Genomic DNA, 57,671 nt, shown 5'->3' on the forward strand with positions numbered 1-57,671 from the left:
AAACATCGCTAAATTAGACCTAGGACCTGAAGAGTTAGGCTTCACAATGGCCTGAGAAATAAACGTTAGTCAGGATTTGAGTTAAGAAATGGAACACCCAGAAGAGTATGAATTAATGGCTGTTTTTGAGAGTGAGCCTGATACGCTTGATTCTGTAGCCGATGTTCCGTTTTATTATAACCAATCAACTTATAAGTATAGCAATCCCGAAAACGAAGTAATTGCTTTCTCTATGACACCGTCTTATAATGAAGTTTCATTTAAAGTTTCAAAGGGCAACTTTGAGATTGCTAACATGAATCTGCAAAACATTTCTTCCTTGAGTGTGCTTAGTGACAATAAAGCAGAAAAAAGAATAATGTTAACAGGCAGAAATTATATACTCAAAGTACAGTTGAAACCAAGGTTTTAAATTGAATTTACGGAGGATATAGTATAAAAAACAGGCTAAAACACGGCACAGGCTGCATGTTCGGCTGACGCCTCCACATAGCCTGTACTAAACGTTAGCTGGTAATAAAATTTTAGAAGCTCCAAATAAAGAATTAGAAAAAGTAGGTACTAAACAAGATGAACAAAATGCCCCAAGTACTGAGAGAGAAAACAAATTGGCTACACATGACATTAGCCTTAGTTTTAACTCTTGCTTTTCTGATTGGGTTATGGTTCATGTATTTCATTTTAGCTTGGGGCCACTTCGGAGAAGGAGCAAACAGCAAATTTTACTCCCAATGGACAGGGAAAGGTATAATTACAGCAGCATCTATGTCAATGGAGTTAATCCTATGTCTTTTTTATAAAAACAGTATAAATGCTAACAGTCAGAGTGAAGCAAAATCTTACTTGATAAGCGGCATAACTGTGTTTGTAGTCTTTGTTATTGCAATAATTTTCCTTGGACATTAAGAAGAATACCCACAGCTAACAAAGCACATGAGCAAAGCTGCGGCTGACGCTTTGCCCACATTATGCACGAGACGTCAGCAACTTTACATTAACCCAACCTAAAACCTCTAAACTGCTACGGCAATTTCTTATCCTCATACTTTAAATCATGAGCCTTTCACTAGTGCAGACGCAGCTTACTAAAGAGGTGGCGCAGCTTGCTTATCAACATTTCGCTGCTTACAAAGAGCCGGCGCTGCAACAAAGGCGGTTTAAGCACCGTGATATTTTGCCGCTCCTGGAACGGCTCCGCCACAACCCGCTTTTTGATGTACGGGTTGTTGGCAAATCCGTCGAGCAGCGCGATATATACCTGATAAAAGCGGGTACCGGAAAAACAAAGATCTTGCTTTGGTCGCAGATGCACGGTGATGAGCCTACGGCTACCATGGCCCTGTTCGACCTGTTTAACTTCCTGCAGCTGTCCGACGCCCAAGACACAGTGCGGCAGCAAATCCTGCAACAGCTTACGCTTTACATCGTGCCCATGCTGAACCCCGACGGGGCAGAAAGGTATACCCGCCATAATGCCCTGGAAATAGACCTGAACCGCGATGCCCTTCGGCTGCAAAGCCCGGAGGCACGCCTGCTCAAGCACCTGCGAGACACCCTGAACCCGGAGTTTGGCTTTAACCTGCACGACCAGAGCCGTTATTATACTGTGGGCAGCACGCCAAAGCCAGCCACCATATCTTTTCTGGCTCCAGCCTTCGACCACAACCAAACCGTAAACCCTGTACGCGAACGCGCCATGCGTACTATTGTGGGTATGAACGAGGCGCTGCAGCAGCTGATTCCGGGGCACGTAGCCAAGTTTTCAGATGAGTATGAGCCAAGGGCGTTCGGCGACAATATTCAAAAGTGGGGCACCAGCGTTATCCTGATTGAGTCTGGCGGATACCCCGAAGATCCAGAGAAACAGTATATACGCCAACTCAACTTCGCCTCCATTGTATCGGCCCTGCACCTGATTTCGGGCAACCACTATAGCGTTTATCCATTAGAAGATTACTATAAAATACCGGAGAACAAGCGCAACCTCTACGACCTGCTGCTCCGAAACGTGCGCTATTCAAGGTATGGCCATGAAGTACTGGTGGATGTAGGAATATTCAGGGAAGAGGTAGATGCACCTCACGGCAAGGGCTTTTACCACAACAGCCAGATAGACCAGATCGGCGACCTGAGTATCTTTCACGGGTATGAGGAGGTGGATGCAACCGGCCTTACCCTGGTGCCTGGCAAAGTGTACCAAAAGCTCTTTACAAGTATAAACGACCTTGAACCTCTAGAAATAAAGGGTCTGCTGGCACAAGGCTACACCACCGTGCAGGTAGAAAAGCTTCCGGAAAGTATAAACCCGTTGGAGCTTCCGCTTAATATCATCAGCGCAACGAGCAGGGTAAACCATACTTTAACACTAGCCTCCGGAGCCAATTTTATGCTGCAGGATGGCACCGGAAAGTTCTGTTATGCTATTGTAAACGGCTTTGTATACGACATGCGCTCCGACTTGCCCGAGCTGTTTCATGGCTTGGTGCTATAGCCTATTTATACTTATATATAAATTCTTATGCAAAACCATTGGTTCCGCACCGGCGCTAATGGTTTTTCTTATAGCGGCTTTGTAACTTACAGGCTAAATCTGAACCCATCCAACCTTTTTACCAATGGTTTTAAACTACCTGTGGGCAATCTTCTTCCTGGTTGCCTTTGTTATTGCGCTGTTTCAACTTATCTTTTTTAACGATACAGAAATATTCCAGAAACTTGTAGCCAGCACCTTCGATAATGCCAAGTTGGGCTTCGAGATTTCCTTGGGCCTTACCGGCGTCATGACGCTATGGCTGGGTCTTATGAAAGTAGGCGAAAAAGGTGGTGTGGTAGCCATACTTGCCCGACTGGTGGGGCCGTTTTTTCACCGCCTGTTTCCGGAGCTGCCCAACAACCACCCGGTTTTCGGCTCCATTCTGATGAACTTTTCGGCCAATATGCTGGGGCTGGATAATGCGGCTACTCCGCTTGGGCTTAAAGCCATGAAGGAGATGCAGGAACTCAACCCAGATAAGGAAACCGCCTCTAATGCCCAGATCATGTTCCTGGTGCTCAACACCTCCGGCCTTACCATCATCCCGATCAGCATCATGGTGTTCCGGGCGCAGTTGGGCGCCGCAGACCCTTCTGATATCTTCATTCCTATACTTCTGGCTACCTTTTTTGCCACTGTAGTGGGCTTAATTGCAGTGGCCCTGTACCAGCGTATCAACCTGTTCGACAAAGTTATTATGGCTTACCTGGGCTCGCTGCTACTGCTCATCGGCGGCTTAATGTACTATTTCTCCATCATCCCGCAGGAGCAGGTAAGCGTTATCTCTACGGTAGCCAGCAACGTTATACTTTTCTCCATCATCATCTCTTTTATTGGCTTGGCGCTGCTACGGAAAGTAAATGTTTACGAGGCGTTTATAGAAGGTGCCAAAGAAGGATTCACAGTAGCCATCACCATCATTCCTTACCTGGTAGCCATATTGGTGGCTATCGGCGTGTTCAGAACCTCCGGCGCGTTAGATATGCTGGTAAACGGCATTGCCTACGCAATCAGCCTGACAGGTATGAATACAGATTTTGTGCCGGCGCTGCCTGTTGCCTTTATGAAACCCCTGAGCGGAAGCGGTGCCAGAGGCCTGATGGTAGAGGCGATGACAAACTACGGAGCAGATTCTTTTGTAGGGCGAATGGCTTCGGTTTTTCAGGGCTCCACCGAAACAACCTTTTACATACTGGCAGTATACTTTGGCTCTGTTGGAGTGCGCAAATCCAGGTACGCCCTTACCTGCGGCCTGCTGGCGGATTTTGCAGGTGTGATAGCCGCTATCTTTATCGCTTACATGTTCTTCCATTAAAATAGTAAGCTTTTAAAAAGCTACGTTTATGGCCAAAATAGTGTGGAAAATGCAAAAAGCCGCTGGTAACACCAGCGGCTTTTCTGTTAATTTATACAAGTATGCGCCTCTTCTTTTTGGACTTCAGCTCCTGTAGTTTTTATGCTTTTATGGTTCTCTTGATAGTGGCTACTTAGTTTCTTCTGCCGCTGCGCTTGCTCTGGGTACGCTTGCCTGCTTCAGAGTCTTTGATTATCTGCAAGTTCTCTTCTCCTACCAAGGCCTGCAGCTTTTCATCCCTGGTTTTCATAATTTCCTGCATCTTGCTTCTGTCGGGTTTATCAGAGCTTGTGCTTCTTAAACTGTCCATACTCTTGTAGTAGTCTGTGTAGATTTCGTTCACCTGCCCCCACTGCGCTTCCGAAAGAGTGACTTTGTCTTTTAAGTTAGCGGTAGTCCTTTCAACGCGTTGCTCTACTGTTGCTTTCTCCTGGTTTGGCCTGCCCTGTGCAAAGGTTCCTACTGAGGTAAAGAATGCCAACATTGTTACTAAAATTGCTCTTTTCATACTTCTTATTTTTAATTGATTATACTTGATTTTTGAAATTGACCAGGCGCACAAAGCACCTCTTTTATCTAACAAATAATTGATTTTATAGCGCTTAATCTACTAACTCTGCGGTAAGCCGCTTCCCGAAAAACGTCAATTTTGCGGCCTTGACGATTTGCGCTCCTGCTGAGAATCCTGCCCCCCGCTGAAGTTGCGCAGATTATAAGTGAAAGTAAGCATAAAGTAGCGCTGCAAAGCACTTGACTGCACATCCTCCACGTACTGCGCGGCCAGGTTGCGCTGCAAGCTCACGTTCTGCTGCAGCAGGTCGTTTACGCTCAGGCTTAGCTCGCCCTGCTGGTTTTTAAACAGCTTTTTGCTGATGCTCATGTTCCAGAGCAGGTAGTTGTTATCATACCCTTCGGATAAGCCTGCATAAGCCTGGTGGTTCAGCTCTGTTCTATAAACCAGCCCTTTCCAGAATATTAGGTTAAGCTTCAGGTTGGTGTTCTGGTTAAAGTAGTTGTTATCCAGCGCCGGCTGCAGCGAATTCTTGACTATGTTGTAAGTGGCGTTGCTGGAGATGGTAAAGTCCACTTTCTCGCTGATGTTGCTGCTCAGCATCAGGCCTGCGCTAAAGTTAGGCGACGATACATAACTAAGCTCCCCGTTTGCCAAGCCCGGCGTTCGGGTATAGCCTATACTGCCGTTTAACCCAAAGTTGGAGCTCAGGAAATTTACCGGCAGGCCATAGTGAAAGACAGAACGCACGTTCCAGTAACCATCCAGGTTTACAGGTTGCGACAGCTGCTGCCCCGGCTCCAGCACCAGTCCGTTTTCCAGTTTTACCGGCTCCCCTTCCGCCCTAACCAGGCTGCTACCGATGTAGTTATGGCTAATGCTGCCGAACAAGCCAACAAAGAACATCTGGTTCGTTTCGCGGTTAAAGTCGCGCAAACCGGCTCTAAAAGTATGTTGGTAGCTAGGCTCTAAGGCTGCGTTACCCTGCGTTAACTGAAGCGGGTTGCTGGTATCCACCACTTGCTGCAGCTGCTCTACATTGGGCGCATTAACACTGGTGCTATAGTTAAAATCCAAGTTGCGGGTATCGGAGAACTTATACTTCAGCTGCGCATCCGGCAGCACATTTACAAAAGTTCTGCTCAGGGTATTCTCCTCCGGAAACTGCTGCTCGCTTTCTAGTTCGGCCACCTGGTAGGCAGCCCCTACCCGCACCCTCAAACTGTTTTTGTTGTACTGATACCCTGTGCCGAAACGCTGTGTCAGGTAATCGCTGCTATACTTGCTGCTCAGCGTAGTGTCTAAATAAGTATACTGCTGCTCCTCAGCCTGAAGCGTATAAGTGCGCCTATCGGAGTTGTTTAGTTGGTTGCCAATTGTGTACTGCGCCTGCAGCTGCCCGTTCTCGCCCACAGGCTCCGTATAGGTCACGTCACCCGACCAGGTAAAGCCGTTACGGTCCAGGCTTACCTGCTGGTCCTGCGCTAAATTGGTGTTGTTCCCCCTGTAGTATACCGTGTTGGCCATTAAAGCATTACTCGCATCGGTGCCACTTATACTTGTGTTCAGGCTGGCGGCAACGGTGCGACCCGGCGTGCCGAATTTATGGCTGAAGTACAGGTTGTTTTTTAAAGTATAACTGATGTTATCTGAAGCCGTGTTGTTTTGTGTTTCGTTTATGGCACCGTTATTATTTACCGTTGAGGCGCTTATACTTTCGTTAGTATCCACCTGCTTCAAAGTAAGGCTGGGCGTAAAGAGCAGGCGGTTGTTCTCGTTAATATCATAGTCCAGGCGTAGGTTAAACTGATGGTCTGTGGTGCGGGTGCTGCTCAGGTTGTTTTCGGTATACACACGCCCTGAGTCTGCCGCCAAAATGTACTGCTGCACCCGGTACTGATCATTCTGAATATCGCGATCTGTAAATTTGTAATTCCCCGTAACCTCCACTTTATCGCTCCACATGTCGCTGTAGTTCAGGCCAAAGGTGTTGGTGGAGATTAACCCGGAGGTATTACCGCCGCCAGACGGGGAGCGGCGCCCCCTCATGCCACCACCAGGCGTCTCGCCCACTGAGAAATCTAACATGTTGATGTTGTTGGAAAGTCCGGTAAAGGTTATCCTCCTGTCGCCGTCGAAAAAGTTAAGGCTGGCGCCAATCATATAGCGGTTGTCGGTGCCGTAGCCGGCGGAGGCTTTGCCAAACACACCGTTCCGGCGGTCTGGCTTGGTTACGATGTTGATGGTTTTCGCCTCGTTGCCGTCATCCACTCCGGTCAGTTCTGCCTTGTCGCTTTTCTTATCAAATATTTCGATGCTGGCGATAACGTCGGCAGGCAGGTTGCGCAGCGCAGCGCTCGGGTCATCTCCGAAAAAGCGCTTGCCGTCTACCAGCACCTGCTTCACGTCCTGGCCCTGCGCCTGTATAGTGCCGTTAACTACCGTAATACCCGGCATTTTCTGCACCAGGTCCTCAGCGCTGGCATCGGGAGCAGTTTTAAAAGCGCCTGCGTTAAACGAGGTGGTATCGCCTTTTTGGTCGCCAAGCGGCACACGCCCCACCACCTGCACTTCTTTTATGGTAGTGGCGGCTTCCTCCAGTTCCAACTTGCCCAGGTTCACCATTCCTTCCTGTACCTGCACACTTTTTGTAAGGGGCTTAAAGCCAAGGTAACTCACCTCCAACGTATACATGCCGGCCTGTACATTGCCAAATTTGAAAACCCCAGCCGTATCTGTTGCAGTGCCTGATTTTGTATCATAGGTCACGCGTGTAAGCACAACGCTTGCACCTGGCAAAGCAGATTGGTCTGTGGCGCTGCGCACAGAGCCGTACACGGTAACGCCCTGGGCAGAAGCCTGCAGCACGGCGAAAAAAGCAAGTATAAAAAAGAGTAATCTTTGCATCACAATAAAATTAAATGCCCTACAGGCAGCTTGTGAAACAAAGATCAGCTATCTATCAAAAGGATGTAACAGAAAGGAATGTGAGCCGGACAAAGTGGGGAATGAAGCGGACAATCTTCAAATTAAATTACGGTAACAAACGAGGTATCAGCAGCCTGGGCCTGGCAAGTATACTTACTGGCTGGTAAGCCACTCCAGAAACTTGGAGCTCTTTGCCTTGCTCACGATAACATCCTCCTGAAACGGAATGGTGAGCGCTACATGCAGCTTTCGCCCAAAATAATGAGACGCTTCTTTTACGGCAGCATGGTTGACAAGAAACTGCCGGTTAGCCCTGAAAAAATGAGGTGCAAGTATACTTTCCAGCTCATCTAAAGTATGGTTCACGTTGTGGGTTTTACCGTCAAAGCATATTACCCGCGTCAGCTGGTTTTCTACATACGCAAGGGCTATTTCAGCAACGGGCAACGGCAGTATTTTATCGCGCTGGTACACAAGTATGGAACTGCGCTTCTGCGTAAGCCGGTTCTCAAAAAGGCTTAGCAGGTTATGAATGGAGGCGTCTTGCTTGGCAAGGTTTTGCTGCAGCTTTTTATACTTTTGCAAGGCTTCTTTAATCAATTCTCTGGAAAAGGGCTTCAGCACGTAGTCGATGCCATTGGCTTTGAAGGCATCCAGTGCGTAGGCATCGTAGGCGGTGCAGAAGATAACAGGCGTGGCGGTAGCAACAGCCCTGAAAATTTCAAAACTAAGGCCATCACCCAACTGAATGTCTGAGAAGATCAGGTCAGGAAATTCGTTTTCCTGAAAGTAGGCAACAGCGCTTTTAACAGAGGCTAAAACTGCTTCTATTCCTACCGTGTTATCTACCTGGCGGAGCGTATCTGCCAGGTCTTCGGCCATGAGCGGCTCATCTTCTATAATTACGATTTTCACTTGCTTAGAATTGGGAGTTGCACCGAAAAATAATCTTCTGCATCTGTTACGCTTACCTGCTTATCCGACAGCACCTGGTACCGCTCTTTCAGGTTTTTAAGACCGATACCGGATGATGGTTCACTAATAAGTTTCTGTTTTTTGTTGTTGCGCACCTTCAGGTAGCCGCTGCCTTGGTAGCTGATGAGAATGTGCAGCGGCTCCTCATTTGTAAAACCGTTGTGCTTGATGGCATTCTCTACGAGGAGCTGCAGGGAGAAAACAGGTAAAAAAGCCGTGTCCATCCATTCATCCGGAATCTCCACCTCATAATTAAACGCGTTTTTAAAGCGTACTTTCTGCATCTCCAGGTAATCTGTACAGAGTTTCAGCTCATCCCGCAGGGCCACTATATCTTTGTTGTCAGCAGTGAGGGAAGCCCGCAGAAACTCGGACAGCCGCACCAGGTAATCTTCAGCCTCCAGCGGGTGGCGCTTGATGAGCGTTTTGAGTGTGTTAAGCGAGTTGAAAAGGAAATGCGGCTGTAACTGGTGCTTCAGGTGCTGGTGCTGCGCCTGTATGCTGCTCATTTTTAGCTGCGCGTTTTCCAGCTCCACCTGCGCCTTTTTCCGTTGCAGCACCACCAGGTCAAGTATAATAATGACAATGGTGTTGTTGGTAAGCCCGGCAATAAAAGGCACAAAAAGCGCTCTGCCGTACCCATGCCTGATGGAGAGCTGGCCGAGCGTAAAATAGTATAAGGAAATAAGGCCAAACATCAGCGCATAGCTTAAGCAGTAGCGCACAATGTTCTTCACCCGCTCTTTACCTTCCAGCGCCTGAAGCCGGGCGTAAAGTATAATATTCATCAGCCACAGCGTCAGCATCAGAAGCGTTGTAACTAGTATGTTAACAGAGAAGCCTCTCATGGGCCTGTCCCGTACTCCCCTCAGAACCCGTTCGGCAACTTCGGGGTTGCGCGGCGGAGAAGGCTGAAAGTTAAACGGACTGCCGGATGTTAGCAGCATGGGCAGCACACTGAATATGCCAAAGAAAACCGACGTAATCAGGGCCACCACCAAAAGCTCTTTTATAATATTGTTAGGTTTTTGAATCATACTTTTAGAGCCTGCTGCCGGGCAAACTGTGCCGTGTTTTTAAGCGAATCAGCTTTCTATGAATATAAATGCACTCAACTCCTAGCAAGGTATAAAAACGGCACATAAGCCGCCACCTCCGCTCCTGCCCTGGTATAAAGAAAAGCCTAACCACAGGTCAGGCTCCTCAGTATAAACAGTAATCTATGAAAAACAAGTATTCGTTCGGGCTTCTTTCCAGATGTTACCTCTAGAAATCTTTAATCTTCGGCTACAATGGAAGGGTCCACTTGCCATAGGTCATCAAAACGGTACGTGGAGCTTTGGCCTGTTGTAATGTATCCGTAGTTTCCGATGGCAAAGCCAACAGCCCCTTCCCTGGCGCTGCCCTCAAACGCAGAACGCTCCACCCACAGGTCGCTGGCAGCTTCATACTCCCACACATCCGAAAGTACGCCACCGTTGGAGCCGGTAACTAGAAAAACCCTGTTGCTGAGTACAAACGTAACGGCAGATGTTCTTGGGGTCGGATAGGTTTCGCCTTCCCGGTCATCCTCGCTAAGCCCTTTCAATTTTCTCCAGGAATCGTTTGCAGGGTCATACTCCAGGAAGTCAGTTTGGTACAGCCCATTGTTGATACCGCCACCAATATAGCCCTTGCCGTTGTAGGTGAAGCTGAAAGCGTTTAATCTTTTGGCGCCGCCCAGGCCTACGCGCTCCTGCCACTGCCCGGTGCTGGGGTCATACTGCCAGAAGTCTTTCTGATAATTACCGTCATAGCCAGCTCCCACGTAGCCTTTCTCCTCTAATGACATGGCAACTGCGCCGTAGCGTGCCGAACCCGGAAAATCAGCAATTTGGGTCCAGGTGTTTGCCTGCGGATCATACTCCCAGAAGTCGCGGAGAAAGTTTGTGCCATCATACCCGGTGCCTACGTAGCCTTTGCCGTTTGCCGTAAAGCTTACCGCCATATTTCTGCCCACTCCCGGAAAAGAAGCTTTCCTGATCCAGGATCCTTTGGACGGGTCGTATTGCCAGAAGTCCTGCAGCCTGCTGTTCCCGTCAAAACCGGTACCTACATACGCCACATCGTCGATGGTAAAGGAAACAGCCCCGCTCCGCGATACGCCGGCAAAATCAGACACTTTCTGCCAATCCCCCAGCAGGTCTGTCGTGTCATCATCGCTGTCGCAGGAGGAAACAAAGCCTAGCACCAGCACCAGGATTAAGCTTTTTAAGAGTCTAAGTGGCTGTTGATTTTTGTAAATTCTCATCATTAAAATTTATTAAGGCACTACTATTTGTAAATGGTTATGAACTCACTCTAAAAGCGGCTACTGGATACAGGAAGCATGTTTACCAGCCCAAATTTTAGCTTGAAGCGCTGCAGCCGCTTTCTTGTTTCAGGTTCAAAATTCTACTCCTGCGCTAGCTTTCTCAAGGTAAAAAATGCCGAAGCAGGCAATTAGCCACCTGAACTGACCATGTTTTGCCTGAGCTGCTTATTGCTCATACCCTTCGTTATTCAGAAAGAAGCTGTTATACTTTTGCTGCTCCTGGCGTGCCTGTTCCTGCCGCTGCTTTGCCTCAAACTCCTCCAGCTTTTGCAGTTCCTTGGCCTCTTTAGAGAAAACATTGTAGAGCATACTTACCGGAGAACCTATCGTAATTTTGCCTTCGGGCACGGCTGCATTTTCAGGGCTGGGCCTGAAAGCCGGGTTTTTCACCTGGCTTTGATCTGCCGGCTTTCTCCCATAGTTTCGCTTGAGTTGCTCTAAAGAGGGCAAGCTTGTAATTTCCACCTCCTGTAGCGTAACGCTTTCTTCCTGCAGCAAAAAGTCTATCGCTTTTCCTGTCAAATCAGCCGCTGTTACCTGGTAAACCACAGACTTAAACCCTATCGAGCGCACCAGCACCGAGTCGCCGGGAGAGGCTTTTAGCAGGAACATGCCGTTTCGGTCTGCTATGGTGCCCAACTGCGTATTTATGTTGATGATACTGGCCCCTTCAGCGGGAGCAAGCGAGTCTGACCGCACCACTTTTCCTATCACGTGGCTGCGGCTATCCTGCCCAAACGCAGAAACAACCACCAAGGACAACAGCAGGATAAGAGCAACACAAACTACAGGCTTCATTTAGGTTTATCTTTTCGGTTGCTCTCCAGAAGTATCGCTGGCTCAAGCGCCTTGTGCTTCGCCTCTGGCTGAGGCTACTCTCGTTGTTTTCAACTAATAAAATCCGGGGCGAGCATCAGGTAGGCACAAAGGTGGCAGCTGCCCCGGAGATTTCACCGTAAATTATCCTGAACCGGACAAAATAGAGGCTGAGGCGGACATACTTTGCTCAGACTAAAAGCGGCAGCCAACTTTACAAACCACATTGCATACTTAAGCGCAGGCAGTTCACTGGGTATTTTATACTTTGCCCTGTGCATCAAGCCCAGCAAAAGATGGGAAACCAGCCGGCTTTAGAGTACCTTTGCACAGGTTCTGAACCAGCGATTGCCATTTTAGGAGATGTTAGAGAATTGAAACCTTTCTACCGCAAAGCAGGCACTAAAGCGGAAGAGCCTAAGTACAGAAAACATTCTACAAATTACCTCTTTCAAGTATACATGAGTTTTTTAGAAGTAGCCGAGATCAGGGTGGAGGAAGGCGGCAAAACCGTGCTGCACGACATCAGCTTTAGCCAGCAGGAATTCCAGAAGATAGCTATTGCAGGCGAGACCGGCTCAGGAAAAAGCACCTTGCTCAAAACTATTGCCGGGCTGGTGCAGCCAACCTCAGGGCAGGTGCAGTTTGAAAGGGAAGAGGTGATCGGTCCGGCTGAAAAGCTGGTGCCGGGGCATCCGGGTATCGCTTACCTCTCGCAGCATTTCGAGTTGCCCCATTCCCTGCGTGTGGAGCAGGTGCTGCGGTATGCCAATGCCCTGCCTGGTGAGGAGGCTGCTTTGCTGTATGCTATCTGCCGTGTAAGCCACCTTTTGCCGCGCAAAACAAATCAACTGTCGGGGGGCGAGCGGCAACGCATTGCCCTGGCCCGTATGCTTAGCACTGCTCCGCGCCTGCTGCTGCTCGATGAGCCTTACTCTAACCTCGACACAGCTCATAAAAATATCCTGAAGGAAGTGATCCGCGACATCAGCGACGAACTGGATATCACCTGCACCCTCATCTCCCACGACCCGCACGACACCCTCTCTTGGGCCGACGAGATCCTGGTGCTGAGAGACGGACAGCTGCAGCAAAAAGGCACACCAAGGCAAATTTACAGGCAGCCCGTAAACGAGTATACTGCCGCTTTGTTTGGCAGCTACAACCGCCTAAGCGATGCCGGCACAAAAGCTTTCTCCGATTTGCAAGGTCTCCACACAGATGGCAAAACCATGCTGGTACGCCCCGAGAGCTTTAAGTTGGTGGCAGACGGAAACATGGCACTTGCCGGTAAAGTAAACACAATTGGCTACTTCGGGAGCTTTTATGAAATAGAGGTGCAGCTGCCGGATGATCTGGTAAAAATAAAAACCACAGAAAGCGGCTACCGCAAAGGCGACAGCGTATTTGTTACCCTCTCGGAGGAAGATGCCTGGCAGGTTTAAGTATAGCGACTAATGCAGAATAAGAATTTAATGCAGGCAGAGGAGCCAAAGCGGCTGTTCGACTGCCTTACATATCAGTTAAAAAATTTCCCGCTGGAGGACATGCTCAGCGCCAAAGAAAACGGCGTGTGGCGCAAGTATAGCACCCAGGAAGTTAGCCATAAGGTTGATCAGCTAACTGCAGCCCTGTTGGCCCTTGGCATATCCCGTGGCGACGGCACCACCGAAGGCCGGGATAAGATAGCCATTATCAGCCACAACTGTCCGGAATGGATGCTGGTGGATATGGCCATTCAGCAGACAGGGGCTGTGTCTGTGCCTGTTTACCCGAACATCAACAACAGCGAACTGCAGTTTATACTTCAGGATGCCAGCGTAAAAATAGTTTTTGTGGGCGATGCGGCTTTGTACGAAAAACTGCAAAGTATAAGCAGCGGCCTCCCCGCCTTAAAGGATATGTATACTTTCGAGCCTGTTCCGGAAGCCAAAAACTGGCAGGAGCTGCTCGTGGAGCCAACGCCTGCCGCAGCGCAGCAGGTGCAGCAGCGCCGCGCTGCTGTAAACGAAACCGACCTGGCCACCATACTTTATACTTCCGGCACCACCGGAACGCCCAAAGGGGTCATGCTCTCGCATCGTAATGTTGTGAGCAATGTGTTCGGCAGCGCTAAAGTTATACAGGAGGTTGGCGTGCGCGGGAAAAAGGCGCTGAGTTTTCTGCCGCTCAACCACGCTTTTGAGCGCATGGCCACGTACTGCTTTTTCTACAGTGGCGTGTCGGTATACTATGCCGAGGGAATGGAGAAAATCGGCGAGAACCTGCGGGAAGTAAAGCCTACGCTGTTTACCACGGTGCCCCGCCTGCTCGAGAAAGTATATGAAGGCATCGTGGCCAAAGGAAATGCGCTGAAGGGCACCAAAAAGAAGCTGTTTTTTTGGGCTCTGAAACTGGCAGAGCAATTCGAGATTAACCAGCCGCAAAGTATAAATTACCGCCTGCAACTGGCCTTAGCCGATAAGCTTATCTTTAGCAAGTGGCGCGAGGCACTGGGCGGAGAACTGAAGGCCGTGATTACCGGCGCGGCAGCCTGCCAGGTGCGCCTGCTCAAAGTATTTACCGCCGCCGGCATTGTGATACAGGAAGGTTACGGCCTGACAGAAGCCTCCCCTATTATCAGCGGCAACCGCTACAGCGAAAAAAACCGCATGTTCGGCACGGTGGGGCCGCTGCTGGAGAATGTGGAAGTGAAAATTGCCCCCGATGGCGAGATTCTCTGCAAAGGCCATAACGTGATGATGGGCTACTACAAACGCCCCGACCTGACAGCCGAAGTAATAGAGGGCGAGTGGCTGCACACCGGCGACATCGGCACAATGGTAGAAGGCAAATTCCTGAAGATTACAGACCGCAAGAAAGAGCTCTTTAAAACCAGCGGCGGCAAGTATGTGGCACCTCAGCCCATCGAAAACCGCATGGTGGAAAGTAACTGGATCGAGCAGATTATGGTGGTTGGCGAGTTACAGAAATTCGTTGGCGCACTGATTGTCCCGGCTTTCCATACGCTAAAGGAGTGGTACGCGCAGCAAGGCTTGCCTTACCCCGGCGACGCTGCCGCAGTGGCTGACAAAGAGGTACGAGCGCTGTTCAGAGAGGCCATTGACCATTACAACCAATTCTTTAACCCGGTAGAGCAGGTAAAGAAATTTGTGCTGATGCCGCACCAATGGACTATCGGAGGAGGCTAACTAACGCCAACGCTCAAACTGAAGCGCAGAGTTATTGTTGGCAAGTATGAAGACCTGATTAGCTCAATGTATGCCAGGTAAAACGGCAGGATCTTATATCATCCTCTATTTTTAATTTACTAATTTTTCATGAAAGCCGCCTTAAGTATAGCTGCATTTGTACACGCTACGCTTTCTCAGAAACAATTGCGAACTTTGAGGATACATGGCAACCACCAACATACTTTCCGGCTTACCGGATTTACCAGTTAAAGAAGCGCTTCCTAGATTATTGGAAGCGCTTAACAGCCACAACCGCGCGGTGCTGGAAGCGCCTCCGGGAGCCGGTAAAACAACACTGGTGCCACTGGCGCTGCTGGAGGCCAACTGGCGCAACGAGGGCAAAATACTTGTGCTGGAGCCACGCAGGTTAGCAACCAGAGCCGCTGCCGAGCGCATGGCCGACCTGATGGGCGAGCCTGTGGGGCAAACGGTGGGCTATTGGGTACGGATGGACCACAAGGTATCAGCCAGAACCAAAGTAGAAGTCGTTACGGAAGGTATTCTCACCCGCCTTATCCAAGACGACCCTACGCTGGAAGGCATAGACGCCATCATTTTTGATGAATACCACGAGCGCAACCTGCAGGCAGATTTAGGACTGGCGCTGGCGCTGGATGCACAAGCCGTACTGCGCCCGGACCTGCGCATACTTGTTATGAGCGCCACCTTAGATGCAACAGGCATTGGCAACTGGCTAAAAGCATCTGTGGTACGAAGCCAAGGCCGCATGTACCCCGTGGAGACGCACTACCTCTCTCCTGCCGAAGTGGTTGCTGCCGGCAACTACCCAACTCAACGCCTCACCAACCTGGTACCTGCAGCAATCCGAAATGCATTAAAACAGGAACCCGAGGGAGACATACTTACTTTTCTGCCGGGCATGGGCGAGATGCGGAAAGTGGCGCAACAACTGGAGGGAAAACTCGCTGCCGATGTTGAGCTGCACCTGCTGCACGGTGATCTGCCGCTTTCCAAGCAGGTAGCCGCCATTCAGCCATCTCCTCAGAAAAAGCGCAAAATAGTACTGGCCACCAGCATTGCCGAAACCAGCTTAACTATAGAGGGGATCCGGATTGTGATTGACGGCGGCTTTGCCCGTGTCCCGAAATTTGTTCCCAGAACAGGGCTCACGACTTTAGATACTGTATCCGTATCAAAGGCCGGAGCAGACCAACGACGCGGAAGGGCCGGACGACTTGGCCCCGGCGTGTGCTACCGCCTTTGGTCTACCGCAGATCAGCTGCAGCTGCCCGAACGTCAGGCACCGGAAATATTCGATGCGGATCTTTCGGGGTTGATGCTAGAACTGGCGCTGTGGGGTGTAAAAGATGCCGCAGAACTCAACTGGCTGGATACACCACCCGCTGCCGCCTTATCCCTGGCTCAAGACCTCCTGCTGCGCCTGCAGGCTATTGATGGTGCCGGGAACCCTACGCCACACGGCAAGGCCCTTGCCGCGCTGGGCATGCACCCACGCCTGGGCCACCTGGTGATGCGCGGGCATGAGCTCGGTTATACTTCTACGGCCTGTGCCCTGGCAGCCATACTTTCGGAGCGTGACTTGCTGAAGCCGCTCCAGCTTTCGTGGGGACAAGGACTGCCGGACCTGCATCTGCGCCTGGAGCTATTGGCTGGCAAAAGACCGCACACACCCGGTTTTGTACTGGATGAGAACGCCCTGCGGCGGGTAAAAGAGCAGGCTCAGAACCTGCGGCAACGGCTCCGTGAAACAGAAGCAAGTATAAACCCAGAGCTGGCAGGTATACTTACAGCCTTAGCATACCCTGACCGGATCGCACAGCGCGAATCGTCCGGCCGGGTGCGCCTGGTGACCGGCCACAGGGCCAACCTGCCCACTGAAATTTTTGGCGAAGCGGCTTTCTACGCCATAGCTCACCTGGACCTGGGGAAACAGCCACGGGTGCTTTTGGCAGCGCCGCTCACTAAACCGGATTTACTGGAGCACTTTTCTGAGCAACTGGAAACACGCCAGCAAGTACGCTGGGTGGAAGCTACCGCACAAGTAGTAGCCCGAAAAATAACCACCTTGGGAGCCCTTACTTTAGAAGAGTCTGTCATTTCCAAACCGAACCCAGACCAGGTAGCTGAAGCGCTGCTGCAGGCACTACAGGAGAAAGGCACAGACAGACTGCCCTGGTCCAAAGAAGCCACCGGTACAAGGCAAAGGCTTGCATTCCTGTATGCCTTGGAGCCGGAGAAATGGCCGGATGTGTCAGACGCGGCTTTGGCGGAAAGTATGGAAGTATGGCTGGCGCCGCACCTTTACGGTCTGCGCTCGCTAGACCAGGTGGCCCGGCTGGATTTAGGCGAAATACTACTGGCTGACCTGAGCTGGGAGCAGCGGCAGAAAATGGACCACCTGGCCCCCTCACACCTGCAGGTGCCCAGCGGATCCCGCATCGCGCTGGACTATACGGATGTAGCTACACCTGTGCTGGCGGTGCGCCTGCAGGAGGTGTTCGGTTTGCTGGATACGCCGCGTATCGGGGGCGGCAGAGTACCGCTGCTGTTGCACCTGCTCTCTCCTGCCTCGCGCCCTGTGCAGGTTACCCGCGACCTCCGCAGCTTTTGGAGCAACGGCTACTTTGATGTGCGCAAAGACATGCGCGGCCGCTACCCTAAACACCATTGGCCCGATGATCCGCTTTCCGCTCCGCCAACCAGAGGCACAAAGAAAAGGCCGGGGTAATGCACTAAAAACCTGAAGGTAGTCGAGAAGATTTTCAATCTCGCGGAAGCATTATGCTGAAGCTGTTTAGAGTTTTTAGTTATAGGGCCCTACACCCGCCATTGTTGGTGTTTTCACTAACAATCAAAATGCAGATGCTGTTAATCTTGCTGGCGAAAACACGCAGCAAGGGCAGGCAATGTAGTATTAATAAACCCTAAATATGCTCGGCTGCTGATATAAAACCAGTCATCCTAAACCATATTCTTACACCAGACTATTTAAGTTTTTCCTGCTCCTACAGCAGCTTTCACAGCATTTCTGATAAAATTCATTTAATTTAAGCCTGCGAATCTTTGTTCCTGATCAGGAACAGGTGCGACAAAAGGAATTTTAAATGCTTTCATCCCTGCTGAACCCACATGGAAAACATCATCAATGCTATTAACGATATTGTCTGGAGCAATGCCCTTATTATACTTTGCCTTGGGGCAGGGGTGTACTTTTCGGTTATAACCAAATTCCTGCAGGTGCGCTACCTGCGCGAAATGCTTCACCTGCTTTTTAACGGACAGTCTTCCCAAAAAGGAATCAGCTCTTTTCAGGCATTTACAGTGGCTATAGCTGGCCGCGTTGGTACCGGAAATATTGCCGGTGTAGCTACAGCCATTGCCATGGGCGGTCCGGGCGCTGTGTTTTGGATGTGGGTAATTGCCTTCCTCGGTAGCGCTTCCGCTTTTATAGAGGCAACCCTGGGCCAGATATACAAGCAGGTGAAGGACGGAGAATACAGAGGCGGGCCGGCCTATTACATCGAAAAAGGGCTTGGTATTAAATGGTATGCCGTCGTATTTGCCGTAGCCACTATCATGAGTATGGCCTTGTTCCTGCCAGGTGTGCAGAGCAACAGCATCGCCTCCAGTGTCAACAATGCCTTTGATATACCGGTGGCTATAACGGGTGGTGCCGTTACTTTACTGCTTGCCCTGATTGTGTTCGGGGGCGTAAAGCGCATTGGCAAGGTGGCGCAGGTGGCAGTGCCTTTTATGGCAGGCGCTTATATCCTCATGACCATCGTCATCATCTTCATGAATTTGTCGGAAGTGCCGGCTATGCTTAGCCTGATCGTTAGTTCAGCTTTTGACCTGGAGCCAGCCTTTGCGGGCGTGTTCGGTATGGCTATATCGTGGGGTGTAAAGCGTGGCATCTATTCTAACGAGGCCGGACAAGGCACAGCGCCACACGCGGCAGCGGCTGCAGAGGTGAGCCACCCGGCCAAGCAAGGCTTGGTACAGGCTTTCTCGGTGTACGTGGATACGCTCTTTGTTTGCACCGCTACGGCTTTCATGATCCTGTTTACCGGGCAGTATAATGTGGTGAACCCTGAAGGAGGATTCATTGTAGAGAACCTGCCAGGCGTGGCGTTCGGGCCAGAGTATACCCAATATGCGGTTAACACCCATTTCCCGACGTTGGGAAGCGGCTTTGTAGCTATCTCGCTGCTGTTCTTTGCCTTTACCACCATTATGGCTTATTACTATATTGCCGAGACAAACCTGAGCTACCTGAATGCCAAAGGCAGCAAATGGATGCTTTGGGGGCTGCGTGCCCTGATCTTGGGCTCTACTTTTTATGGCTCTATAAAAACGGCTGAGTCGGCGTGGGTATTAGGAGATATCGGTGTAGGCATTATGGCTTGGTTTAACGTAGTGGCCATCATCCTGCTTCGCAAGCCCGCTATTCGTGCTTTAAAAGACTACCAGGCGCAGCGCAAGGCCGGTTTAGACCCTGTTTTCAGGCCAGCAGAGATTGGCATTAAAAACGCTGAATTGTGGGACAAGCAGGCACAGGAAGACAAAGCACTGCAGACAGTTTAAGCTTAAAACAATAAGTATAATATTGATATCACAAACCTAACTTTAAGTATAGAATGGCCCTGCTCCTCTTAAAAAAAGAGTTTCTGCTTGATTGAAATAAGGAGGCATGCGGACTTTTTAAACGTTATAGGTAAAAATTCAATACAGAAGGCACGGACAGTTTTGTTCGTGTTTTTTTTTATAGATTTAAAATATGGCTGCTCACCTCTGTTCTTTTACAGCATTTATACTTGCACGCTCCTGTTTTACTCACTAAACAGGAAAATCAGCTGTAAATCAACCACTTCGGCACCAAAACAAGTTCTATAGATAGTGCAATTATATTATTTGTGGCAGCCGTATACTAGGGAAAGCAGCTGCAGTTTTTGTTTGCAAGGCCCAACGCGGCGGCTCGTTGTATTAGCGGGTTAGCTAAAGATTTAAGGATCGGATTTTAATTTGCTTTTTAATTGAAATAAGCTTTGGAATAAGTATAAATCTGCGGAGGTTTGCAGCTTCAAACAAACAGTGACTGAATCTTTATCCTTTGGCCCCTGTTAGGAAATTGTAGCAACACCGATAGACCGATTTGTGTGGTAAATTTGCCACACAGACATTTAGTTGGGTATCAACCGATACAATTTGCAGGCTTTGTTATTTATAAATACTTTATGCTGGAAACGCTTATCCATACTTTCTTACTAAGTCTTTCACCTTTTGGGGAAGCACGTGCCGGTATTCCCTACGCTTTGCTTAACAATGTTAATTTTATCTGGGCAGTTCTGATCGGAACAATTGCCAATTCCCTTGTTTTCCCGCTCCTAATGTGGCTGATCGACACGTTTAGCAAGCGCTTTTGGCCATTTCGGGCGTATAAAAGAGGCGTTGTTTTCGTGTCTAAAAGAGCTAAAAAGATTGTAGGCGGCAATGTGCAGAAGCATGGTTTCTGGGGTTTGATGGTATTTGTGATGATCCCGCTGCCGGGCACCGGAGCCTACATGGGCACTATTGCGGCGAATATTTTCAAAATAGAGCGTAAAAGAGCATTCCTGGCAATTACCCTTGGCGTGATTATCTCCTCCGTTTTTGTAGGAGCCGGCTCTTACCTCGGCCTTCTAGGTTGGCAAAAGCTCTAAGCCACTGAAGCCGCTAGCCAGTTCACTCCATACTTAAAATTTCCAGATTCCCCCTACCCCCATCCTGCCGCAAGATTTTATCATGTGGCTTATCATGAGGCAAGCTTTCAGTTTGGGTTAACCAACAGGTATACTTTCGCAAGCTGAAAGCTTGCTGCCAAGCAAAACCGCGAGTTGAAAACTTGTGGGAGGTGGAAGAACTGACCGATTAAGTAGCGTTTGTTAACTGAGGTTTTGGGTTAGATCTGCTACTGAAACCTAAGTATAATTTGGAGGTATGATCAGCAACCCTCATCATCCCCCTGACCCTCGATAAGGGCAGGGGGATGACAATCGTGCATGAGCAATCCTGTCAATCTTTCAACCCTGCAAATCCTGACCCCGCTCCCAAGTCACTTCCGGAAACACCACTTCCAGCTGCCGCTTGATCACGCGGTAATTCCCTTTCCAGAAACTAGCCAGATCCGAAACAGTGGTGATTGATTTCAAATCCGGCGTTAACAGGGCCAGCTCTACCGTCATTTCGCCTTCATCCACTTTCGGGCTACTCTCCCACGCCAGCACATCCTGCAGACGTATATCCAGCTTGGGCTGAGCACCATCGGGTTTATACTCCAGCTCTATACTTGACCCATCGGGCAACGTCAAAAAAGCAGGAGCCAGCACGTCTAGCCTTGCCCGCTGCTCATCGTCCAGGTACTTCTTTTCCAGGATCGGCAGCAACTCCAGCTCCATCAGCTCATCGGGGTGCTCGATGTCAAACAGGTATGGCTGCAGCCAATCCCAGTTCGTCATGAGCAGGGTGCTGGTGCTCACGTCGGGCCAGAACTCGGAGGGGCGCCATTTGCGCAGGCTCAGCACGCGGTTTTGCCATTGCGTTAGCTCGTGGTTGAAATCCAGCAGGTGCTCGCCTTCAACTTTTATAGCCTCCGACATAGCCGGTACGCGGTGCTTCTCGTCGGGTGCTGGCAGCGGTTTGCTTTGCAGCACGATGCTCCCGATGCGCGTGTCCAGCGAGGCGGTGAGTTCGCCGTCGTTCACGTCCCAGTGGTATACCTCCTGCTGCTTTAACAGCGGAGCCAGGTCGCGGGGGTTGAGCGGCGAAGCCAGGAAAATGCGACCCGGGTTATCGCCGGTGCCTGCGTGCAGGTGCGCAATGGCTAGCCAGGGTTCGTGCGCCAGATCATCTCTATGACCGGCAGAAGCATATTGGCCGCTGGCCAGCTGGAACTGTGCGTTGTTGCCGGGGCGGGCATAGGCGATGCGCTCCGGATAGCAATGCGCAAGCAGCACACCGGCTTCATACTCGTCAAAGGTGCCGTTCTCGGGCTCCACTTCAAACAGCTGGCGGTATGAGCGGGCGATCTTCTCTATCTTACTGAAACGCTTGCCCTGCCCTTGCTCTTTTCTATACCTTCTAAGGGCTTCTACTCTTAAATTGATGTCAATGCCGGCGTTGCGGTCCAGCGGGTCGCGTTCTTCCAGGACGGCAGCAATATCACTTGCCAGCGCCACCTGGTCGGTCTCTTCGGCTTTGAGCAGCATGTGCGCAATACGTGGGTGGCAAGGCAGCGTGTGCATGCGTTTGCCGTGCTCAGTGATGCGGCCGTTCTCCAGCGCCTGCAGTTGGTGCAGCATTTCGGTGGCATATTGCAAGGCAGCGCGTGGTGGCGGGTTCAGCCAGGTAAGGCCACGGATATCGGTAATGCCCCACTGCGCCATGTCCAGCACCAGGTTCGCCAGGTCTGCTTCCATGATCTCTGGGGTGCGGTGCGGGGCCATACGCTCCTGCGTGGTTTTGCTCCACATGCGGTAGGCGGTGCCGGGGCCCAAACGGCCGGCGCGACCGGCACGCTGGTCGGCGGCGTCTTTGGAGATGCGCACTGTTTCAAGGCGCGACAAACCGGACTTCGGATCGAAGCGGGAGGTTTTCCCGAAGCCCGTATCCACCACCACCGAAATGCCTTCTATGGTTAAGCTGGTCTCGGCTATACTTGTCGCCAGCACTACTTTGCGCCTGCCCTGGCGGTCGGGCATAATGGCAGCATATTGCTTGCCGAAGGGCAGCATCCCGAACAGCGGGTGTATTTGCACGCCACGCATTTGCTTGCGAAGTATGGTTTCAACCTTTCGTATGTCGTTTTCGCCAGGCAGAAACACGAGGATATCCCCCTCCTGCTCCTTTGCTGCCTGCTGCACTACTTTGGCTGTCATTTCGGGCAACATGCGGTCGTCGGCGTCGCCGGTGTAAAAGGTTTCGATGGGGTATTGCCGCCCCATACTTTGCGCCACCGGAGCTTTGAGCAAACTCGTGAGCTGGGGCATATCCAGGGTAGCCGACATCACCATAATGCGCAAGTCTGGGCGTAGCGTGTGCTGCGCCTCCCGGCTCAGGGCCATGGCCACATCGGCATGGATGCTGCGCTCATGAAACTCGTCGAAGATCACGATACCGATGCCCGTCAGCGAGCGGTCGCTGTGGATCATGCGGGTGAGGATGCCTTCGGTTACGACCTCGATGCGGGTGCGCTCGGAAATGCGCGTCTCGAAACGGATACGGTAGCCGACGGTCTGGCCTACCTCCTCGCCCAGCAACTGCGCCAGGCGCTCGGCAATGGTTTTAGCCGCCAAGCGCCGGGGCTCCAGCATAATGATCTTCTGATCTTTCAGCCAGGCCTCGTCCAGCAACGCCAGCGGCAGCAAGGTGCTTTTACCGGCTCCAGGAGGAGCGTTTACGATCAGCGTGTTCTGCGCCGCCAGGTGCTCCCTAACGGCAGGTATAATTTCCCGAACGGGTAAGTCTATGGTAAATGGGTTGAAGGACAAGGGGACTTATTATAACTGAAATATTTATAAATTGATAAATCTCTGCACAAATTTACACATTGTGAGTTTACTAACAGGATGTCTTTTATCAGATATTGACATTTATAATTTCTCTACCAACATACTTCTTTACCTTGCATAATATTGATGCAAGAAGGCATATCTGAGTTAAATTATTTTAATATATTTGGTTTAAAAACATAAATGCCATGAAGTTTAATAGAAGGGATCTTGGTTACACTATTATATCAAGATTTGAAAGTTTATTTAGATCTTATATAGCAACAAAACTTGAGTGTCTCGCGGAGAATTATACTAATAATGTACCAGAAGGGATACTTTCGAAAGCTAAAGATAGAAATTACGAAACTTCATACTTTGAGTCAACAATAGACTTTTTAGATAACACAGATTTCCCTGACTTAATCGAAATCTGCTGCTTTAAAAACAACTTTTCTTCATACTTTTCCAAGTCCAAAAGAGAAGAAATAGTAGCTAAAATGGCTATTTTATATAATTTACGATGTAAGATAGCCCACGTTAAAGGTTTTTTTACTAGCATAGATTTAGACAAACTCATCGAGCTTACTTCAGAGGTAAACTCTGCTTCTTCTAATGATGGTGAGTTTAGGAACTTTATTATAGACTTAGAGAGGTCACCGGAAAAATTCATCAGGGAGGTACCCATTGATTTCAATATTGATTTTCTTGAGAACAATAACGTTCTAAATAACTTGCCTATTCCTGATTATGAATACGAGGGTGGTTTTGTAGGTAGAGAAGAGGATATAAAGAAGATTATATCCTATTTGAACGGAGATAAATTTGCTGTTATAACAATAACTGGAGCAGGTGGTGTAGGTAAAACTTCGCTTGCACTCAAAGTTGTACAAGAACTTTCTCAAAAGCCTGATTTCGATAAATTCGATGGTATAATTTGGCTGAGTGCAAAAGAAAATAAGTTAACCCATTTGGGTATTGAAGATATAGAACCTACTATCAAAAGTTATGAAGAACTTCTTGATACAATAATAGAAGTATTAAATTTTGATGTTGCTGATAGCGTTGAAAAAAAAGAGGACATAGTTAATACTATTTTTGAGATATCTAAAGGCATATTGATTATAGTAGATAACCTTGAAACAATAACAGATGAGAGAATAATTAATTTTATTATTGATGCGCCTAATAGCGCAAAGTTTCTAATTACAAGCAGGAAAGGACTTGGACAAGTTGAAAGAAGACATGAGTTAACACCACTAAAGGAAAAGGAAGCTATTTACCTTTTTAGGCAGACAGCAAAAGATAAGCAACTACTACCGTTATCAAGGCTGGATGATAAGTTAGTTAGAAAATACGTTCTGAAGGTTTCTTGTTTTCCATTAGCTATTAAATGGGTTATTGGTTTAGTGGCAAGAGGAAAGGATATAAATAGAGTTATTGATTCTATAAATGATGCAACAGGCGATATATCAAAGTTTTGTTTTGAACAAATCTTTTCTGATTTGAGCCAGAACTGCAAACATATATTGTATGCAATAAGCTGTTTTGATGATTCTCCAACTGCAGGAGTCTTACAATATGTTGTAAATATTGAGCAAAATGCCTTTGAAGACGCAATTGAAGAATTAATTCTTGTTTCATTGATTATACCTGAGCAGTTCAAGAATGAGCAAGATGAAATAGCTGTAAAGTATTCAATAATTCCTTTGACTAGAGGCTTTATTCGCCAACAACTCAATAAAAAGTTAGAGTTAAAAGAAAAGATTGAATCAACTATTTCCAAGACTCAAAATGCTATAACGGATACAGAAAAAGCAAAGCGGGAGTACAGATACAGCTTAAACAATTTAGGTGCGGTTACTGAGGAAGAAAAAGTGGCGGCAGTTCTAGTGCAGTCTGCTTCACAAAACTACCAAGCCAACAGGTATGAAGATGCTGTTGAAAATTATAAGAGTGCTATAAGTATTGCCCCTAGATTCTCAACTATCTATAGAAACTGGGCTGTAATGGAATCTATGGAAGGGCATTTGTCTGAAGCAGATTCATTGATGAGTAAAGCAAAAGAGCTAAACCCGAATGATCCCCAAATATGGCTCCTTTGGGGTAATATTTATAAAAAGGCAAACAAATTTACCGAGGCTCACCAGAAATATGAACAAGCTTATATATTAGTACCAAGTGACCATATAGTTCTTAATGCTTTAGCTCAAACAAAAAACAGACTAGGAGATTTCGAAACTGCCGACAACCTATACAAAAAAGCTTTAAGTATTGGTATAGAAACAAACTCTAAAAAACACGAGATAATAAATCGATCAAGTCTTGCTGAAAACTTGATGTCTTGGACTGAGTTACTTTTAAAAGATAGAAATTATCCATTAGCAGAAGCTAAACTATTCGAAGCTGAAGAACAATGTAAGCGGTTAATTGAAATAGACGAATTTGATCCTACATCTAAAGCCTTACAAAGCCAATTTTATTTTCGAACAGGTATTTATTTTAAGAAAGTAGGCAAAATCAATGAAGCTTTAACCTATTTCCAAAGATTGCTTTATATAAGCCCATTAAGCAATAAAGAGGACTATTATATAGTGGGTGGAACTTTAGAATATATTCAGTTAGAAATTAATAAAGGAGAGTATAATTCTTTATTAGAACTTCTGCTGCCACTTAAACATAAATACTCTGCAGTATTCCAAAAAAAGACATATTACCTAGATAGGTACAATAACTTTTTAGAAGAACTGGAAAACACAAATCACCAGTCTAGGCATAATAAAAGTTTAAAATACAATGAGGATTATAAGATCGGTTTTATAAAAGAAGTTTTTGTAAGACGCAACTTTGTAATTATTGAAAGTGAAGGCAAGACATTTTTAGGTGGTGCCGAGAAATTTGACCCAATAGTTGATAATGTTGATAATAATCTGATTTCTAAAAAAGTAAGGTTCAAAACTTTTAAATCAGGAAATAAGGAGAAAGCACAAGAAATCATTTTAATATAAACCTATCCTTAATTGGCGCGAGCTTGCAGCTCGTGCCTTTTCTTTCCACAGCTATACCTACAGCACAAGTAACAGTACGAGCTACAAACTTGCACTAGCAAGTCACCTGATCTCACCCAAAGGCACCTTATTGAATATAAGCTGGAATAACCCGTTGCTATGCCCTTTAAATGCGTACCTTATAGTATGATAGAAAATAAATTCCCCATTGGGTCCGAAGTGTTCGCAAAAGTGAATTCAGATCTGATATTAACCATCCGCCAATACCTGAAACGCATCTATTACTGTACTGTAAAAAGTCAGCCTTCGCAGAAGGATCTGGTATACTACGAGCGGGAGTTAGTACCTGTACCGATAAAGTAAAAATAAAGCCCCTGCTAAAACAGGGGCTTTTTAATGTCAAACAAACCGTTATTGTTAAGCTAATCTTCGAAGCCTTCCCGTAGTTCTTTTGACTGGGCGTAACATACGGGGCTGCTGTTTTCCTTCCGCTCCGTTTTTTCCTTTACCAGTTCATCGTAATTGTCTGGGGTAGCTAAGATCCTGCACTTCGGGTAAAGCACTACACCCCGCCGGACGATCTTACTGTTTGTTTCTATTTCGTGCGCGTTTACCCCTTCCGCTCCATACACATGAATCGTGAAGAAATGGTAGTTCGTTTTCTTCGCATATCCTTCTGCCGTTATCCTGCCGGTTATCGTCCTTTCCCCGATAAAGTCTGATGTCTCTCCTTCTGTATAAGGCGTGTACACCGACTCCGTCCACTCTACTTTACAACCTACTGTCAGATTCATACTTGTGTTTTGTGCTTTGTTTCCTATACGTTTGCCGTGTCGCAAACTATAAATTTCCTGGCTCCCATATCTGGGTATAGCCTAAACCGCCAGGTAACTTTACTTTCTGCACGAGTAACGGCACGAGCTGCAAGCTCGCAACAGCACACAGAATCAAGCTTGCCTTTTATACTAATCCTACCCTATTTTACCCCGCAACAGCACAATCCAACTCCGATCAGGATAATGTAACTCCTTCCGCAACTGCACTCCTGCCAGGAAGTATACATACTATAAGTAGCCTGCTTCTCCCCTATGAGTAAAAAGATCCTGAAGCCATCCAGACCAGTTACTGGCTCTATATTGAAAGCTCCGTTTCTGTGGATGGAGTGGGGAATGAACTGGCTCTCCTACTGGTTTAGCCACCTGGCTGTTTTTACGCTGCTGAAGTATGTGGGTAAGCTGGCCATACTTGTTGCTATTATTGGCTGGTTTATGGAAGCACCTGCCCGCAGGCAAATATCTATCCGCGAGAACTGGGCTATACTTTACGAGAAAGGCGGAGGCCGCATGGAGGCTTTACTTTTCCTGCACCAGGAAGGCGTTGATCTTCGGGGTTTGAACGGGGAATATGGCTTTTTTGAAGGGATTAACCTGCAAGGGGCAAATTTATACGGAGCCGACATGTCGAATGCGAAGCTGGCAAAGGCAAACCTGAGCAATACCACCCTTACCAATTCCGAACTGAACAAAGCGGTGCTGGACAGCGCCAATTTTACAGCTGCAAAACTAGCTAACTCAGACCTAGAGGGTGCCTGGCTACGAAACAGCAAACTAGACAGGGCCGACCTTACCTTCACCAATTTAAGCCGTGCGTTTGTAAACGGAGCCAGCCTGCGGAGAGCCAACTTAAATGAAGCCAGGTTAAGCCATGCCTATTTTCCCGCAGCAGACCTGAGCGGTGCTTCCTTCCAGTTTGCCAAGTTAGACAGCACCGACCTGAAAGGGGCAAAGCTAAGAGACGCCGACCTGTCGCTGGCCGATATGCGGGGAGTGAAACTATTTGATGCCGACCTGACAAACGCTACCTTCACATTTGCCATTTTAGTAGGTGCAGACTTAAGCGGAGCTGTTCTACGCGGTGCCGACCTACAAAATACCATCCTGATAAACGCTAACTTAGAAGACGCTGTATTAGATAGTGCCGACCTAAGAGGTGCCAACCTACGTGGCGTAAACCTGAAAAATGCCAGCCTGCGGGGCGCAGATCTGCGCAGCGTCCGCTTCCTGAACGACTCAGCTTTTGTAGATGCGGATACAACGGGTATACGGCTGCGGTAGTGGGAGGAGTAAAATCCCTCAAACCACCTGATTCATCCTGTGTTAACAGTAGTCTTCCAGGTGTTGGTCTAATTTTTTTTTATGTGTAGGCGGAAATGAGCTTTTTGCCATTGTTAAGACTAATACATACGCATCCAACACCACAAAACTATGCTCAAGAACAAAGACCTTCTCTCGCTCCTGATCCGAATATTTTTAGGTTATATTTTTCTCTCTGCCGGTATATGCAAACTTACCGACGGCAATTTCGGACAGATAATCGGGCCGCCATGGCTGGAGGAACGGCTGGCTGAGTATGGTCTGGGCCTGTTTGCGCAGGTGGTAGCGGTGAGCCAAGTGGTATGTGGTGCGCTGCTGCTCTCGCAGCGGTTTAGTTTGCTTGGTGCTGTTATGTTGGTGCCCATGTGCATAGCCATACTTGCTGTAACGGTTTCGCAGCAATGGGCGGGCACACCATACATTAACGCTGTACTGCTGCTGCTAAACCTTTCGCTGTTAGCCATGGAGTACCCCAAATTCAGGTTTTTGCTGCAGGCTAACACAGCTTTCAAAATCAAGCCGACATCAATAGATCGGATCGGGCATAATATGTTTAGTTGGCTGGGCCTGGGCTTTAGCTTCCTCGCGATGGCAGCTGCTTCTTATAACCTGGTGCTTACAAATGTGTTTGCTGTACTTGCCTTTGCCACCTTCGCCTTCACTATTATCAGTAAGGTTGTAGAGAATAAACTTGATGTGCTGCTGCTGACTTTGCCGTTTGTAACGATGATAGTGCTGACGCTTGGAAGAATAATACCTTATGCCGAACCCCTTTTGGCTGTGCTCCTACTGGTTGAGGCTCTTTTATTAATTATCAGGCTTATCCTGGGGGCAAAAAGAAAGAGAGAAACTACACAGCCTGCAGCCGCTTTATCCTGACAGTAGGTCGCCCCCGTTGGCGTGAATTTGCAGCTGTGCTTTTTCTGCAGGGTTGATCATCCCCTACCCACTCCTGAAACAAGTCTGGGCCCTTCAAGCTCAAAGTAGGAACTTCAACTAAGCGGGATATACAAAAAAACCAATACCAATCCCCAGATCAAGTAGTTAAAAAAATATGTAAAGCGTACTTGACTTTAAGAAAAGCAAACTATACCTTTATGTAAATAAAACTTTACATTATATCAATCGTTATTTACATATGGAAAATCAAAACTATAACACCCAGCTTCGGCGTAATACCTGGCAACTAGCTATCTGGACTTTTGCGTGGGTTGCCTCTATGGCCCTGGCAACCTTTGGGCCCAACTTAATCTGGCAGGAGAATATGCCCTTCACCATAGTTGCCATTGTACTAAATGCGGCTTTTGGCGCTGCAATGATCCTGGCAAACATCCGGTATATCAAAAGCATGGACGAGATGCAGCGTAGAATTCAGCTGGAGGCTATGGGTATTGCCTTGGGCGTAGGCGTGGTTGGCGGCTTAAGCTATTCGCTGCTTGATACGACCAATATTATTTCGGGAGATGCAGAGATCTCTTTCCTGGTCATCCTGATAGGGCTTACCTACCTGGCCGCTACTGTTATCGGGCAAATCCGCTACAGATGAAAAATCGACTGAAGGTACTTAGAGCTGAGCGTGACTTAACGCAGGCAGACCTTGCCGATGCGCTGGCCGTTTCTAGGCAGACCGTAAATGCCATCGAGAAAGGCAAGTTTGACCCGAGTTTACCCCTGGCTTTTAAAATATCCCGGCTATTTAATCTGCCGATCGAAGCTATTTTTCAGGATGAAGAAGAAGTATAGGGTTACAGATTCTTAAGGATTGATTTTTAGTCTGTCAGGATTTTAGTAAAGCTATGATTGCTCAAAGTATTCATTGTTCGCAGGTGTAAATCATCCCCCTGCCCCTTTTTTATCGAGGGCCCCTACCCCTAAATGCCGTCAACTTAAGCGTTTAAGTTTGCCGTTGTGCGTGTTCTCACCAACAACTTGCTGGTCAGAAGACAGAGCAAGGGCGACTGCTTTACTGGAGGCAACCCGAGCTATTTCTTAAGTTGACGGCATTGCCCCTACCCCCAAGGGAGACTTTTTTGGCTATGGCTTTGCTATTGTATATAAAGCTTTGTAGGACTGGTAAATTTAAAGTCTAAATAGTAATCTATACTACTCGTGCTGAGTGTTCCCCTTCGAAGGGGGCAGGGGGATGACGATTGTCTGCGGAATTTACACGCACTAAACTTATCGCTTCTCCTCAAACTTAAAAATATACTCAACTATCACCCGCTCCACATTTGGCAGGTCTTTCATTACCTCACCATCCGAAAACCGAAGCGTGGTGAAGCCAAACTTAGCCAAATCCTTATCGCGTTGCTGGTCTTCTTCGGTTTTGAAGTTGTGGGAGTAGCCGTATCCTTCGATGATCAGCTTTAGTTACTGCTGCGTTTGCTCTTCCGGCATACGTTCGATGTGTATCGACACTAGTTGCCAGGCTGTATCTGCTTGGGGCTCCCAAACGAAGCTGTAGTTCCCGCGTTGTTGCGCTGCTGCCATGTTGGGTACTTCTCTGGTGAAGCTGTACGTGCCCAGTGCATAGGCCATGTCTGGCCCCTCTCCTTTTGCTATCATGGTAGCCTCCAGATCCCGCGTCACATTTAAGTTAGGCCGCAGCCATTGTGCCACCACCTCTTCTTTGCCACTCAGGTTGTTTGGCCCCATCAGCATTTCTACGTCTTCCGCCATAATGGACATCAGGTAAGTGGAGTCTTGGGTATTCCAGGCGGATACAAATTTGTTGTTGAGCTCATCCATGTTGGCAGTGGCAACAGGCGCTGTTTCGGTGGTAGTGGTAGTTTCAATAACTCGCTCTTCAGTTTCGGCGCACGACACTAACATCAAAGGCAAGACTGTAAGATATAGGAGCTTTTTCATAGTATAGACATTAGACAGATTTATGAATCTAGAACAGGTGGGGTGAGGCCAGAGTGAAGGGTGCCGGATCACTTACTACAGCATTATTTATATAACGAATACAAAAAGTTACAGGTTTTATTTCACTTACTTACACTACCAGGTAGGTTAGAAAAGAAGCATTGCCGCCAATCCACATATATTAAACTCAATTACAATACATTATAAAAAACCCACCACAATTAGTTTTCTATGTAGGTAGCAATTTATGATGCAGGTACTTTATTGCTTCTAATTGCTGCGCACTGTTAACCAAGCTTATACTTCAGAAGGCAGTAATTAATTCATTATCAAGCGGGTACATTCAATTTATATCCAAACATGTAGCATTTACATTGCCCTAACCTGTCTTTACAAAATAATTAAACAATTAACATTTATAATTATAAAACAACAGTAGTTATAGTATGACACTAACTTAAAAACTGCTTAGAGCTTTTGGTTACAGGGCCTACACCCGCCATTGTTAGTGTTTTTCACCACAATCAAAATGCAGATGCTGTAAATCTTGCTGGTGAAAACATGCAGCAAGGGCAGGCAGTGTAGTATTAATAAGCCCTAATAAGGCTCTTAAGTAACAAACCCATACTATCATGAGAAATTTCTATTTTGCCACTTCATTGCTTATTTTCTTAACAGCCGTAGTTCTGTCGTCGGATAGTCTGTTCCGCAGCGGCAGCCAGGCAACGCAGACTGCTGCCTCAGAAATGGTCTTTCAGCAAAACACTGAGCAGATAAAGCAGGGCGAGCACCTGGTGCTTATTATGGGTTGCCACGACTGTCACACACCCAAGAAAATGACGGCGGAGGGCCCTGTGCTGGATAAATCACGGGCTTTGTCGGGGCACCCCAGCAACATGCCAGACCCTGACATTGATCGAAAAGAAATTGAGCAGAAAGGACTGGCTGTAACACAAACGCTCACCTCCTGGGTAGGACCTTGGGGCATTTCTTATGCCTCCAATTTAACGCCCCACCCGTCGGGAATCGGCAACTGGACCGAGAAAAACTTTATTACAGCCATTCGGCACGGAAAGCATAGAGGCGTTGAAGGAGCGCGTATGTTGCTGCCCCCCATGCCCTGGGAAATGTACGCTAACATGACCGATAAGGAAACAAGAGCTATATTTGCCTACCTGAAGTCTCTGAAGCCGATAAACAATGTGGTGCCAGCGGCTAAACCCCCAGTTTTAGCATCAGAGAGTAAATAGAAATGTATACTTTAAGCTGGTCAGGAAGTATAATTACGTAGCTATGCGTTTATTCCTGTCCAGTAGCTTCTCTGAACTGGCCATTTTAAGTATAAAAAACCTGCCCCTCCGAGTAGGGGAATTTCTAATTGATTTGAGGAGAGTTTATACATATTTCTCAGCTGATACTGGTACTACTGTTTAGGCTCATGTCCCCAGTTTTTTAAAGAGTAGCGCCATGGGGTATCCTCTATGTTGCCAGAAGGCCGTTGGGCTGTGTGCCGGTGCACGTAACCAACTACTTTGCGCATGTGTGCATAGTCTGCATCAGTCAGATCTGCTTTCTTTGTGTGGAGGATCTTGATGATTTTCCTGCCCGATTCGTGCCCCACTGATTCATCAGCATCCTCCTCCTTGTAACCTACTTCTTTAGACTCATCTGTTTTTAGCCATTCCTCCAGTTCAGAAGGAGTCATGTTAACCGCCTCTTTAAAGTCTTGGTAAATCTGTTCGCGCTCTTCCTTGTCAAAATCTGTATGTGCCATGTTATTTTCTCAGTTATCGGTTCAGAAATTTATACTTACCAGCAGCATAGTTGTTCGGGCAGCAAGGTATTTATTTGTTTTTTGGCTGATTAACTACAAACTTACCTATAATAAAATTTAATATTTCGTATAAAAGTATAGAGTATACCAACACTGCAATTCCTTTTAGCAGTATATAAAATTACATAAAACACCTTCACAAAACAGAGGCATGCGCAATAATTATAAAACTCTTAAAAGATGAATGATGAAAAATTTGAAATCAAGAAATTCAGTGGCCTTTATACTGATACTCTTTTTGATAGCCTGTAACACTAACACAGCTGAAAACACCAACACAGTTACACGAGCAGAAGCATCGCCACCTGATACACAAGCAGATGGATTGAACAAGATTGGTTATACCCTGAATATTGAAGAGGCCACACTAGCAAACGAAGATTACAGAAGAGTGCTTTATACCGGAGAACACATGCAATTGGTGCTGATGAGCTTAAAACCCAATGAGGAAATCGGCATGGAGATACACCAGGATAACGATCAGTTTTTTCGGTTTGAAAGCGGCAGCGGCAAAAGCATCATAAATGGCAAAGAGTATATAGTTGGTGACGGCGACATAATATTTGTGCCAGCAGGAGCCAACCATAACATTATTAACACAGATGCTACACAAGACTTAAAGCTTTACAGTCTTTATGCCGCCCCTACTCATAAAGACGGTTTGGTAAATGCTACAAAAGCAGAAGCTGAAGTGCCATTTGATGGTCAGACGACTGAGTAAATACTTATAGCCTTTCTTGATCTATAACAGCTGACGATAAGTTATACTTGCCATTTAACCAACTAGCGAAGTTACTGCAGTATGTTGTGTTGGGGATAACACTACAAATGCGGATTAGTAAAAGATCGGGTTTATTCTAAATATTCGCAAATTACGGCATCAATTAGCTTTTGCTTTGTGGCCACGGTCTTTGAAGTAATAGATTAGTGCACCAAATGCTGCGGCTACCAATTTATCCAGAATGGAATATAAAAACGCACCGCTATAGGAGGCTTGCATAAATAGGTAAAAGGCTAGCTCCAAGAGTGCTCCGGCCACTAAAAATGCAATTATTTTACCTATTTTATTGTGCAGCAGCCGCTGTAGCAGCAGGTAGGTTGCCAGCACATACACAAAAAAGCCGATTACCTGGAAAATAATAAAACCGGTCTGCCGCATGTACTGCTCCGTAAAAGCCACTACCTCGGCAGGACTTGTAGCTACGAAAAGCTCCACATAAATAAACTGCACCAATATCAGCACCAGCTCCAGCAGTAAACCATATAAGATCATCTGCCCTATGCTCCGGCCTTGGTCGGTAGTTGAAATATTCTGCGCCATCGTCAGGATGTTTGGTTTTGCTACTGTATACGATACCCCGTTAGCACACTAACATATAAGTACTTATAAATAAGTTTAACAACTAATGATCAGTGTGAAACGGCTATACTATAAAGTTAGTCGGGCTGCTGTTGATTTACTTACATTACTATTTTGCTGGAACTGCTTCTGTCAATTTTATCTGGTAACTATACTTATATAGGTAGCTATACTTTTAAAACTTTTACTTTATACATTTCGGGGCTGAAGCAAAACTGTCAGCTATTCATCTAGATCAGGAACCGGCACATTATCGAATAAAACTACCCTGTACATGAGTATTGCCATGCAAAAACCTACCGCTCGTGTGGTCGTAAGTTAATAAGAGACCTACAAGAGCTGTAGGCCAAACTCATGTACAATAATAAGTATAAAGCTATGGCAACTAACGATAAAAAGGATAAAACAGAACCAACCAAAAGAAACCTGGCCAGTAACGCAAACGAGCAGCCAAACCCGAAGGATTATTCTAACAAGGCTAACATACAGGGTGGTGTAGACAGTGGCAAACATGGCACAAAGCCTACCGCTTCTCAACAGCACGGGCAAGGGGCCGAAAATAAGAATACCGATACCCGAACAGGCTCAGACAGTGGCAGCGGCCAGGGGGGTCAGGGCGGCGGCACTCCTACCGGCAAATAAGCATTTCCGTTATTTTAATTACAAATCCCCTGAAGCTGCTGTTTCAGGGGATTTGTTTTTTTAACTCTACCGGCTGCCCTGCATGTGTAAATTTTAACCGACGTCTCATATGAAATCGCTTCAACTGAAACCGTGCTTATGCAACAAAGTATAAATTAAGTACTACAGCTGGCTTAATTTGCATGAGTAAACAGGAAATCACAAAGCCCACTAAACCGGTCACTCGCTTTAAATTAGCAGCTCCTCTCCTCTGGATAGAATGGGCATTAAGCTGGCTATCTTACTAGTTTAGCCACCTGGCTGTTTTTGAGGTGCTGAAGTACTTTGGCAAGCTAGCCATTCTGGTAGCAATTATTGGTTGGTTTGTAGAAGCCCCTGCCCTCAAACGCGCCGACATTCGTGAGAACTGGTCTATACTTTTTGAGAGAGGGGGCGGACGCATGGAGGCTTTGCTATTTCTGCATCAGTAGGGCGTTGACTTGCGGGGTTTAAACGGCGAATACGGTTTTTTTGAAGGAATTGACCTGCAAAAGGCTAACCTGTATGGCACTGACCTGTCTAAGGCGAAACTCTCTAAAGCCAACCTGCGCCATACAAACCTGATGAACGCAGAACTGGACGAAGCCATTTTAGACAGCGCCGACTTAACAGCCATAAAACTAAACAACTCCCATTTAGCGGGCGCCAGGTTAAGGCATGCCAAACTAGACAGCGCCAATCTTACATTTACCAATTTAAGCCGTGCTTTTGTAAATGGTGCCAGCCTGAAAGCAGCAGACTTAAGCGAGGCCAAATTGAGCGACGCCATTTTCCGATTCGCTGATTTATCTGGCGCTATTTTCCTTTTTGCTAAGCTAGATAGCGCTGATTTAAACTCGTCCATACTCCAAGGTGCTGACTTATCTTTAGCTGATGTGAGAGGTGTGCAGTTGTATGATGCCGATATTACAAATGCCAGGTTGACTTATGCTGTTTTAGTAGGCGCAGACTTAAGTGGGGCAGCCTAAGCGGTGCAAATCTTCAAAATGCCATTCTGATAAACGCTAACTTAGAAGATGCTGTTTTAGAAAATGCCAATTTACGCGGCGCAAACCTGAGAGGCATCAACTTGAAAAATGCCAGCCTACGGGGCGCAGACCTCAGGAACGTACGCTTCTTGAGCGACTCTTCCTTTAAAGATGCTGATACCACCGGCCTTGTGCTGCAATGAAAGTATGAGTTTACCTAGCCACGCCTGTTTGCCCATCTGACAATACAAACAACACCTGATTTACCACATTATGGGCCAGCTGGCATGCCCATGATGTACTTTTATTTATGTTAGCAAGCATCTAAAGTATACTTTACGCTACAGTGTCATACCTTTTTATATCGATAGAAACGTATAGCGCTTAGCTGCTTAAAAGGTGCCTGCGGCTGACCGGTTTTGTAAAAGGAGAAGTATAAATGGCATGGCAACAGAAATTATGTACGATTATAACAGCATCCTGATTGTGGCAGTGTTATTTGTGCTGATACTGGCAGCCGGAGAAGCGGGCTATCAGGTTGGCAAGCACTACCAGCGCAAAACAGACCAGGACGTAAAAGCGCAAACCAACACCATACAGGCTGGTACGTTGGGTTTGTTGGCGCTTATACTTGGTTTTACTTTCAACATGGCCCTGCAGCGCTACAACAGCCGCAGCGAAGCAGTAATAAAGGAGGCAAACGCTATTGGCACAACACTCATGCGCACGCACCTGCTCCCCGCCCCTTACGATTCGGTAACGCAGAACCTGCTGCAGCAATACATTAACCTAAGGCTGGCGGTCAGCAACACGTCTTATGCTATGGTAACAGAACAAGAAGCGCTTTCTAACGAAACTAAAGCCCTGCAAAGCGACATTTGGGTAGAGGCCGTTAAGGCAGCCCACCTGGATCCCCGCCCCGTTACCACCGGATTTTTCATCACCTCCTTAAACGACATGATAGATGCGCAAAGCGAGCGGAACGCGCTGCTGGCGCTGCATGTACCGGAAGTAATTATATTTCTGCTGTTTGTGGTGTTCATAATGTCGGGAGCCCTGATCGGGTATGCCAGCGGCTTGGGCCGCAAACGTACTTTTCTGCCTTTTGCGCTTTTGAGCCTTTTAATTTGCCTGGTCGTCTTCATCATCTTAGATCTTGACCGACCCAAGCGAGGCATCATAAAAATTAACCAAGCCAGCATGGAGCAGCTCAAAACAGGTGATAACTGATTCTGGAACAAGAGATCAGCACAAAGATTTTTGCATCTGATTTATACTTGCAGCTCGTACTGCTTTCCCGCACCTGAAACGCAGTATTTCGGCTAAACATTAGCTTAACATTGAGTTTGCCGCATTACCCACTCTCTCTCATGGAGTTAAGCAGCAACTTTACTGTTTTGTTAAATTTCTAACAAACCCTACCTGCTGCGCCGCGTATTAGGTGAGCGCAAAAGTGAATCAGAAACCATCATAAACAGCACGCCTAAGGATAAACCTCTACAAACTTAATCCCTTTATTTACTTTAATTGTATTTTAATGAAAAAGCTAATATTAATCCCTTTGTGCTTTTCCCTTCTTTTCACTGCCTGCAACGATGACGAGAGCGAAGCGGTTATTCCGGCGGTGTCCCAGATTGATGCTGACATGAGAGGCGACTGGACCAATACTTCTGTAAAAAGAGTGTATTATTCAGACACAGACACTGTTATGTTTGCTGACTCTGTTGCACGCCAGGCATATTTCCAGTTTAATGGCCAGCGCATGACAGTTACGTTGCCAGGCAGCTCAGAAAAAGATGTTTGGAACTACAGCTTCCCGGATAAAAACGACTCTACCTACATCCAACTAAAACAAGACGCCGAGACAACTAACTATAAGGTTACTTCTTTATCTGACTCCGCAATGGTTTGGGTAGAAGAAAGAGCTTGGGCTGGTTTTCCGGAGGAAGTGCCGGACGAGGAAAAAACAACTTCTAAGCTTGGCGTTTATACCTGGAAGTTTGTTCGGAGAAAATAACCTTAGCATTTACCTGTAATATGTTTAGAGAGCGCGGGCTTATAGTCCGTGCTTTTTTTATGCTAAGTGCCAAGTATAAATTATGCAGTAGCCATACTTTGTACAGCCCTACATGCTGGCTTCCCTGCAGTTCATTCATCCAGTATGGTTTAACCTTCGTACCGATATAGAAAAAGTATAAAACCTATATCAATGAAAGCAAAGCACATACAAAAAGCACTGGTCTCATTATTCTTAATTTCCTTCTTCTGTCTAACTGGCTGCCAAACAGGTAATGCACCAGCCAACACAGCGGTTAACAGAAACCTGCCGCCTGAAAGGGTGGATATAAGAGGGAGCATTTTTGCCAGCCGGTACAACGAAGGGCAAGTGGTGCTTGAAGTGGAAGGAACGCCAGGCCAGCTTAATACCCGCTACGACAGAGCCTATGTGCTGGTCTTGCCTACCGCGCAGCTTATCGGGCCGGAGGGTCGTGCAATAAGTGTTAGCGAGCTGCGCCAGGGGCAAAACGTATCTATACTGCTAAGAGGCGGCGGCCAGGGAAACCGGGTTGGCGTTGGTGTTGCCCGTAAACTATGGGTGCAGGATGCCTTTTAGAAAGTATGGCTGTACATTAAATTCTGGCCTGATACGTATAAAGTTGGTAATACCTTCCCTGCTTTTCGAGGAGTTCGTCGTGCCTGCCTTGCTCAGCTATGCGGCCCTGCTCAATCACCAGAATCTGATCGGCCTGCCGGATGGTGCTGAGGCGGTGGGCAATAACAAACGTGGTGCGGCCCTTCATCAGGTTTTTCAAACTTTCCTGTATCAGGCTTTCGCTCTCGGTATCCAGATTGGAGGTAGCTTCGTCCAGAATCAGGATGCGCGGGTCTGCCAGCACGGCTCTGGCAATGGCAATACGCTGCCGCTGCCCTCCCGATAGTTTTACGCCACGCTCCCCGATCAGGGTATCCAGGCCATCTTCAAAACGGTTTGTAAACTCCTGCACATAAGCCGCTTCTACGGCCTGCTGCAGCTGCGCCTCCGTGGCATTTGGTCTTGGGAAAAGTATGTTTTGCTTTATTGTGCCTTCAAACAGAAAATCGTCCTGCAGCACCACGCCTAAACGGCTTCTGTAGCTTTTCAAGCTGATTGTCTGCAGGTCGTGCCCGTCTACGGTGATAGTGCCGCTCTCCGGGTTCAGAAAAGACGCCGCCAGCCCGGCAATAGTGGTTTTCCCTGAGCCGGACGTACCCACTAACGCTGTAACGGAACCGGCCGGGGCATTAAAGCTGATACCTTTCACTACTTCTTTTCCGGCTTCATAGGCAAACGCAACATTATCGAATGTAATATTGCCGTGGATGTGGTCTAGCTGCAGGTTTCTGTGCCCGTTGGCATCTTCTAGTGGCGTGTTCAGAATTTCCTGTGTGCGGTCGAGGCCGGCAAAGGCTTCTGTAAACTGGCTCCCGATGTTGCTCATCTGCAAGATAGGCGCAATCATAAAGCCCAGGTATAAAGTAAAGGCCAGGAAATCGCCAAAAGTTAGGGCGCCGCTCATAATCTGGTAGCCGCCAATTGCCATAATGCCCGCCGAAGCAAGGCCCAGCAGCAAAGTAGCCGCACTCGTTACAAAGCTGGTTGTCACCAGGCTCTTTTTCACGTTCAGGAACAGCCGCGTTACGCCATCTTCAAACGTTTTAATCTCCTGCTCCTCCGCATTAAATCCTTTGATTACCCGAACGCCTCCTAAGGTCTCTGTCAGGCGGCCTGTTACTTCTGCGTTAATCACGCCGCGCTCCCTGAAAATCGGGCGTATTTTCCCGAAAGCTTTTAAGGAGATAACCCCGAAAATAGCCACCGGAAACAGCACGTATAGCGTCATAAGCGGACTGATAACAATCAGCAGCACCAGGCAGATGAGCGACGTCAGCACACCGCCTATCATTTGGGCAAACCCTGTGCCTACCAGGTTCCGAACCCCTTCCACATCCGTCATGATCCTGGAAACAAGCTCACCGGTTTTAGTATTATCAAAGAACCGGACAGGAAGCTGGATGATGTGTCGCTGCACCTTGGCCCGCAGTTGCGAGATCAAGTGCTGGGCCTCTACGCTCAGGATCTGCGTCAGGGCAAAGGAGGTAACAGCCTGAATGACGATGGCTGCCGCCACAGCTATAATCAGCCATTTCAGCATACTCAGGTCGTTGTTCGGAATCACATCATCAACTAGAAACTTACTGGCACCCGGCAACACCAAGCCTGCCAGGCGGCTGATGGTAATCAAGGCCAGGCCAACGGTAAGGTACTTTTTACGGGGCCAGATAATGGTTTTAAAAACCTGGGCAACAGTTACGTTGTGGAGTTTTTTTGATTTAGACATATTGTGTGGTAGCAGTGCAGCGGTAAAGGTAGGTGTTTTTTGAGCCTTTCAGAAGCCGCAGCTTCAGGCAGGATTGGTTTAGCATGAGCAGGTTGTTACAGTATAAACCTGCTTTGCCACTGTTTATGGAGTTTCTTTTATAAGCCGCTTTACTACTCTTCTGCAGACCTGCGCCTGTTGTTAAAGCGTAAAGCGCCTGTAATGTTTTTATACTTTATAAATAAAGATCATTATGATGCGTGCGGTTGCTATCTTGTAGTTTAATCCTCTACATTTATATTTGTACGGTGCGCTACTTTTTTCATATTGGTTACAATGGGGGCAGTTACAGCGGTTGGCAGCGGCACCCGTATGGGTTGGGCGTGCAGCAGGTAATAGAAGAAAGCTTGCAAAAGATTTTAAAAACACCCGTCGCCATTGTGGGGTGCGGCCGCACGGATGCGCAGGTGCATGCCAGCCAGTTCTTTTTTCACCTGGATGTAAACCAGCCGTGGGAGTTTGACATGCTGTTCCGGCTAAACAAGGTATTGCCGCCAGACATTGCCGTGTTTGATATCATTCCGATGCAGGAGCTGGCGCACGCCCGGTTTGATGCCGTAAAGAGAAGCTACGACTATTTTATCCATACGTACAAAGATCCTTTCCTGAGCCAGATAAGTGCTTTGTACCTGCTCCGGAACCTGCACCTCGACAAGATAAAAACCGCCACGGCCCTACTCCCGCTTTACAGCGACTACCGCTCTTTATGCATTGCACCGGCCGAGCAAAACAGCACGATCTGCCATGTTACCGCCGCCCATTGGCTTACCGATGCAAACGGCGACAGGCTGCGCTTCCAGATTTCGGCGAACAGGTACCTCAGCAGGATGATCCGCATTATTGTCGGGCAATTGCTCCGGATAGGCGCTGGCACGTTAAGTATAGATGAGTTTGAAAGTTACCTGGCCACTGAAAAAACACCCAAGCACTTTGCGCCAGCTCACCCGCAGGGGCTTTATCTTTCTAAGGTTGATTACCCTTATCTAAACCTGGCACCGCGCAGCTCTTTTTCTGCCGCCGCACAGCTTCATACTTCTGATAGCTGGCAGCCTATTTAATCATGAAAGTAAAAATCAGGGAATATTTGCAGCAGGCATTTAGCCTGTATTTCAAGTAATTATTTTTTAATTTGAGATTCAGTTAGATAATGCCATTGCTGTATCTAACTGAACCATATGTTGGGTCGCATAAAAGTATATGGCTTTATAAAACAGGTCGCTGGCTAAATTATACTTTACTCAAAGCTAAAGGCAGCAGCCAGCAACCCTATTTAACCGTATATTGACCTTCAGCAACTTACAAAGTATAAATTATCAGAACATGGAGCATAATACCTCAGAATCGAAATCTTTTGTGGAGCGAATAGCTGAAAACCTGGGTGGGGCTGCCAACGCTTCCCGCATTTATGGTGCGCCTGTAGAGCGTGATGGCGTAACGATTATACCTGTATCCAAGGCAAGTTATGGCTTTGGAGGCGGCAGCGGTAAAAAGTCCGGCGAAGAAGGCGCTGGAGGAGGCGGTGGAGTGATGCTAACTCCTGTCGGCTACATCGAAATGAAACAAGGAGAAACCCGTTTCCGCAGCCTCCGCGACCCGCAAGCAGCCGTGAAAATAGTAGCTATCAGCGGTCTGTTTACCTTTCTCACTGTAAAAACCGTTTTTAGTGCGCTGAACTTTAAAAAGAAGAAGAAGAAAAAAAAGAAGTAGTCATCTTGCTGCAACGCGCTAAGGTTTGCCTGTTGTTGTAGATATCTTTAACCTCAGCCAAACACTTACTTTTCTGTTGTCTTTACCCGCGATGCAAGCATTTTGAAAAGGATGTACAGGAAGGCAAAAACAGCCATAGCCACCAGTGTCCAGAACTTCTTCCGGTTCATCTCCTGCCAGTAATCGCGCTCCACTTCTGTCTCCGCTAGCTTTTGCCTTATGGCGCTTTTTGAAAGGCGTTCGGTGGCAAGCTCCCGGTGTAGCGAGTCCAGTTGCACCGTGTCCTTTAGATAGAGCGTTTTGGTGATGTAAGTGGTAGTGCATTCCGGGCAGCTTTTAGCTCCTCCTGCGTGTGAGGTGTGGCTCCAGGGCACCAGCATGGGGTTTGTCAGCAAGCGTTCAGGGTTCACCTTTGATTGCTGCGTTATACCTGGCGGGTAATATTTAGGCGAAAAATATTTTGCGGCGTAAGCCTTACCCTGCTTTAGAGTATAAGTGTCATGTTCAGCTACAAACTCAGCCAGCTTATCCGGGTTCTCCTCAAAAAACTTTTCTGCCTGGCGTTGGGTAGCGCAGGAGCACAACAGCAGCAGCAGTAGTAATGTCCATCTCATTTTCACAATATGCCTGTCAGTTCTCTTGCCCCACATCGGTTTGCATACTCCATCTGCTGTTTTTTATACCTTCTGATTATTAGCTAAAATTCATTGTAAGTCCGCGCGCACAGGCGTTGAAAGGTATACGTATACAAAAAACATTATACTTGGTAAGTATAGCCATGGTTTACACTGGCCTGCATTTAATATGCATTTTTATACTTATCTGTCTGCAAAGCTGTGCCGCTACAACAATATAGAAAGTGTACAGCTTTTTTATGCTTAACACGCCTCTCTGCTATAAAATTACCAGCTGCAGCGCCTCCTGCAAGCCATAATTTATCACCAGCAGCGCCTTGTTTTCCATCTCTCACAACATTAAAAACTCAGAAGCAGTTAAGATTATAAGTGTTAAAATAATTACCTAGAGCTTTAACTTTAAAACAAACTTGATTATGCCATTTATCGAGACAGAAGACATTCAGAAAGGTGAAAATGTATACCTAAACTATCAGGACTGCGGCGAAGGGCAGCCCGTGATTCTGATACATGGCTGGCCGCTGAGCCACCGTATGTGGGAGCACCAGATACAGGCTATTGTGGATGCGGGATTCCGGTGCATCGCTTATGACCGGCGCGGCTTCGGGGATTCGGACCGGCCCTGGAGCAATTACGATTACAACTCTCTTGCGCTGGACCTGCGCGCGCTGATAGAGCAGCTCGACCTGCGCCACTGCGTGCTGGTAGGTTTCTCGATGGGCGGCGGCGAGGTGGTGCGCTACCTTTCCATGTTCGGCGATGACCGCATAGACAAGGCCGTGCTTATCAGCTCCATTATTCCGATAGTAAAGCAAACGGACGACAACCCCGATGGCGTGCCGGAAGAAAAGCTAAACGAGATTATGGAAGCCCTGAAAACGAAACGTGTCACTTTTCTGGCGGAGTTCGGCAAAATGTTCTACAACCACAGCGAACAGAAAGATAAAGTAAGCGAACAGCAGCTGCAATACGATTGGGCTATCGCCTCCTCCGCTTCGCCGCGCGGCACCATCGAAACGGCCAAAGCTTGGGCCAACACAGATTTTAGGCAGGAGCTAAGAAACGTACGGGTGCCTACGCTCATTGTGCACGGAGATGCCGACCAGATTGTGCCTATAGAAACCAGCAGCGAGAAATCTTCTAAAGAGATTCGGGATAACAAGTACGTGGTGATAAAAGACGGGCCGCATGGGCTGTTCCTGACACATAAAGAAGAGCTGAACAAGGCCTTACTTGACTTTCTTCGGCACTAGAACCGCCACTGCATAAGTATAAAAGCAGCAAGGGCCTTTACAGACAGTAAAGGCCCTTGCTGCTTTTATACTTATTTAAATATTTTTATACTTATTTAAATATTATCAATACTCAGGCGCTGCAGGATAGCTTTGCAAGGCCCCTGGGAGGTAACGTGCAGCTGATGCGGTGTATGCAGCGGGATAGGGAAATAATCACCGGCAGCCAGCATATGCTTTTCGCTGCCGGCGGTAATCTGGCAGGAGCCTTCCAGTATCAGGAATCGCTCATATTCATCGTGGTGCACCTCCTGCTCCGTTTTATCCTTTACCCACACAATGGCCGTTGAGGCTACAGGTGTGTACCCAATTATGCGGGCGTAAATATCGTCCGCATCGTCTGGCTGCACAGCCTCTTCGCTGCTAACCCATTGTTCAAAGTCACGGATGCGCGTTTGGGGTGTCAGGATAGGCGGAGACGATGGAAGCTCCCCTTTTTTCATCCGCTCCAGGTAATCTATGGTGGCAAGCAGCATGGCTTTAACAGTGGCTCTTGGCTTTACGGCTTGTGATTGGGCGTACTGCTCCAGCGCAAGGCTGATTTGCTCGATTTCCTGCTTTACCTGCGGGTGGGCCGCTGCCATTTTTTCCACCTCCAGAATTTCTTCCGGACTGGCCGCCCCCATCACATACAGTTCTAAAACCCCGGATTCTATAAACTCTCTGATAAGGCTCATGCTGGTTTTCCTACCTTTAAATGGATGAATGCCTTTTTCAATACTGCAGTTAATTGCTCAACCGTCATGCTCATTTCTGCTGCTGTCTCCGCACAAGAGCGGCCTTTTAAATAAATCAACTCCAATGCCGTTCTCTCAATGGAGTCAAGCTTGCAAAGGTCGGGCGTTTTTTCTTTCCCTCTATCCGAATTCTCAATTTTATTTAATTGGTCTTTTGGCTTGCTGCCGAGCTTTTTCTTAGCATGAAGTATACTTTCGTACCGGTCAGTCTTGATAGCCTCTAAGGCTAACCCTCTCGCTATGGCCAACCCCCAGGTTAGCAGGCGGTGCTTAGACGTGTCGTAGGTGCCGATGCGGGTCCAGATGGCTACAAACGTTTCTTTTAGAACCTCTTCCGCCACCTCTTGGTCTGCTACAATCCGGCTGATCACTCCCATCATAACCGGCGCATATGCATCGTAAAGCCTGTCCAGCGTCTTCTGCCTGCCTTGCCGGAGAGCGGCCACAATGCTCTGCTCCGTCTCTCCCTGGAAATTATTTTCTGACATATAATATGAATAATATTCAGCTAATATACTTGTCTCCTACTTAGAAACTCTCTTTCATAAGTATAATCTTAACTGGCAGGCGCATCTGTTAACTCCTGCCAGTTAATATACTTTTACCCTGCACTGTAATAATAAGACTAACAAGCAAGGATGTATAACGTTCCGAAATATTTCATTGAGATTAACTGCAATAAACATTTTATTCCCTTAAACATAAATATAACCCACCAATTTTGCATCTACCTTGCTGGTCATCTATAGTATACTCTTCAGAAAAATCAATATATTTGATATTAAACTTTCTATTGTTTAACCTGATGGAGTATCGGCATATTCATTATTGGCAGTATGAGCCCGGCGAAGAGGAAGAGAAAATACTGGAAGCTGCACTGATACTAAGCAATAAGCCTCGGCACGAAAATTTTCTCACTGAAATCGCCTCGTTCATTTCTGAGCACACCGAGGCAAAGTATGTACTTATCGGTCAACTATCAGAAGATCAGCAAAACGTGCACACACTTGTGTTTTTAAAAGACCAGGAGGTATTAGAGAATTATACTTATGCCATAAAAGGCACTCCTTGCGAGGTATCTTTTCTCCAGCGCTTCTGTTATCACCCTTATGATGTAGCTCCTGCTTACCCGGATGATAAGGAGCTACGGGACTTAGCCATTGAAAGCTACCTGGGCAGCATACTTTTATCTGACACAAACGAGCCAATCGGGTTAACAGCACTAATGGACGAGAAACAGATAGAGAAGGCAGCCTTTGCCGAACACCTGATCATAGTTTTAAGCCCTGCGATAGAAGACGAGATAAAGAGGCTCTCTTAAATTATTACCAGTTAACAAGGTATCAATAGCAACCTTTTAAGGGTTGCTACTCTAAAGGTTAAATTGGTAGTTTCAGCAAAAAATCGGATATTCACAGCAAAGGCTCCGGCTACTCTCTTTTGGAGATTTTGTAAATGCTGTTCGATACAACGTTAGTACATCTTAGTATACTTAAGACCATTGCTTTATTTTTAGCATTGGGCTCCGCTCCTATTAATACAACCCTGCATGATTAACTCTGCCAGCCTTTCTACTGAAACGCTTCAAGTATTTGAATCAGTACCCGATTTGTACCTGATCATTTCTCCAGACTACACGATGCTTACAGCTAGTAAACCTTACTTAGAGGCAGCTCTGACTGAACTTGAAGGCATTAAGGGTAAGAATGTATTTGATGTATTTCCTGACAATCCGGTTGTAGCCAATTCAAATGCTACAGCCAGCTTACGCCTCTCACTAGACTGGGTACTGGCAAACAAGCAGCCCCATAAAATGGAGACGCTTCGGTATGATATACCTGTCCCAAACAACAAAGGTACTTTTGTAGAGAGATACTGGAATACTTTAAACTCGCCGGTGCTAAACCAAGCAGGAGAAGTTGCCTACATCATACACAAGGTTGAAGATATAACGGACCCGGAGTTAGCTAAAAAACAGGATAAAGTCAATAAATCGCTGTTAAGCAAACTATACCAGGAACAGTCTATAACAAAGCAGGAACTCACCACAGCACGTGCCGATGCCGAACTTGAAAGAAAAAAGCTGCATAACCTTTTAATGCAGGCACCTGCCATGATCTGCATTTTTGAAGGGCCGCAGCATGTTTTCAAACTTGTTAACCCTTCTTATCAGCAGTTAGTGGGCAGCCGTCCCATACTCGGTAAACCTATTGCCGAGGCCATGCCGGAACTTGCAGGCCAACCAATCTTTGAAATGTTGGATAAGGTGTTTCAAACCGGCGAGACTCTTTACGCTTATGAAATGCAGGTGCAGCTGAACCATAACAATGATGGTGAGCTAGGCCAAAACTATTACAACTTCGTCTACCAAGCCACAAAAAACCTGGAGGGTAAAATAGATGGCATAATGGTTTTTGCTTATGAAGTATCCAGCCTTGTAAACGCACGGCAAGAAGTAGAGAAGCGGGAACACTCGCTGCAGGTACTGAACCTGCAACTAACTATGGCTAATGAAGAAATCAAAGCCGCGAACATTGAGTTATCAAATACACAACAGGCACTTCAGAAGCTCAACCAGGAGCTGGAGGAACGGATAACTACCAGAACCACAGAGCTGGAGCGCGCCAAAGCCGAAACAGAAACACAACGCAACCGCCTGCACCAGCTTTTTATGGATGCCCCGGCTGCCATCTGCATATTAGATGGGCCTGAGCTAGTGTATGAGCTGGTTAACCCAAGCTATTCAGCGTTATTTCCGGAGCGCCAGCTATTAGGGAAACCTATTTTAGAAGCCTTACCCGAAATTGAAAATAACGAAGTATACCGCACTTTTCTGGAAGTATATAATACCGGTGTAACGCGTGTAGAAGAGGAAATGCTGATACCTTTTGTACGGCCTGAAGATGGTAAGCTGGAAAACAGGTACTTTAGGTATGTACAGCAACCACGCTTTGATGAGCATGATCAGGTAGACGGGATTGTAGCCTTTGCGCTTGAAATTACAGAGCAGGTGGAGGCCCGGCATGCAGCAGAACAAAGCGCAGAGCGGTTTAGATTAATAACAGATGCCTTGCCCGTGCTGATTGGCTACCTGGATAAAAATGAAAAATACCAGTTTGCCAATAAGGCGTATGAAACCTGGTTCCCGATAAAATCTGATGACTTGCTGGGCAGACCTGTACGTGATGTGGTTGGTGAAGCAGCTTATGCTGGCGTTAAACAATATATTGAACGCGCACTTGCCGGCGAGCAACTGGACTTCGATGCCAAAATGCCTTACCGGGAGAATTTTGTAAAGCATATCCGCACCAGTTATGTGCCTGATAAAAGAGAAGGCCAGGTACACGGATTTTATACTTTGGTGCATGATATTACCGAGCAGGCGGAGGCGCGCCTACAAGTTGAAGAGAGGGAAAAAGAAGCGCAGGCCCTCACCAGAAAATTAGCGGCCACTAACAAGGAGTTAACTAGTATAAACGAGCAGCTTGTCCGAACCAACGTAGACTTGGATAACTTCATCTATACGGCATCTCACGACCTGAAGGCGCCTATCTATAATATAGAAGGGCTTGTAAAAGTATTGATTGACTCCATTACTGAGAAAGCCCTCACCGCACAGGAACTGAAGCGCGTAACAAGCATGATTGAGGACTCGATTGGGCGCTTTAAACGCACTATTGAGCACCTCACCGAAATTGTAAAACTGCAAAAGGAAAATAACCAAGAGGCTACCACTGTCGATATTGAGGAGGTAATCAATGATATCAGGCTGGACTTGGCGCCACAGTTGGCAGCAGCAGGTGCGCAATTAAAAGTACACTTGGATGGCTGCTCCGCCATACATTTCTCCCAGAAAAACCTCAGGTCAATCATATATAACCTGATATCAAACGCCATTAAATATAGCTCACCTAAACGTAAACCCGAAATTCAGATTAACTGCCACGATGAGGCGGAATATGTGGTGCTAACCGTAAAAGACAACGGATTAGGCATAAGTAACACAGGCAAGCAGAAACTCTTTACGATGTTCGGCCGCCTCCACGACCACGTGGAAGGTTCCGGTATTGGTTTATACATGGTCAAAAAGATTGTGGAGAACGCTTATGGTCATATTGAGGTTGAAAGTGAGGCAGAAGTAGGCTCTACTTTCAGGGTATACCTTAAAAAGTAAGGCAGCTGCGGCTATAATTTTATACTTTAAGCGCAGTCCGACTTTATACTATACTAAGTATGAACCTCAGTCTAAAGCTTTAACTGCTGTTGCGGAATGCAACCAAATTTTGTACTATGGGGTTCATGCGAAAACCTCTTTTGAAGTAGATTCGCTTAATTAAAGTGCAGCAAACTTATTCAGCAAAACATCAGGTAAACCTACGTATATTCCAACTCATACAGTAGCAGAGAAGTAAAACAGTTATCAATAAAACAAAGTATAAAAATAGCCTCTGCTTAACTGTAGCGGCTATTTTTAATTTACTCTCTGCTGATTTTCATCTATATATCTCAGCAGACTTAGTTGTAAATTCAGCTGCTGTAATCTTATCTCCTTTCAAAGCCACTCCCCTGCTGCGCCAGCTTCTATAAAGCTATTTGCATTGCCTGTATTCACACACGCAATCTGCATGTTTTAAAAAATTTTAACAGATGGTGCAATCCAAAGCTACTCGCCTGCTCGTAGGTCTTGCACTACCATAGATTTCTAGAATAAAACTTTGGTAGGTAAAACTTCATCAAATTTATAGAATTATGGAAAAACCAACACAGAAGCAAGAGCAACAGGAGGCCAAAAAAGGATCCGGAATAGTTGTTCCTCAGCGACGTATGTTCTTACGCTATGCCGGCGCCACAGCATTGGCAACTTCATTACTTCTTACCACAACATCCTGCGACGATGACGATGACGGAACCATGACACCTGACCCTGACACGGTTGATCTGGGTTCCGGAGATACAGGTATCTTAAACTATGCCTATGCGCTGGAACAGCTGGAGGCAGCTTTCTATACGCAGGTGGTAGCGCAGTCTTTAGGTATGTTCAGCCAGTCTGAGCAGCAGATCATGCAAGACCTGAAAGGCCATGAAAACATTCACAGAGATTTCTTGAAAGCAGCGCTTGGTAGCGCGGCCATTCCAGATTTAGAGGTAGATTTTTCGTCTGTCAACTTTAACGATAAGGCCAATATCCTGGCAACCGCTAAAACGTTTGAAGACCTTGGCGTTGCTGCCTACAATGGTGCAGGCCAATACTTAGAGGATGCAGGTTTCTTAACGCTAGCAGGCAAAATTGTTTCTGTGGAGGCACGACACGCTGCAGTAATACGCGACCTGATTTCTAATGGCACCTTCTCTGACTCTGCCGACAATAAAGGCTTAGACCCTGCCATGATGCCGGCTGACGTGCTTCAGGCTGCAGCACCATTTATTGTCACAAAAATATCTGCCAACAATTTACCTAAGTAAGGAGACCATAGCCATGAATATATTTAATATAATAAAGGAGATTGAGAAGTTTGACCCGGAAGTGTACGACCGCCTCGACTCAAGAAGAAGCGCCTTTAAAAACTTACGCAGCATAGGCAAAAAAACGGCGCTTGCTGCAGTGCCGCTTGCTTTAGGATCCGTTTTCCAGAAAGCTTACGGCCAGAGCAACAGCATGGTGCTGGAGGTGCTTAACTTTGCGCTAAAGCTAGAGTATTTAGAACGTAACTTCTACACACAAGGCCTAGCCGCATCAGGCCTGATTACAGACAGTGCTGCCAGAGGCGCATTCGAAAAGATCCGTTCTCACGAGGCCGCTCACGTAGATTTGTTGATCTCTACTATCCAAAGCCTGAACGGTACGCCAATCAGCGAACCAACCTTCAACTTCGGTAAAAACTTCCAGGACTGGAATACAAACTACCAAACCTTCCTGACGCTTGCGCAGGCATTTGAAGATACAGGCGTGAGAGCATACAAAGGACAGGCTGGTAACCTGATCAACAACGACACGGTGTTGACGGTTGCTCTGCAGATTCACTCGGTAGAAGCTCGCCATGCTGCCCACGTAAGACGTATGCGCGGCGTTAAAGGCTGGATAGAAGGTGCCGGAGCTAACAGCAATGTTCCTGATGGTGCACAGCCCGTTTATGCCGGAGAAGACAATGTAATGCAAGGAGGAGTGAATGTAACAACTGTAGGTTCGGGCTATTCAGCAGCCATTGCCACAGGAGCATTCGATGAACCGCTTACAAAAGAGCAGGTTGCTCAAATTGTATCTCTTTTTGAATAAAAATGATTATACTTTGCACGCTTTTAATAAAGCTAACCATCTAAACTTAGAGAAGAGCTGCAAGTGCAGCTCTTTTTTTATAGTTAAAGTATGAGCACAATTTGTTGAGGCTATCTATGTTGCAGCAAATTACTTATCGCTCTTATTTTTGACTATAGTTATAGCAGAGGAATCAGCTGGTGGAATAATAGGATTGTTTTTAAAACTTTTTTTTCCAGAAGAAGTTAGTAAGTATGATTCTAAAATATTCTTAATTTTGATAAACTCTAACACGGGGTTATTAATTAAACAGCTGCGTCTCCTTGCCTGATAACCTGACACAAAAGATAAGTGAAGAAGCCTTGGTGGCTCGATTACGTGCTAAGGATAATTTAGCAGTTTCTTTGCTATATGATATGTACAGTGCCACCCTTTACGGTGTTATTCTGCAAATCGTAAAAACAGAGGAAATTGCTGAAGATGTGTTGCAGGAGGCTTTTTTAAAGATCTGGAAGTCTTTTGACCGGTATGATGAGGAAAAGGGCAGGCTGTTTACTTGGATGATAAACATCAGCAGGAATCTGGCAATCGATAAAATCCGCTCGAAAGAGTATCGCATGAGGGTATCCACAGATGCCATTGCACCAGGAGATTATCACAGTGATTTTGGCAGTAACGCGTTTAACCCTGATCATATTGGTTTACGGGATGTGGTGGAAACCCTTAATCCTGACCAAAAAAAGATTATAGACCTAATGTACTTTAAGGGACTGACACAAAGCGAGATTTCTGAAGAGTATAACATCCCGCTGGGTACCGTTAAAACCAGAGCACGAAGCGCTGTAAAGCTTTTATCAAAATTATTTAAGGGAAGTGTCTAACGAAGAATATTTGGCATCCGGAATCCTGGAACTTTATGCAGCCGGTGGTCTTTCTCAAGCAGAGCGTGAGGAAGTAGAACTGCGTGCCGCTAATTCCCCAGAGGTTCGTGCAGCACTGGACGAAGCCTGTGCCGCGATGGAGACTTACGCCCAACTTCATGCTGTAGCTCCAAGACCATACCTCAAAGATAAGATAATGGCTCAAGTGCAGGAAACTAATCCTGTTGCTGCTACACCTGAGCAAAATTCTGAAGCTGCAGTTTATTCACTCCCCCCTGCCGAAGAGACATCTCCTTACAAATGGATGTTTGCCGCCAGTATTGCCTTATTCTTGATTTCAGGATTGCTTAGCTATCATTTCTACAATAAATGGCAGCAGACAGAAGATTTGCTGGCTACTGCGCGCGCATCAGAGCAGCTAATGGCTCAGAATGTGCAAACAACCTCGCTTAGATCTGAGCAGTTACAGGAAACACTTGCCATACTTCGTAACCCCGATTATCAGCCTGTAGAATTGGAAGGTGTGGAAACCCACCCTGACGCTAACATGCTGGTTTACTGGAACCCACAGAACCAGGAGGTTTATATTGATGAACTAACTCTGCCAGCTCCCCCAACAGGCATGCAGTACCAACTTTGGGCCTTAGATAATGGCAACCCGGTAGACGCAGGCATGATTTCCCTTGCTGGCACTACAACAGCTAAGCTTCAAAAAATGAAGCAGATTAGTTCTGCACAGGCGTTTGCAGTTACGCTGGAGCCGATGGGAGGCAGTGTTAACCCGACGCTGGAGCAGCTAATGGTAATGGGCAAGGTAAAGTCTTAAGCGCTTATACTTACACTCTAATCTGTAGACCTAGCAACTCCTTTAGAAAACCCCGAATTTCAGAATAACCTTTCTGATATTTTACTGCCGCTGATGAACAAGTTTTTCCCAAAAGCACAATCCATTGAGCTACTACAGGCCATTCAGACTGCTGCCGTTAAAACTGCTTATGACCACGAGAAGCACAGGCTGATTTTACTCTCGGATGATGCAGAACAGCAGCAGGTAATCTTTCGGTTGCCGCTTGTATTGCCTTATAATCTAGGGGAAGTACCGACTGCTAATGCACAGGTAAATTATGTTGTTCTGCTGATACAGTCAGGTAACTGCGCTTTGGGCTACTTTGAAAACGGTGTAAACCTGGATCATAAAGTTTTCCGATCCTACATGGTCCGGAAAAAGCAGGGCAAGAGCCAGATCAAATACCTCAAAACAAAAGGCAAGTCGAGAGCTGGGTCGCGTGTGCGGCTTGGTGAAACCGTGGAATTCTTTGAGAATATCAACCAACGGCTAAAGTCATACTTTGAGGAGCACCAAATCCATCGGGTTGCCATTAGCTGCTCTAAAACGCTTATCCCCTATCTCTACAACTCCAAAATAGCCACTCCTTTCGATAAGCACGACCCGCGCCTCTATAAAATCCCCAAGCACATCCATACACCCATTTATGAGGTGATGCTGGATGCAAACCGCTTTCTACAACGCGGTGAACTGATTTACGAAGAAGCGCAACAGGATTTTGTGCAGGAACTGCTGACTAAAATTGACTTGCCAGATTCTGATTATAACGAGGAGGAGGATATGTATGATATCTGGGATTGAAGTCTTTCAATCTTTTGGAGGCTTATCAGTTGCAATTCTCAAAGTATAAACTCCCTCCGCAGAAGTTGAATAATTTATACTTTTAGCAGTCCATTCTTACTTTTCAGTCTCTGCCATTACGCGCTTTTTCCAGGGCCAGCCGTCTGCTTCAGGTCGAGGTGTTACCCAACTTTTGGCTCCCCAAGTATAAGGCACTGAAGTCAAATCAACTTCCGGGTCCACAATGGGGTGGCGCGGGTAACCATTTAGGCTGAGGCTGGAGACAGCGTATACTTCCGGGGCTACCATTCCCTGCTTTTTATACTCCCGCTCAAGAAACTGGGCAAACTGCCAGATCATGTCAGGGTGTTTGGGAATCTCCCTTAGCTGCTCCCGCGCCAGGTATTTCTGCAGCCTGACTCTTTCCTGACGCTGCGTGGCCGGATCTTTGACAATATAATAGACAGTGCCGCGCTTGGTACGCAGCATCATTCGCCACGAAAACCGATGGCCTTCCTCAGTCCAGTTCACATCGCCCGGAATAAAAAAATGCCGCAGCGGAAACAGCAGTTGCCAACCCAGGTAAAGTATAAAAAACTGCACGCCCAGCCGCTGTTGCCAGCCTGGCTGCTTCAGTGGCTCACGCTGCAAAGCTATCAGGTTTAGCTCTTTTCTGAAAAACCAACGGGCAATCTGCTCCGGACTGAAAAAAAGCACGTTGGCCGCAATCATAAAGTATGGAAACACCCCAACATGAAACACGGCCGAGTTAAAGATATGAAAAACGAAAGCTACCCAAAAAGCAGCCATCCGCGTACGGGGCCACAACAAGGCAAAGCCGATCAAGAAGTCAAATACAATGCCGCCCCAAACCACCAGCTCTATCATAAAAGGCGTGTTGAGGTATGGGCCGATGACATAAAAGTGGGTTTTATTGGCCATCCAGATGCTCATGGACTTTGCCGCCAGCCAGTCTGGCTGCAACTTTGCCACGCCAGCATAAAAGTATACAAACAGCAGCTGCACCCTGAACAGCCAAAGCGTCCACTGAGGTGCTACGTCACTCTCCAGCTCCGGTTTCCGCCGCACATCCATCGACAGTTTACGGTGTGCCGGCAGCAGCACCATTAAGCCGCTGATCAGGAAGATAAGGTAATGGTGGTTGAGGTAATGTGTTTTTTCAGAGAAGAAGCCGTAGCCGAACAGCAGGAAGAAAAGAAACGCTGAGATTTTATAGCGCCAGCCAACCATTATCAGGAAACCCAGCAGCGCCATCAGCAAGAATACGTACACCATGCCGTAGCCAGGTAAGGGCTTTATCCACTCCAGCCCAATGTAACCGAAATGGTAGGTGGGCTCCACATAATGCTCCTGCACCCAGTTGATGAGCACCGCCCCCACTCCCTCGCAAAACATAAGCAAGCCGAACAGAATCCGGAAATAAACCAGCGGATAGATGCCTATCGGCTTCAGGAGCTTTTGATATAATTTCATAGGCTGCAGTGGCTACATAATGAGGGCTTTGGGTTCAGTACGGAGATAAATCTGGTACCGTTAATGCAAATTAAGCAGATATTCCAATCTATGGTTATCTGTTTATACCATTACTTAATGAGCGCCTGCAATTTATAGTTTGTTACAGTGAGAAGTACAGGCAAACAAATATATACTACACTGTTAAACAACCACTTAACTAACATTACAACTTTAATTATAATGAAGCTTACAGCTAAGTTTAACAATTTCTTAAACCGTTTTTCCCGCCATTGGTGGTGTTTTTCACCAACAACCAACATGCAGATGCTGTAAATCTTGCTGGTGAGAACACGCAGCAAGGGCAGGCAGTTTAGTATTAATAAACTCTAAACAGGCTCAATTTCTTAAACCGTTTTTTTTTAGCACTAAAGTATTAAGAATGATAATAGAAGCTATTCTTCGGCAGCAATTACCTTAAAGCCGATTAAAATGAAAGAGCCTCCTGCCACGGTAATCTTATGTCACCGAGGCGGGAGGTTCTATTCTAATTTTAATCCTATTTTGGATAAATAACTGCCCCTTATCTTATATTGCTGGGTCTGCAGGTGTATTTGGGTTATTCAATCGTTCCTGATCTGGGTAAGGATAAAAATTCCTGTTACGTTCAGACGTATTTTCAGGCGGGCCCGGACGGTTAAAGCGTCGGCTGTCTTCCCACTTCTGGCCTGTTAAGTATAACTCGGCAGAACGCTGTTTGTACACTTCCAGCAAAAGTGCTTCTCTAGTAACAGGGCCAGTATAGGCTGGCAAACCCGCATTTACCCCAACAGGATCTCCGGACGTTTGCGTTCTAACTGCATTGATCAGTGCTAATGCCTCTTCCAAAGAACCGTCGCTGCGAAGTATAGCCTCTGCTTTAATCAACTTCATCTCATCCGGAATGTAAATGGGAATAAAAGAAGTCTGCGAATTAAAGAATCCCGCCAGGTCGCGAACCGGATCTCCGTTCACCAGCACTGCAGGGCCTGTTAAATAAAAATTCCCACGTGCATCTCCTTCTTCAAAAAGCGCTGCTGGCAACCCGAAATTATCACGCGGCTTAAAATAGTTAAGGCCGTTGATATTTGTGGCGTTGTAAATTGGGTTGATGCTTAATGTACTATACTCATAAGACGATACACTGGCCAGATTGACAAGATTGGCGTTTGCAATGGCTGCCGCATAGTTGCCTGCATACAAGTTATACCTGGCATTCATGGCATAGAGCGTGTTTTTCAGGTCTAATGATGACCCTCCCACCAATCTTCTAAACTCATCAGAAGCAGGGTTCGCATCCAGCAATGCAATTCCCTGGTTAAGGTGTGAGATTGCCTCCTCAAGCACCTCCGTTCTTGGCCTGAATTCAGGCTTCATGGTTGTGCTGGTTTCGGTGTTCGCCTGCTCAAAAGCGGTTGCCAAAGTACCTAGTGCCATAGCCCGGAATAAGTGCGCTTGTGCCAGAATACCGCTTAGCGTACCGCCCGTAAGAGTTGTAATATTTGGCGCGTTTTCGAGAATCTGATCACTCATTAGCATGGTGCGCTGCATTCTGGACCATATGCCCAGCACGTTTCCGTTAAAAGTTGGCAATGCAGTGCCACCGGCTTCCAGTTCCAGAACGTTTGTGAACGTGGCAACGCCTTTCAACTCACGGCCGGTCACGCCAGGGTACAGGTAAGCCGCCTCTATGCCGGAGGTAGAGTAATACTGTCTCAGGCCTACACTTAAAGCAACAATGCCCTCACGGGTTGATAGCACCTCCAGGTCGCTGGCCGCATTTGGGTTTGGAATATCAAGGTCGCACCCGCTTGTTAGCAGAAGGCAACTTGATAGCACCCCGATTTTGAAGTATGAAGTTATATTTTTCATATGAATTTCTAGTTGAAGTTAAGAGGATTAGAAGGACACCTGAACACCTAAAGCGTAGGTTCTTGGTATCGGAACCTCCACAAAGTCAAAACCTCTAACGGCGTTTGTCTGCCCAGCTGCGTTAACTTCAGGATCATAGCCACTGTAGTCATCAATAGAAAACAGGTTGCGGCCGGCAAGCGTTAAACGCAGGTTGTTGTTACCCAAGAAGGCAGGTTGAAAGACATAAGCCAGCGAAACCTCTCTTAGCTTAATGTAGGAACCGTCTTCGATGTAATTTTCGAAAATACTGAACAAAGCCGCTGAAGTACCCTTTGGCACCTCACCTCTAAGCTCTGGCTCGTAGCCGGCAAGGCCTCCATACAAATCACGCTCACCAACACGGCGTGTAAAGTTGAAGACATCAAACCCGTAAGCGGCATCAAACTGGGTACGGAAAGAGAAGTTTTTCCCGAAAGAAAGTTCGTTTACCCATGATCCCGTCCAGTCCGGATTAGGATCTCCTATCACTTTCGGTACTGTGGCACCTGCTGGCTGACCGGTTTCAGGGTTTCGCCCTACACGTTCCGGCTGTGGTAAGCCTGCAGCATTCAGCAACAGCGACCCATCTGGGTTGCGGGCAAAGTATGTGCTGTAAAATGCACCGATCGGATAA

At 47.0% G+C, this 57,671-nt stretch carries 52 protein-coding genes and 1 pseudogene (1 of these 53 running past the window's edge); 34 read left to right on the forward strand and 19 right to left on the reverse strand.

Annotation, left to right across the window (positions count from 1 at the left end; genetic code table 11):
• Nucleotides 1–88: 88 nt before the first annotated feature.
• From Q1B04_RS17975 to Q1B04_RS17985, 3 genes are all read left to right on the forward strand, one after another.
• Entirely contained in the window at nucleotides 89–412 is a 324-nt protein-coding gene (locus Q1B04_RS17975) for a hypothetical protein (protein WP_299761556.1), read from the forward strand.
• A 642-nt stretch (nucleotides 413–1,054) separates the two neighbouring features.
• On the forward strand, nucleotides 1,055–2,491 hold the full coding sequence (locus Q1B04_RS17980) for a M14 family zinc carboxypeptidase (RefSeq protein ID WP_299761559.1): 1,437 nt from the start codon (nucleotides 1,055–1,057) through the stop codon (nucleotides 2,489–2,491).
• A 124-nt stretch (nucleotides 2,492–2,615) separates the two neighbouring features.
• On the forward strand, nucleotides 2,616–3,848 hold the full coding sequence (locus tag Q1B04_RS17985) for a spore maturation protein (RefSeq protein ID WP_299761562.1): 1,233 nt from the start codon (nucleotides 2,616–2,618) through the stop codon (nucleotides 3,846–3,848).
• Between the two features lie 172 nt (nucleotides 3,849–4,020).
• Here the strand turns inward: Q1B04_RS17985 and Q1B04_RS17990 are convergent, their stop codons facing one another.
• Nucleotides 4,021–4,395 carry a hypothetical protein gene (locus Q1B04_RS17990; protein ID WP_299761564.1) on the reverse strand — a complete coding sequence of 125 codons (375 nt, stop codon included), beginning with the start codon at nucleotides 4,393–4,395 and terminating at the stop codon, nucleotides 4,021–4,023.
• Nucleotides 4,396–4,530: 135 nt separating this feature from the next.
• A complete protein-coding gene (locus Q1B04_RS17995) occupies nucleotides 4,531–7,305 on the reverse strand; it encodes an outer membrane beta-barrel protein (protein WP_299761567.1) in 2,775 nt (924 codons plus the stop codon).
• 32 nt (nucleotides 7,306–7,337) lie between these two features.
• On the opposite strand from Q1B04_RS17995, the gene Q1B04_RS18000 reads away from it, so the two are divergent.
• Nucleotides 7,338–7,493, forward strand: coding sequence for a hypothetical protein (locus Q1B04_RS18000; protein WP_299761570.1), 156 nt, complete (start codon nucleotides 7,338–7,340; stop codon nucleotides 7,491–7,493).
• Here the strand turns inward: Q1B04_RS18000 and Q1B04_RS18005 are convergent.
• The 4 genes from Q1B04_RS18005 to Q1B04_RS18020 all read right to left on the reverse strand — a co-directional run bounded on the left by Q1B04_RS18005 (nucleotide 7,480) and on the right by Q1B04_RS18020 (nucleotide 11,452).
• Entirely contained in the window at nucleotides 7,480–8,241 is a 762-nt protein-coding gene (locus Q1B04_RS18005) for a LytTR family DNA-binding domain-containing protein (RefSeq protein ID WP_299761573.1), read from the reverse strand. The two genes, Q1B04_RS18000 and Q1B04_RS18005, sit on opposite strands and share 14 nt — an antisense overlap.
• Nucleotides 8,238–9,338 (reverse strand): histidine kinase, encoded by a 1,101-nt coding sequence (locus tag Q1B04_RS18010; protein WP_299761576.1) that lies wholly within the window; start codon nucleotides 9,336–9,338, stop codon nucleotides 8,238–8,240. The genes Q1B04_RS18005 and Q1B04_RS18010 overlap by 4 nt, the downstream gene beginning before the upstream one ends.
• Nucleotides 9,339–9,577: 239 nt before the next feature.
• Nucleotides 9,578–10,594: a kelch repeat-containing protein gene (locus Q1B04_RS18015; RefSeq protein ID WP_299761579.1), complete on the reverse strand. Its 1,017-nt coding sequence runs from the start codon at nucleotides 10,592–10,594 to the stop codon at nucleotides 9,578–9,580.
• Between the two features lie 225 nt (nucleotides 10,595–10,819).
• On the reverse strand, nucleotides 10,820–11,452 hold the full coding sequence (locus Q1B04_RS18020) for a carboxypeptidase-like regulatory domain-containing protein (RefSeq protein WP_299761582.1): 633 nt from the start codon (nucleotides 11,450–11,452) through the stop codon (nucleotides 10,820–10,822).
• 479 nt (nucleotides 11,453–11,931) lie between these two features.
• Here Q1B04_RS18020 and Q1B04_RS18025 point away from each other — a divergent pair, with 479 nt between their 5' ends.
• The 5 genes from Q1B04_RS18025 to Q1B04_RS18045 all read left to right on the forward strand — a co-directional run bounded on the left by Q1B04_RS18025 (nucleotide 11,932) and on the right by Q1B04_RS18045 (nucleotide 20,384).
• Nucleotides 11,932–12,915: an ABC transporter ATP-binding protein gene (locus Q1B04_RS18025; RefSeq protein ID WP_299761585.1), complete on the forward strand. Its 984-nt coding sequence runs from the start codon at nucleotides 11,932–11,934 to the stop codon at nucleotides 12,913–12,915.
• A gap of 12 nt (nucleotides 12,916–12,927) precedes the next feature.
• The gene (locus tag Q1B04_RS18030) at nucleotides 12,928–14,661 is read left to right on the forward strand and encodes a long-chain fatty acid--CoA ligase (RefSeq protein WP_366524733.1); all 1,734 of its coding nucleotides are present in this window, start codon (nucleotides 12,928–12,930) and stop codon (nucleotides 14,659–14,661) included.
• A 205-nt stretch (nucleotides 14,662–14,866) separates the two neighbouring features.
• On the forward strand, nucleotides 14,867–17,413 hold the full coding sequence (hrpB, locus tag Q1B04_RS18035) for an ATP-dependent helicase HrpB (RefSeq protein ID WP_299761588.1): 2,547 nt from the start codon (nucleotides 14,867–14,869) through the stop codon (nucleotides 17,411–17,413).
• 401 nt (nucleotides 17,414–17,814) lie between these two features.
• Nucleotides 17,815–19,269 carry an alanine/glycine:cation symporter family protein gene (locus Q1B04_RS18040; RefSeq protein ID WP_299761591.1) on the forward strand — a complete coding sequence of 485 codons (1,455 nt, stop codon included), beginning with the start codon at nucleotides 17,815–17,817 and terminating at the stop codon, nucleotides 19,267–19,269.
• Between the two features lie 650 nt (nucleotides 19,270–19,919).
• A complete protein-coding gene (locus tag Q1B04_RS18045; RefSeq protein ID WP_299761594.1) occupies nucleotides 19,920–20,384 on the forward strand; it encodes a small multi-drug export protein in 465 nt (154 codons plus the stop codon).
• 360 nt (nucleotides 20,385–20,744) lie between these two features.
• Here Q1B04_RS18045 and hrpB (Q1B04_RS18050) read toward each other — a convergent pair whose 3' ends face one another.
• Nucleotides 20,745–23,210 (reverse strand): ATP-dependent helicase HrpB, encoded by a 2,466-nt coding sequence (hrpB, locus tag Q1B04_RS18050; RefSeq protein ID WP_299761597.1) that lies wholly within the window; start codon nucleotides 23,208–23,210, stop codon nucleotides 20,745–20,747.
• Nucleotides 23,211–23,419: 209 nt separating this feature from the next.
• Between hrpB (Q1B04_RS18050) and Q1B04_RS18055 the strand changes: the two genes are divergently transcribed.
• Nucleotides 23,420–26,218 (forward strand): NB-ARC domain-containing protein, encoded by a 2,799-nt coding sequence (locus tag Q1B04_RS18055; RefSeq protein WP_299761600.1) that lies wholly within the window; start codon nucleotides 23,420–23,422, stop codon nucleotides 26,216–26,218.
• A gap of 186 nt (nucleotides 26,219–26,404) precedes the next feature.
• On the forward strand, nucleotides 26,405–26,581 hold the full coding sequence (locus Q1B04_RS18060; protein ID WP_299761603.1) for a hypothetical protein: 177 nt from the start codon (nucleotides 26,405–26,407) through the stop codon (nucleotides 26,579–26,581).
• A 59-nt stretch (nucleotides 26,582–26,640) separates the two neighbouring features.
• Here Q1B04_RS18060 and Q1B04_RS18065 read toward each other — a convergent pair whose 3' ends face one another.
• On the reverse strand, nucleotides 26,641–27,012 hold the full coding sequence (locus Q1B04_RS18065) for a hypothetical protein (protein WP_299761606.1): 372 nt from the start codon (nucleotides 27,010–27,012) through the stop codon (nucleotides 26,641–26,643).
• Between the two features lie 294 nt (nucleotides 27,013–27,306).
• On the opposite strand from Q1B04_RS18065, the gene Q1B04_RS18070 reads away from it, so the two are divergent.
• The 4 genes from Q1B04_RS18070 to Q1B04_RS18085 all read left to right on the forward strand — a co-directional run bounded on the left by Q1B04_RS18070 (nucleotide 27,307) and on the right by Q1B04_RS18085 (nucleotide 30,114).
• On the forward strand, nucleotides 27,307–28,332 hold the full coding sequence (locus tag Q1B04_RS18070; RefSeq protein WP_299761609.1) for a pentapeptide repeat-containing protein: 1,026 nt from the start codon (nucleotides 27,307–27,309) through the stop codon (nucleotides 28,330–28,332).
• 150 nt (nucleotides 28,333–28,482) lie between these two features.
• Entirely contained in the window at nucleotides 28,483–29,250 is a 768-nt protein-coding gene (locus Q1B04_RS18075; RefSeq protein WP_299761612.1) for a DoxX family membrane protein, read from the forward strand.
• Between the two features lie 259 nt (nucleotides 29,251–29,509).
• Entirely contained in the window at nucleotides 29,510–29,917 is a 408-nt protein-coding gene (locus Q1B04_RS18080; RefSeq protein WP_299761615.1) for a hypothetical protein, read from the forward strand.
• A complete protein-coding gene (locus Q1B04_RS18085; RefSeq protein WP_299761618.1) occupies nucleotides 29,914–30,114 on the forward strand; it encodes a helix-turn-helix transcriptional regulator in 201 nt (66 codons plus the stop codon). The genes Q1B04_RS18080 and Q1B04_RS18085 overlap by 4 nt, the downstream gene beginning before the upstream one ends.
• A gap of 435 nt (nucleotides 30,115–30,549) precedes the next feature.
• Here the strand turns inward: Q1B04_RS18085 and Q1B04_RS18090 are convergent, their stop codons facing one another.
• Both Q1B04_RS18090 and Q1B04_RS18095 read right to left on the reverse strand, forming a co-directional pair.
• Nucleotides 30,550–30,735 carry a DUF559 domain-containing protein gene (locus Q1B04_RS18090; RefSeq protein WP_366524736.1) on the reverse strand — a complete coding sequence of 62 codons (186 nt, stop codon included), beginning with the start codon at nucleotides 30,733–30,735 and terminating at the stop codon, nucleotides 30,550–30,552.
• A gap of 6 nt (nucleotides 30,736–30,741) precedes the next feature.
• Entirely contained in the window at nucleotides 30,742–31,239 is a 498-nt protein-coding gene (locus Q1B04_RS18095) for a nuclear transport factor 2 family protein (protein WP_299761621.1), read from the reverse strand.
• 632 nt (nucleotides 31,240–31,871) lie between these two features.
• On the opposite strand from Q1B04_RS18095, the gene Q1B04_RS18100 reads away from it, so the two are divergent.
• Nucleotides 31,872–32,489, forward strand: a complete 618-nt coding sequence (locus Q1B04_RS18100) for a cytochrome c (RefSeq protein ID WP_299761624.1) — start codon at nucleotides 31,872–31,874, stop codon at nucleotides 32,487–32,489.
• A gap of 173 nt (nucleotides 32,490–32,662) precedes the next feature.
• On the opposite strand, the gene Q1B04_RS18105 is transcribed toward Q1B04_RS18100, so the two are convergent.
• Nucleotides 32,663–33,013, reverse strand: coding sequence for a DUF3140 domain-containing protein (locus tag Q1B04_RS18105; RefSeq protein WP_299761627.1), 351 nt, complete (start codon nucleotides 33,011–33,013; stop codon nucleotides 32,663–32,665).
• A 298-nt stretch (nucleotides 33,014–33,311) separates the two neighbouring features.
• Here Q1B04_RS18105 and Q1B04_RS18110 point away from each other — a divergent pair, with 298 nt between their 5' ends.
• Nucleotides 33,312–33,794 (forward strand): cupin domain-containing protein, encoded by a 483-nt coding sequence (locus Q1B04_RS18110; RefSeq protein WP_299761632.1) that lies wholly within the window; start codon nucleotides 33,312–33,314, stop codon nucleotides 33,792–33,794.
• Between the two features lie 159 nt (nucleotides 33,795–33,953).
• On the opposite strand, the gene Q1B04_RS18115 is transcribed toward Q1B04_RS18110, so the two are convergent.
• On the reverse strand, nucleotides 33,954–34,394 hold the full coding sequence (locus Q1B04_RS18115) for a hypothetical protein (protein WP_299761635.1): 441 nt from the start codon (nucleotides 34,392–34,394) through the stop codon (nucleotides 33,954–33,956).
• Between the two features lie 417 nt (nucleotides 34,395–34,811).
• Between Q1B04_RS18115 and Q1B04_RS18120 the strand changes: the two genes are divergently transcribed.
• The 7 genes and pseudogenes from Q1B04_RS18120 (at nucleotide 34,812) to Q1B04_RS18145 (ending at nucleotide 38,696) form a co-directional block, all read left to right on the forward strand.
• A complete protein-coding gene (locus Q1B04_RS18120) occupies nucleotides 34,812–35,075 on the forward strand; it encodes a hypothetical protein (RefSeq protein ID WP_299761638.1) in 264 nt (87 codons plus the stop codon).
• A 311-nt stretch (nucleotides 35,076–35,386) separates the two neighbouring features.
• Nucleotides 35,387–35,545: a hypothetical protein gene (locus Q1B04_RS18125; RefSeq protein ID WP_299761641.1), complete on the forward strand. Its 159-nt coding sequence runs from the start codon at nucleotides 35,387–35,389 to the stop codon at nucleotides 35,543–35,545.
• Nucleotides 35,546–35,554: 9 nt separating this feature from the next.
• Entirely contained in the window at nucleotides 35,555–36,082 is a 528-nt protein-coding gene (locus tag Q1B04_RS18130) for a pentapeptide repeat-containing protein (RefSeq protein ID WP_299761644.1), read from the forward strand.
• Nucleotides 36,076–36,285, forward strand: a pseudogene (locus Q1B04_RS20070) (pentapeptide repeat-containing protein); the annotation flags it as partial. The gene Q1B04_RS18130 and the pseudogene Q1B04_RS20070, both read left to right, overlap by 7 nt.
• A 241-nt stretch (nucleotides 36,286–36,526) precedes the next feature.
• Complete coding sequence (locus Q1B04_RS18135) at nucleotides 36,527–37,312, forward strand: hypothetical protein (RefSeq protein ID WP_299761647.1); 786 nt, start codon at nucleotides 36,527–36,529, stop codon at nucleotides 37,310–37,312.
• Nucleotides 37,313–37,619: 307 nt separating this feature from the next.
• Nucleotides 37,620–38,099: a hypothetical protein gene (locus tag Q1B04_RS18140; RefSeq protein ID WP_299761650.1), complete on the forward strand. Its 480-nt coding sequence runs from the start codon at nucleotides 37,620–37,622 to the stop codon at nucleotides 38,097–38,099.
• A 192-nt stretch (nucleotides 38,100–38,291) separates the two neighbouring features.
• Complete coding sequence (locus Q1B04_RS18145) at nucleotides 38,292–38,696, forward strand: hypothetical protein (protein WP_299761653.1); 405 nt, start codon at nucleotides 38,292–38,294, stop codon at nucleotides 38,694–38,696.
• 16 nt (nucleotides 38,697–38,712) lie between these two features.
• Here Q1B04_RS18145 and Q1B04_RS18150 read toward each other — a convergent pair whose 3' ends face one another.
• Nucleotides 38,713–40,461 (reverse strand): ABC transporter ATP-binding protein, encoded by a 1,749-nt coding sequence (locus tag Q1B04_RS18150; protein WP_299761656.1) that lies wholly within the window; start codon nucleotides 40,459–40,461, stop codon nucleotides 38,713–38,715.
• A gap of 386 nt (nucleotides 40,462–40,847) precedes the next feature.
• Here Q1B04_RS18150 and Q1B04_RS18155 point away from each other — a divergent pair, with 386 nt between their 5' ends.
• Both Q1B04_RS18155 and Q1B04_RS18160 read left to right on the forward strand, forming a co-directional pair.
• On the forward strand, nucleotides 40,848–41,558 hold the full coding sequence (locus Q1B04_RS18155) for a tRNA pseudouridine synthase A (RefSeq protein WP_299761659.1): 711 nt from the start codon (nucleotides 40,848–40,850) through the stop codon (nucleotides 41,556–41,558).
• A gap of 262 nt (nucleotides 41,559–41,820) precedes the next feature.
• The gene (locus Q1B04_RS18160; protein ID WP_299761662.1) at nucleotides 41,821–42,207 is read left to right on the forward strand and encodes a spore germination protein GerW family protein; all 387 of its coding nucleotides are present in this window, start codon (nucleotides 41,821–41,823) and stop codon (nucleotides 42,205–42,207) included.
• Nucleotides 42,208–42,272: 65 nt separating this feature from the next.
• On the opposite strand, the gene Q1B04_RS18165 is transcribed toward Q1B04_RS18160, so the two are convergent.
• Entirely contained in the window at nucleotides 42,273–42,821 is a 549-nt protein-coding gene (locus tag Q1B04_RS18165) for a hypothetical protein (protein WP_299761665.1), read from the reverse strand.
• 437 nt (nucleotides 42,822–43,258) lie between these two features.
• Here Q1B04_RS18165 and Q1B04_RS18170 point away from each other — a divergent pair, with 437 nt between their 5' ends.
• Complete coding sequence (locus Q1B04_RS18170; protein ID WP_299761668.1) at nucleotides 43,259–44,095, forward strand: alpha/beta hydrolase; 837 nt, start codon at nucleotides 43,259–43,261, stop codon at nucleotides 44,093–44,095.
• A gap of 95 nt (nucleotides 44,096–44,190) precedes the next feature.
• Here the strand turns inward: Q1B04_RS18170 and Q1B04_RS18175 are convergent, their stop codons facing one another.
• Complete coding sequence (locus Q1B04_RS18175) at nucleotides 44,191–44,811, reverse strand: cupin domain-containing protein (protein WP_299761671.1); 621 nt, start codon at nucleotides 44,809–44,811, stop codon at nucleotides 44,191–44,193.
• A complete protein-coding gene (locus tag Q1B04_RS18180; protein ID WP_299761674.1) occupies nucleotides 44,808–45,359 on the reverse strand; it encodes a sigma-70 family RNA polymerase sigma factor in 552 nt (183 codons plus the stop codon). Before Q1B04_RS18180 ends, Q1B04_RS18175 begins: the two co-directional genes overlap by 4 nt.
• 317 nt (nucleotides 45,360–45,676) lie before the next feature.
• Here Q1B04_RS18180 and Q1B04_RS18185 point away from each other — a divergent pair, with 317 nt between their 5' ends.
• From Q1B04_RS18185 to Q1B04_RS18215, 7 genes are all read left to right on the forward strand, one after another.
• Nucleotides 45,677–46,192, forward strand: a complete 516-nt coding sequence (locus Q1B04_RS18185; RefSeq protein WP_299761676.1) for a hypothetical protein — start codon at nucleotides 45,677–45,679, stop codon at nucleotides 46,190–46,192.
• 228 nt (nucleotides 46,193–46,420) lie between these two features.
• Nucleotides 46,421–49,045: a PAS domain-containing protein gene (locus tag Q1B04_RS18190; RefSeq protein ID WP_299761678.1), complete on the forward strand. Its 2,625-nt coding sequence runs from the start codon at nucleotides 46,421–46,423 to the stop codon at nucleotides 49,043–49,045.
• A 575-nt stretch (nucleotides 49,046–49,620) separates the two neighbouring features.
• Nucleotides 49,621–50,334 carry a ferritin-like domain-containing protein gene (locus Q1B04_RS18195; RefSeq protein WP_299761680.1) on the forward strand — a complete coding sequence of 238 codons (714 nt, stop codon included), beginning with the start codon at nucleotides 49,621–49,623 and terminating at the stop codon, nucleotides 50,332–50,334.
• Nucleotides 50,335–50,347: 13 nt separating this feature from the next.
• Nucleotides 50,348–51,145, forward strand: coding sequence for a ferritin-like domain-containing protein (locus Q1B04_RS18200; protein ID WP_299761682.1), 798 nt, complete (start codon nucleotides 50,348–50,350; stop codon nucleotides 51,143–51,145).
• A gap of 302 nt (nucleotides 51,146–51,447) precedes the next feature.
• Nucleotides 51,448–52,005, forward strand: coding sequence for a sigma-70 family RNA polymerase sigma factor (locus Q1B04_RS18205; RefSeq protein WP_299761684.1), 558 nt, complete (start codon nucleotides 51,448–51,450; stop codon nucleotides 52,003–52,005).
• Nucleotides 51,998–52,831 carry an anti-sigma factor gene (locus tag Q1B04_RS18210; RefSeq protein ID WP_299761686.1) on the forward strand — a complete coding sequence of 278 codons (834 nt, stop codon included), beginning with the start codon at nucleotides 51,998–52,000 and terminating at the stop codon, nucleotides 52,829–52,831. The genes Q1B04_RS18205 and Q1B04_RS18210 overlap by 8 nt, the downstream gene beginning before the upstream one ends.
• Before the next feature lie 93 nt (nucleotides 52,832–52,924).
• On the forward strand, nucleotides 52,925–53,653 hold the full coding sequence (locus Q1B04_RS18215) for a hypothetical protein (protein ID WP_299761688.1): 729 nt from the start codon (nucleotides 52,925–52,927) through the stop codon (nucleotides 53,651–53,653).
• A gap of 96 nt (nucleotides 53,654–53,749) precedes the next feature.
• On the opposite strand, the gene Q1B04_RS18220 is transcribed toward Q1B04_RS18215, so the two are convergent.
• The 3 genes from Q1B04_RS18220 to Q1B04_RS18230 form a co-directional block, all read right to left on the reverse strand.
• Nucleotides 53,750–55,126 (reverse strand): HTTM domain-containing protein, encoded by a 1,377-nt coding sequence (locus Q1B04_RS18220; RefSeq protein WP_299761689.1) that lies wholly within the window; start codon nucleotides 55,124–55,126, stop codon nucleotides 53,750–53,752.
• A 567-nt stretch (nucleotides 55,127–55,693) separates the two neighbouring features.
• On the reverse strand, nucleotides 55,694–57,016 hold the full coding sequence (locus Q1B04_RS18225; protein ID WP_299761692.1) for a RagB/SusD family nutrient uptake outer membrane protein: 1,323 nt from the start codon (nucleotides 57,014–57,016) through the stop codon (nucleotides 55,694–55,696).
• A 27-nt stretch (nucleotides 57,017–57,043) separates the two neighbouring features.
• A protein-coding gene (locus Q1B04_RS18230) for a SusC/RagA family TonB-linked outer membrane protein (RefSeq protein ID WP_299761694.1) crosses the window boundary here: on the reverse strand, nucleotides 57,044–57,671 show its 3' end. Its footprint extends 2,333 nt past the window's final position; the window shows 628 of its 2,961 coding nt (coding positions 2,334–2,961); the start codon falls outside the window, past its right edge — the gene reads right to left on this strand; the stop codon is at nucleotides 57,044–57,046.

This window comes from uncultured Pontibacter sp. (genome assembly GCF_947495565.1).
GTDB lineage: Bacteria > Bacteroidota > Bacteroidia > Cytophagales > Hymenobacteraceae > Pontibacter.

Coding starts and splice junctions, on each gene's coding strand:
- Q1B04_RS18115 (WP_299761635.1), bottom strand. CDS start 34,394: ATGGCGCAGAATATTTCAACTACCGACCAAGGCCGGAGCATAGGGCAG.
- Q1B04_RS18170 (WP_299761668.1), top strand. CDS start 43,259: ATGCCATTTATCGAGACAGAAGACATTCAGAAAGGTGAAAATGTATAC.
- Q1B04_RS18145 (WP_299761653.1), top strand. CDS start 38,292: ATGAAAGCAAAGCACATACAAAAAGCACTGGTCTCATTATTCTTAATT.
- Q1B04_RS18010 (WP_299761576.1), bottom strand. CDS start 9,338: ATGATTCAAAAACCTAACAATATTATAAAAGAGCTTTTGGTGGTGGCC.
- Q1B04_RS18220 (WP_299761689.1), bottom strand. CDS start 55,126: ATGAAATTATATCAAAAGCTCCTGAAGCCGATAGGCATCTATCCGCTG.
- Q1B04_RS18200 (WP_299761682.1), top strand. CDS start 50,348: ATGAATATATTTAATATAATAAAGGAGATTGAGAAGTTTGACCCGGAA.
- Q1B04_RS17985 (WP_299761562.1), top strand. CDS start 2,616: ATGGTTTTAAACTACCTGTGGGCAATCTTCTTCCTGGTTGCCTTTGTT.
- Q1B04_RS18185 (WP_299761676.1), top strand. CDS start 45,677: ATGGAGTATCGGCATATTCATTATTGGCAGTATGAGCCCGGCGAAGAG.
- Q1B04_RS18085 (WP_299761618.1), top strand. CDS start 29,914: ATGAAAAATCGACTGAAGGTACTTAGAGCTGAGCGTGACTTAACGCAG.
- Q1B04_RS18195 (WP_299761680.1), top strand. CDS start 49,621: ATGGAAAAACCAACACAGAAGCAAGAGCAACAGGAGGCCAAAAAAGGA.
- Q1B04_RS18105 (WP_299761627.1), bottom strand. CDS start 33,013: ATGGCACATACAGATTTTGACAAGGAAGAGCGCGAACAGATTTACCAA.
- hrpB (WP_299761588.1), top strand. CDS start 14,867: ATGGCAACCACCAACATACTTTCCGGCTTACCGGATTTACCAGTTAAA.
- Q1B04_RS18025 (WP_299761585.1), top strand. CDS start 11,932: ATGAGTTTTTTAGAAGTAGCCGAGATCAGGGTGGAGGAAGGCGGCAAA.
- Q1B04_RS18120 (WP_299761638.1), top strand. CDS start 34,812: ATGGCAACTAACGATAAAAAGGATAAAACAGAACCAACCAAAAGAAAC.
- Q1B04_RS18020 (WP_299761582.1), bottom strand. CDS start 11,452: ATGAAGCCTGTAGTTTGTGTTGCTCTTATCCTGCTGTTGTCCTTGGTG.
- Q1B04_RS18135 (WP_299761647.1), top strand. CDS start 36,527: ATGGCAACAGAAATTATGTACGATTATAACAGCATCCTGATTGTGGCA.
- Q1B04_RS18165 (WP_299761665.1), bottom strand. CDS start 42,821: ATGAGATGGACATTACTACTGCTGCTGCTGTTGTGCTCCTGCGCTACC.
- Q1B04_RS18225 (WP_299761692.1), bottom strand. CDS start 57,016: ATGAAAAATATAACTTCATACTTCAAAATCGGGGTGCTATCAAGTTGC.
- Q1B04_RS18140 (WP_299761650.1), top strand. CDS start 37,620: ATGAAAAAGCTAATATTAATCCCTTTGTGCTTTTCCCTTCTTTTCACT.
- Q1B04_RS18015 (WP_299761579.1), bottom strand. CDS start 10,594: ATGATGAGAATTTACAAAAATCAACAGCCACTTAGACTCTTAAAAAGC.
- Q1B04_RS17995 (WP_299761567.1), bottom strand. CDS start 7,305: ATGCAAAGATTACTCTTTTTTATACTTGCTTTTTTCGCCGTGCTGCAG.
- Q1B04_RS18065 (WP_299761606.1), bottom strand. CDS start 27,012: ATGAATCTGACAGTAGGTTGTAAAGTAGAGTGGACGGAGTCGGTGTAC.
- Q1B04_RS18160 (WP_299761662.1), top strand. CDS start 41,821: ATGGAGCATAATACCTCAGAATCGAAATCTTTTGTGGAGCGAATAGCT.
- Q1B04_RS18215 (WP_299761688.1), top strand. CDS start 52,925: ATGAACAAGTTTTTCCCAAAAGCACAATCCATTGAGCTACTACAGGCC.
- Q1B04_RS18055 (WP_299761600.1), top strand. CDS start 23,420: ATGAAGTTTAATAGAAGGGATCTTGGTTACACTATTATATCAAGATTT.
- Q1B04_RS18060 (WP_299761603.1), top strand. CDS start 26,405: ATGATAGAAAATAAATTCCCCATTGGGTCCGAAGTGTTCGCAAAAGTG.
- Q1B04_RS18100 (WP_299761624.1), top strand. CDS start 31,872: ATGAGAAATTTCTATTTTGCCACTTCATTGCTTATTTTCTTAACAGCC.
- Q1B04_RS18095 (WP_299761621.1), bottom strand. CDS start 31,239: ATGAAAAAGCTCCTATATCTTACAGTCTTGCCTTTGATGTTAGTGTCG.
- Q1B04_RS18180 (WP_299761674.1), bottom strand. CDS start 45,359: ATGTCAGAAAATAATTTCCAGGGAGAGACGGAGCAGAGCATTGTGGCC.
- Q1B04_RS18175 (WP_299761671.1), bottom strand. CDS start 44,811: ATGAGCCTTATCAGAGAGTTTATAGAATCCGGGGTTTTAGAACTGTAT.
- Q1B04_RS18190 (WP_299761678.1), top strand. CDS start 46,421: ATGATTAACTCTGCCAGCCTTTCTACTGAAACGCTTCAAGTATTTGAA.
- Q1B04_RS18070 (WP_299761609.1), top strand. CDS start 27,307: ATGAGTAAAAAGATCCTGAAGCCATCCAGACCAGTTACTGGCTCTATA.
- Q1B04_RS18040 (WP_299761591.1), top strand. CDS start 17,815: ATGGAAAACATCATCAATGCTATTAACGATATTGTCTGGAGCAATGCC.
- Q1B04_RS18075 (WP_299761612.1), top strand. CDS start 28,483: ATGCTCAAGAACAAAGACCTTCTCTCGCTCCTGATCCGAATATTTTTA.
- Q1B04_RS17980 (WP_299761559.1), top strand. CDS start 1,055: ATGAGCCTTTCACTAGTGCAGACGCAGCTTACTAAAGAGGTGGCGCAG.
- Q1B04_RS18030 (WP_366524733.1), top strand. CDS start 12,928: ATGCAGAATAAGAATTTAATGCAGGCAGAGGAGCCAAAGCGGCTGTTC.
- Q1B04_RS18150 (WP_299761656.1), bottom strand. CDS start 40,461: ATGTCTAAATCAAAAAAACTCCACAACGTAACTGTTGCCCAGGTTTTT.
- Q1B04_RS17975 (WP_299761556.1), top strand. CDS start 89: ATGGAACACCCAGAAGAGTATGAATTAATGGCTGTTTTTGAGAGTGAG.
- Q1B04_RS18045 (WP_299761594.1), top strand. CDS start 19,920: ATGCTGGAAACGCTTATCCATACTTTCTTACTAAGTCTTTCACCTTTT.
- Q1B04_RS17990 (WP_299761564.1), bottom strand. CDS start 4,395: ATGAAAAGAGCAATTTTAGTAACAATGTTGGCATTCTTTACCTCAGTA.
- Q1B04_RS18080 (WP_299761615.1), top strand. CDS start 29,510: ATGGAAAATCAAAACTATAACACCCAGCTTCGGCGTAATACCTGGCAA.